This is a genomic window from Pseudomonas sp. FG6 (assembly GCF_057809015.1).
In genome coordinates, this window is record NZ_JBMDJD010000020.1 from 1 (window position 1) to 55748 (window position 55748).

The following is a 55748-nucleotide window of genomic DNA, read 5'->3' on the forward strand; positions in this document are numbered from 1 at the left end:
ATGACGTGGTTGTGCGAGCGTCGGACGGCACGCTGTTTGACGACCAGGCGATCGCGGTCACTGTGACGGGCGTCAACGACAACGCACCAGTGATCACCTCCAACGGAGGCGGCGCGACGGCGTCGGTGAACGTGACGGAGAACACCACGGCGGTCACGACAGTAACAGCGACCGACGCCGATCTGCCGGCGCAAACGCTGAGCTACAGCATCGTCAACGGCGCGGATGCCGCGAAGTTCTCGATCGTCTCCAGCACCGGCGTGCTGAGCTTTATCTCCGCCCCCAACTTTGAAGCGCCGACCGATTCGGGAGCGAACAACGTCTATGACGTGGTTGTGCGAGCGTCGGACGGCACGCTGTTTGACGACCAGGCGATCGCAGTCACTGTGACAGGCGTCAACGACAACGCCCCAGTGATCACCTCCAACGGAGGCGGCGCGACGGCGTCGGTGAACGTGGCGGAGAACACCACGGCGGTCACGACAGTGACGGCGACCGATGCCGATCTGCCGGCGCAAACGCTGAGCTACTCGCTCCTGAATACAGCCGGGACGGATTTCAGCAAGTTCTCGATCAGTTCGGGTGGGGTGCTGACGTTCAACTCAGCGCCCGATTACGAGAATCCCCTGGATGTCGGCGGTGCTGACGGCGACAACGCCTACGTCGTGGACGTCCAGGTGTCCGACGGCAATGGCGGAATCGACACGCAGACGATCACGGTGAACGTGCAGAACGTGGTTGAGACGCCAGTGGATACCGTGCCGCCAACGGTGACAGTGACAGGGACTGCCTTGGGAAGCTCGATGGGTTCAACCTCGACTGTCACCTTCCAGTTCAGTGAGACGGTGAGCGGTTTCAGCCTGGCGGATGTCGCCGTGACGACGACGAGCGGAACGCCACGGGGCGTCTTCAGCAACTTTACCCAGGTTGACGGCGATACCTACACGGCAACGCTGACCAGAACCCTGGGCGGCAGCATAAAAGTCGACGTTGCCGCCAACAGCTACACCGACCTGGCGGGGAATCCGGGTGCGGCCGGGAGCAGTGCGAACCTTCCGGCAGGCGTTGCCGGCGAACCCATCAATCTGGCCCTCAACGTTCCAACGGCCGATATCAGCGGCCCCGTGACGATGACCATCAGCGGTGTTCCGTCGGGGTGGACGTTCAATGCAGGCACCAACAACGGCGATGGCACCTGGACCGTGCAGACCAGCGATCCCGGCTCATTGACGGTGACAACGCCCAGCGCATTCGCCGGTGCGCTGGTGCTGGGCGTCAACATGACCTGGACCCATGTCGATGGCAGCCTGGGCAATGCCTTCGTTTCCGACAACGTCGAAGCCTACGCCCCCGGCTCGCCGATCTTCGCCATGTCGGCGGATGACAACCTGACCGGCTCCAGCGGCGCCGACCTGTTCGTGTTCGCCCAGCCGATCGGCAATAACGTCATTCACAACTTTGATGCGGCGGCGGACAAGATCGACTTGGTCGGCTTCACGGGCGTCAATGGCCTTGCGGATGTGAGCATCGCCAACGACGCGAACGGCGATGCCGTGCTCAGCATCAGCGCCCATCAGACGATCACCGTCCACGGCGTGGATGCGGCGGCGTTGAGCGAGGCGAACTTACTGTTCGATGTGAACCCGGTCACGACCAATACGGGCACTCTCACCATTGCCGACGGCGCGATCATGCCGTTCGGTGGCAGCATCGATAACAGCGGCATCATAGAACTGGGTTCCACCGGCAGCGGGGCCGATCTTGAAATTCTGTTCCGTGGTGCGACGTTGACCGGTGGCGGGCATGTGGTGCTGTCCGACAGCGCCCAGAACACGATCTTTGGTGGCAGCGCGGACACGGTGCTCACCAATGTCGACAACACCCTCTCGGGTGCCGGCCAGTTGGGCGCGGGGCAGATGACACTGGTCAACTCGGGGCAGATCCTTGCCAACGGTGCCAATGCGCTGGTGATCGATACCGGTAGCAACGCCATCACCAACACAGGCTTGTTGCAGGCCAGCGGCAGTGGCGGATTGGTGATTGAAAGTACGCTCGTCAACAGCGGCAGCCTGTGGGCGAACGACGGCAATATCAGCGTCCACGCAGCGGCCACGGGTGCGGGAAGCGCGACGATCAGCGGTGCGGCGACGCTGGAGTTCGCGGCGGCCTCCGATCAGAACGTGACGTTTGACAGTGGCGCGGCAGGCACCCTCAAGCTCGATGTGTCGGCGGCGTTCAGTGGCAGCGTCAGCGGTTTCGCCGCTGGCGACAAGCTGGACTTGGGCGACATTGCCTTCGGCGCCAACACGCAAATCACCTATGCGGCGAATGACACCGGCACCGGCGGCCTGCTGACCGTGAGCGACGGTGCGCATTCGACGCAAGTCACGCTGAATGGCCAATACGCGGCGGCGGGTTTGCAGGCAAACGCCGAAGGCGGTGGCAGTGAATTGGCCTACGATGCAACCGCGGCAAACCACACGATGCTGGGTGGCCTGGCCGACGACACCCTGGTCGGCGGTGCGGGTGACGATCTGTTCGTCGGCGGGCTGGGCAACGACACACTCAACGGCGGCCTCGGCAACGACACCTTCGTGTTTGCTGCGGCAGGTTTCGGCAACGACTCGGTCCAGGGCTTCGATGTCAATCCGAGCGGCGGGCAGGACTTGCTCGATATCGCGGGACTGGGCATCACCAGCGAGACGTTCGCCGCCCACGTGAACATCGTGGCTGACGGGGCAGACACGGTGATCGGGATCGGAGCGGATTCTATTCGCTTGGTCGGTGTTCACAGTGTGGATATCGATCAGACGGACTTTATCCTGACGACATGAGGTGTTTGCGGCTGGCCACCCATTGTCATGGGGTGGCCCTACTTGGGTTTGACGACTAGCCTTCCCCTCATTCGCACAAGGGAAGCGAGGAAATCATGCCCCACCGCCAGCCACTCCATCGAGACGGTTACGCCCTGCTCCGTGGAGCGATCCCCGCCGAATGGCTGGATGAATTGCGTGCCGTGTTCGATGCCGGTGTGCGGCCCTCGGAACAATGGCCCGTGCCCCGCGACGTGGATTGGCGCTGTTCGATGCTGGACGATGCGGCAAAGGTTCAGGCGGTGTGTCGCCTGCCCCAGGTGCTGGCGGTGGCGGGCGAGTTGATTGGGGAGCGGTTTTTCCTCTCCCAAGTGGAGGGCCGCGAGCCCCTTGGCGGTGGCGGTCACCAGCAACTGCACCGCGATTTGTCGGCCCAACGCCCCGGCGACATCGCCATGGCCCTGGCCTTTTTCGACGATTACGGCCCCGAGAACGGCGCGACGCGGATCGTCCCCGCCAGTCATCGTCCCGCGCCGGGAGAGCCGCCCTTCGACTTCAGCGACGAGTCCCGCGCGGTACAGCTTTGCGGCGCTGCGGGGGACATCCTGGTGTTCGATGTGGATCTGGTGCACGGGGGCAGTTTGAATGTGCTGGGTGGACGTCGTCGGTCGATCTTGTTCAGCTATTGGTCGCAAGTGTTGTATGCGTCGCACCTGGAAACTGCGGGACTGCGCAATGTTCGGATGGATACGCGGGAGCGGTTCGAGCCGTTGGGTTTTGAGAGTCGGGGCTGAACGGCAGCGGTGTTTTCAAGCAAATGCATCAGTCCTTTTTCCCGAACTCGCGCGCACAGCAAACCCGCGGCGGCGCCCATCCCCCCATGGCAACGCCGGAAACAGGACGATGCATCCATCAGGTTTTCAGCATGCTCGTGCACATATCAATAAAAGCTCGAAGCTTTGGTTGATTCTTGGCCGTTTTAGAGAAATAGAGAAACAGTCCGTCGCTGCTGGGGGAGCAGTTGAGCAGCGCGGGTTCCAGCGTGCCAACCGCCAGCTCGCGGGAGGTGTGGAAGGTCGATGAGTAGATGAGCCCCAGGCCTTTCACGGCAAGGCCTCGCATCAGTTCACCGTCATTGACTGTAATGGACCCCACCGGATCTATGCGCACGGTCGAGTCGTTCTCCAGAAACTCCCATCGATAGATGTCGCCCTTTTCAGGCCGCCGAAAGCGAATGCACTCGTGCTGTATCAGGTCGCTGGTAACCTGCGGTTTACCGTGTGCCTTGAAGTACGCCGGTGAACCGAAAACTGCCCATTGGTAACGCTTGCAAAGTCGCACCGCGATCATGTCCTGTGCGATGTAGGAACCGATCAGAATGCCCGCGTCATAACCCTCGGAGACGAAATTCTCGTGGCGGTTGCTGACCGTGATTTCCACGTTCAGGTTTGGCCAAGCCTTTCGAAAGGCTGGCAGCACAGGCTCGATGACATGCGGCAGGGCCAGACGTTCGACAATCAGGCGCAGGGTGCCGGACGGGGCTTGCGCCGATTGCGCGGCGTCTTCAAGGCCCGTGGCGATGGCATGAGCAGCGGGCTCGATTTTCTCCAATAGGGCATGGCCGGCTTCCGTCAGTGACATCCTCCGGGTCGTGCGGTGGAAAAGAGGAATGCCCAAGCGTTGTTCCAGCCGCTGCAGGGCCTGACTGACCGAGCCGGCCGTCCTGCCGAGATCGAGGGCAGCTTTACTTACACTCAAGCGCCTGGCTACCGCTAGAAATTCGGGCAATCCATCGAAGCTTGGAAGGTGGTTCATACGAGTCCTGTTGCAATCTTCGTGCGTGTGACAAGCCAGCAGATTACTCGATTGTTTCGATTTAATTTCGTCTGGATTACGTGCTTTATCTAAATAGTGCATTCGGGTTTAGCCTGTTATTCCCTTCCCGGTGGTGCGACTAAAGTGGGCCCTGTCGTTCATCACCTAAGGAAGTGACATGTCTTTTACCAAGCGATCCCTCGGTTTCACCGCTGTGCTCTTCGCACTCGTGACGGGGGGCTCTACGGCCGCAGCCGAACAGAACCTGAAGAGCGAAAAGGTTCTGATCGTAGTATCGAGCCTGGATAAGAAAACCGAGAATCTGGTCGGGGGATTCTGGTTTCCCGAGCTTACCCATCCGGTCGAAGTTTTTGACGAAGCCGGTATCGACTTCGACTTGGCCAGCCCCAATGGCGGATTGGCACCGTTCGATGGTTTCGACCTGAAGGATGAAGCGAGCCTGAAGTTCTGGACCAACCCCCAGCACCGCAACAAGTTGGGCAGCAGCCTCAAACTTTCCAACGTCGATCCAAGTCAGTACGACGCAGTTTTGCTGGTGGGCGGTCATGGTCCCATGTGGGATTTCGTCAACAATCCAGAACTCAGCAGCATTGTGCGCACCATCTATGAGAATGATGGCGTCGTCAGTGCGGTGTGCCACGGCCCGGCCGGGCTTCTCAATGTGAAACTCAGCGATGGCCGCAATCTGATCAAGGGACGCCGCCTAACCGGCTTCACCGCGGAAGAGGAAATCGCGCGTCATTACGACACAATCGTGCCTTTCGAACTTGAAGGCGCCTTGAAAAAGGCTGGCGGAGCGTTTGAAGAGGCTCCAATTTTCGAGAGCCGCGTCGTGGTAGATGGACAACTGATAACCGGCCAGAACCCCGCATCCGCAAAAGCGCTCGGCGAGGCGGTGATCAAAGCGCTGCAAGCCAGGGCTGAGTGAAGGGGAATGCAGATGCGACAAGTCAGGCGTTTTTTGGGGCCGATGATGGCCGTCGGCACCTTCGCAATACTATGCGCGGCAGGCAGCGCTAACGCTACGGACGTGCACGTGCTGGCCTCAACCGCGCTGAAGCCGCTCTTCGAGAAGGTCGCTCCTGAGTTTGAAGCGATGAACGGTGATCGGTTGGTCTTCTCCTGGGGCGCCTCTTATGGGGATTCTCCGGACGCGCTGCCCGTGCGCCTAGGAGCCGGAGAGAGGGCTGATCTCATAGTGATGATCCGCGAGGCCTTGGATGAGCAGATCAAGCAAGGCCACGTTCGCCCGACAACCCTCCAAGACCTGGCCACCTCACGCATCGGGCTCGCTGTGCCGGCCGGTGCTTCACGGCCCGATATCAGCAGCATCGAGGCATTGCGGCATACTTTGCTGACGGCCAGGTCGGTCGCGTATTCCAGTGGCGTGAGCGGGATCTACCTAGCGACAGATTTGTTCCCGAAGTTGGAAATCACCGAGCAGTTGAAGCCGAAAAGCATAGTTGTTGCCGCCCCAGAATTGGTCGGGCACATACTACTGCGAGGCGAGGCGGAGATCGGCCTGCAACAGATGAGTGAGCTGCTGGCGGTTCCGGGGATCGAGGTAGTCGGCACCCTGCCGGATGCAGCTCAGCGGGTGAATATTATCGCTGCGGCGATCACGACCAACGCGCAACACCACGAAAGAGCAGAGGAACTGATCAGCTTCCTGCGAGGCTCACGAGCGGCACAGGCGCTAGAGGAGGCAGGATTCAGCCCGATGGGTTTGTAATCGTCCACAGGTGAAACCACGCCAGCATCCGATCCTAGTCGGCAAAAAAAGAAACATTCAACGCGAGGATGCCTCATGAGGTTTACGGAAGAACGTATTCTGCAGTACAGAGTCAGTGGGCGGGTTCGTAGACCACACCCACGAGCGGTTCTTGCCACAGCACGGTTCATTCGCGAACTACAAATCCCGAACTAAACTCCCAAAATCCCGCCATCTCAGCCCACCCAAGCACATCACTCAACCACTGCTTTTATCCGCGGATAGGGAGATCTCCGATGCTCAACCTCGACGATCAAAAACAGACGAGAAGCGCCATTGCCCTTGCCACCGTGCCGCCCATCAATAGCGGCATCGAAAACACCAGCGTGGCAGTGGTCTGGCAGAACATTCTGCAAAGTGATGTGCTCCAGATGCTCTCGGACAGCAACCCTCCCCTCACCGGCTCTTTCATCGATTACCGCTACTGGGCAAACGGCATTCTTCGTTGGGCGTTGAGCCAGATGGACGACGCGGGCAACCCGCTTTATGTTTTCGCGGTCCCGTCGTGGGAAACGGGTTTCGACGCCAACGGCAATCCCGTCGTCGGGGCGTTTCTGTTTCCGGTGGGCACTCAGGTCACCGTGCTCCAACCCACCGACGACGAACTCAACGCCGCGCTGGCAAGCGCCTACGGCAACCAGCCGCCCTTGACGCTGACGCCGAATCAGACCGGCGATCCCGACGAGCGTCGCTGGGCCGCCGCCGCCCACGCCTATGCCCTGACGCAAAGCGACGCCAACGGCAACGCCTACGTGGCCGGCATCCCGAGCTGGGAAATGGCGATCGAGAACGGCCAGACCTACCGAGGCGTCTTCGCCTTCAGCAACACACCCGGTATCCAGGTGCTCAAGGCCGGGCGCGCCGCGCTGATGGATCAGATCATGGCGGGCATTCTGGAACCCTTGAACAATGCGAACCTGATGGATTCGGATATGAGTGTCCTCGCCGTGGCCGCCAATCGATGGGCCATGCGCTACGGTGGCGTATGCGGCGCGGGGACCTTTGGCTATTGCTCCGCCAAGTACGACGTGGAGAGCGAGTGGTACACCATCTTCACCCACGACATCGTCATCTGCTTCGCGCCACAGCAGCCAACCATGGACTTGCTGCAATCGATCGTCGATCAGCCCGCCGTGGCCTGGCCTGATTTCAACAATGCCTACTCGGCGCTGTGCATTGCGCTCGGCAATATCATCAACGGGGCCGGTTCCAATGACCCGCTCGATCCGCGCGCGCTTGCAATAGCCTCCCCGGCCTGGTCTCCGACCACCGTCGCCACCCAGCTCGACAGCTGGCTGCAGTTCGATGCAAGTGGCAATTACAGCCTGTCTTCCGCCGCCCCCGGCGCGCCGACGGGGGTGGCCGCCGATGACTGGCTCCAGATCATCTATACGGTCTGGCAGGAAATGAGCGCCATCGGGCAACTGCAATCGCTGTACACCTACACCCAAGGCACCCTGAATTCAGCCCAGGGCACGGCCAATACCCTGATAAGCGGCGCGATCGCCAACATGCAGGCCAAGACCGATGACAGCACGCTGCTGGACTTCGTCCAACTGCTCAAGGATCTGGGTTACTCGCTGGTGTGGTTTTTCCCCGAAGCCGTCGCCCCCTGGGCCAACCTTGCGGTGGTGGCCGTAACCGACGTCATCCGCGTGGTCACCAGCGCCCTCGACGGGACGCCCAGTTCGATCACCATCGGCCAATATTGGGATCAGGTCGCCGACTCCTTCGAGGCGAGCAATACGAGCCTCGGTAACTTCTACACGACCCTCGCCAGCGACCACGGGCGCCTGATGAATTTCTACCGCTACGCCGACAACGGCAACCTGCCGATACCCACCGGCAGCAACGGCGGCTCCTCTACCTCGGACGGCGACAGCTCCACCGCAACCGCCATGGCCAACGGGCTGATGTTGCAGGCCTACCAGAATCTGATGCCGCTCTTCTGGGCCATCGCCTGGGCCTGCCCCGATCCGCTCAGCGGCCATGGGTATGACGCCTACTCGACACTCACCATTCCCATGGCGCCCGAGGGCACCTATGTCGAGGAAACGTATTACGAGTTCGCGATCATCTGGAGCAGCAGCAACATCATCAAAAGCTATCCAACGCAGCCGATGATGACGGACCTCACCGTCACACTGAACGTCAACCTGATGGACATCCTGGCGCGGACCGACCCCTGGCTAGGTGTCGCCAGTTGGTTTGGCTGGTTCCTTGGTAATCAGGTCAACTTGCTAGGGCCGTATACGCGCTAGTAGGTAAAGTTCTCTGCGGCGGATCGAATCCGGGCTTTAATGGCCACGCTTGCGCCTCACAGCGTTTCCGCTGCCCTGCATTTATCTGATCAAGGAAGAACGACAACGCAGCAGGCGCGATTTGAGCGCCTGCGCAGTCTCTCCGGGAGCCCGGAGAAACAGCGACCGGACGCTAGGTCCGGCCGCTGTCATGAAGGGATACGCTATCTAGGCATCAAGCACTTTTAGTTTTGTAGTATTCGTCGGAGCGAACCCATTTCCCCAGGTCCACATTCCTCCAATCGGGCTTGGCGGCACTGAAGAGTGCCCCTGGGCCCGTCCGTGATTTATCGACAGTTTCTATGTCGGAAAACGAAACCGTGTCACGTCGACCTTCGTAGACAGTGCTTCTGAGCACAAACGTGCCGTTCTTCTCATTGATGCTTTCCAGAACGCCTTGTTCCGCCAGCGGGTTGCCGCCTCCGCTCCTTGTCTTGCGCCAGACCAGCAGATACTGGTTGAGCGACTGCTTGAGCTCGGCCGCCACCTGAGCACGGGTGACATACTCATTGACATAAGCATCACAGGCTTCCCTGACGGGGCTGGTGATATTTCTGATCTGCCGCTCCTTGTTGTAGTAATCCTGATAGGGATCCACCCCGACCTCTTCAGAGGCATAGATGGAGCTCTGGCTTGCGAGGTGGTGGTAGGCGTCGGCGTAGGCCATTTCGGCGGCGGCCGCATCGGCAATGGAGTCGCTGCTGTTTTTGCCGGGTGCCACTTTGGCTGCGTCGTCGGCTACGGATTTGATGGCATCGGTGATGAGGTTGTTGTCCGCATCTTGTGCTTCAAGGTAGGCGGTATGGGCTTGCTCGTAGGCGATGTAGGCGGCTTCCAGCGTCTTGTTGTCAGCCTTCGCTTTAGTGGCGGCCTCAACTGCCTTGCAGGCTTTGTCGAAGTTGACTATTGGTGCGCCCTGGTCAAGAGCGACAGTAAACACCCCCCAGACCAGTGCGTACACTTGGGCGTCCCGCAGCGCCCGGACCACGTTGGGATCAGTTGCGTTGTCCTTGTTTTCGATGATGGTAGCGAGGCGATTTTTTACCGCGTCGTAGGTTTTGCAATCGCGAATACTCGAAAGCAACACATCCAGTTCTGTAGCCATAAAAACGGACTCCTTGTCCGATTAGATTGGAGAGGCGCTGGCACTTTTGATTGCCAGCCTGTCCATGTATAGGCCAGCTTTTGAGAGGCTGCCACTTTCAATAAGTTTTTTTCTTACAATGACTTACAGGTGAGGAACCAGTGGATTCGGGAGTCACGTCGCCACCGGCATCGACTGTTCACTGTCGGTGCCGGACATAAAGTATCGAGCCGCCCCCTGAGGTGCTTCTCTTCTGCAGCTCAAACGTCTGCGGATACCCTTTAATCAACTCGCTCAGTTTTTTGTAACCATGGGTCCGAGGGTCGAACTCGGGCCTCAGCTTGCTGATGTTGGTGCCCAGCGTCCCCAAGAGCGCCCAGCCCTCCTCGTCGGCGGTATCATCCAAGATCTTTGCGATGAAACCGACCGGCGCGCTGGGCAGTTTCTTTATCTTTGGTGCACTTGTGATTTTAATAGTCTCGAGGGGTGCGAGTGGTTCGGGGTCGGGTCGATCATGTCCATTACTCGCAGCCCCCACCCCTGCGCTGCGCAGCAATTCGGTGTAGATGAACTTGTCGCACGCCGACACGAACGGCCTTGGGGTCTTCTCTTCACCGAACCCATACACGGTCAGGCCTTCCTCTCGTAATCGAGATGCAAGGCGGGTGAAATCACTGTCGCTGGAAACCAGGCAAAAACCGTCGAAGCGTCGTGTGTAAAGCAGGTCCATGGCGTCGATGATCAAGGCACTGTCTGTTGCGTTCTTGCCTTTGGTGTACGCGAACTGTTGGACGGGCTGAATTGAATGGTCGAGCAACACCTTCTTCCAACTGCCCAACTGAGGCCCCGTCCAGTCGCCATAAATCCGCTTGACGTTGGCGACGCCGTACCTGGCAATTTCCTCGAACAAGCCTTCAACAATTGCGGCGGGCGCATTGTCGGCATCGATCAGTACTGCCAGGTGTTTTTGCGTGGAAGTGGGAGCGTGGGTAGCCATGGGGTGTCCTTGAGTGACGGACTTCGATATACCGATGGATCATAGATGAACAACGGCCCCATCGCCGCCCAGGCCCGAACGAGCTTTCTGTTGCGCCCAGGCTGATTTTATCGCCTCGACGCTGGGCACAAACCTGGACGTGTGCTGCGAGCGGATCAAGAAATGTAAGTGCCCCCCAGAAAACCCGGCTCCCCCAGTAGGCGCTGGCCCCGTATCCATAGTCCCAGAGCAAACCGCATGTGATTAGCGGTGGCGACAAGAAGGCAAGACGCAAACAAAGCCCTGACGGCAAATGACAACCTTGGCATAGCTTTATCTACAGTCCGGGTCTGGGCGCTTCATCATATCGGGATCGACCAGCGTTTGCGGTGATGATCAACTTCGCGCCCGGAACAATAGTCCATCACCCGCTGAGTAACAGCCGCTGCAATCGCGCGATCCACTTCAGTCGAGATAAACAATCGAAATTGCACATCCGGCAATTCCGGCAACCCGTGTTCGTCACCCAGAACCGCCAGCCCTTGCCCCAATTGGCTGACGGCCATGGGCGCGACGGCGAAACCGGCCAGCGCCGCGGCCCGCAATCCGGCTGCGCTGCTGCATGACATTGCCGTGCGTTGGGCGATTCCGGCCTGGGCCAGCCGCGTCAGCGCCGCCTCTCGGTAGGGGCACGGTTCGGGAAACAGGGCCAGGGGCAACGGCGTCGGTAACTGGGTGACGGGTTGCGCCGACCAGGCCCACACGAGCGGTTCTTGCCAGAGCAGCAACCCCGCCTCGCTGGTTTCGCACAGTGAACCGATGACCAATTCCAGATGGCCTTGCTTCATCAGGTTCAGCAACGTTCCCGGAATGCCGACCTGCACGTCGATCTCCATGCCCGGATACTGCGCCGCGAAATCCTGAAGGGTGCGCAGTAATCGCGCTTCGACAAAATCGTCGGACACCCCGATCCGCAGTCGCCCGTGAAACGGTGTGCGCGTCAGTTCGGCCCAGGCATCACGGTTCAGCGTCAGGATCGTGCGCGCATAAGCGACCAGGCGCTCGCCATCGGGCGTCAATTGCTGGGAGCGGGTGGTGCGGGTCAGCAGGGGTTTGCCGACCTGCTCTTCCAATCGCCGCATATGACCACTGACCGCAGATTGCGTGAGGTGCAGCTTCTGCGCTGCACGGCTGAAGCCTTCTTCATCGACGACAGTGACAAAGGTCTTGAGCAGCAGGTGATCGAACATAGTTATATACGTGATAAATAGCGCAATGATTTACGATTTATATTTCAAATCAAGCTATGTTGCAATGCGCCTACCTGCCCTACCCACCCACTGTTCGAGGCGCGCCATGATGACCCTTCTGCACATTGAATGCTCCCCACGCAAGCAGCGTTCGGCTTCCCTGGAAGTCGCCCGCAGCTTCATCGCGTGTTATCGGGAAAACGCTCCAGACACCGAAGTTGTCACGCTCGACTTATGGAACATGGCGCTGCCGGAATTCGATGCCCTGGCGATGGAGGCCAAATACGCCGGCCTCAACGGCACGCCCCTGACCGCCGCTCAACAGGACGCCTGGAACACGCTGAAGGACTTGGCCGATCACCTGCACCGCGCTGATGTGCTGGTGCTGTCCGTACCGCTGTGGAACTTCAGCATTCCGTACAAACTCAAGCACTTCATCGACCTGGTGTCGCAGAAAGATATCCTGTTCAGCTTTGATCCGGAGCGTGGCCTGGAAGGTCTGCTGGTCAACAAGACTGCCGTGGTGATGTACGCCCGCGGCCTGGACTTTTCAGCCCAGTCGATCACGCCGGCAACGCGCTTCGACTTTCAGAAACCCTACGTTGAAGCCTGGCTGGAGTTTGTCGGCGTGACGGATGTGCATTCGGTGATCGTGGAGAAAACCATCCTCGGGGAAGACGTTGATCGCAGCGCGCGGGAGGCTGCGAATCAACAGGCCAGGCAATTGGCAGCCAGTATAGGGGGCTGACGCCTCAAGAGAGGGACCTGCAAACGGTGGCGTCTTTGCCGCCGTCAGCGAGCCTTGCCCTCGGCTATGCAGTATGAGTGACGAACGTTGCCGTGTGCCGCAACGACTGACGTACATCCGGTTTGGCTATCCCATGCCTGTTGGCAAACTGCTCGGCCGCCGCTGTATCGAAACGCGTGGTCTGGATAAAGTCCAAGGCTTCGGGTTTTGTATTCAGAAACCGCGCGACGGGAGGAATACTCAGTAGCACCTTCAGCAAGCGGAGCGGAATGTAACGCTTGGGAGACTTTACGCCAACGTGTTGTGCCACCTGTGCCAGGAGTTCTCGCAAGTTGGGCGTCTGGTCATCGAGCGCCAGCAGTTCCTGGCCCGCCATGGCAGGATCAAAGGCACACGCCGCCACCAGCTCAACCAGGTAATCCACGGTCACCAGTGGCAGCCAGTGCTCGGCGGTACCGGGCACTGCTGTCAGCTTGCCCTGCGCAAGGTTGCGTATCAGCGCCACCAGCGGCTGACCGTCAAGGATATGCCCCGTGCGGCTGTGGCCACACACCGTCGCGGGGTGAACAACGGTCATCTCCCCGCCCTTGACGGACATGACTTGCAGGGTCGCAAAATGCGCCTCCAGCTTGCTGCCCTCGTAACCACCGACACGCCGGTAGACGGCGGACCAATCCGTCAGCTCCGGATAATGAGGATCAATCCCGATGCGTTGCAGATGTTCATGATTTTTCAGCATGAAGCCGCCGATCATCACTAACCGGCTTTTTTGCTCGGCCGCCAGCAGCGCCACGCGCTTTGCCCCTTCCACATTCACGGCACGAGAATGCGCCGAGGAAAGCCCCCAGGCGAAGTGGGCACCCAGGTGGAACACGACCCGAGCGCGCCTTAGCACTTCACGGTCAGCAAGACTCAGCCCCAGGTTGTCCCGTTCCAGATCGCCAGCCACCGCAAATACCCGGGCTGCATCCCCTCCCAAATGGTTGACTTGCTCGCGCAGTGCAGCCAGTCGCTCGGGGCGACGCATCAGCACCCGAATGGTGTGACCTTTTGCACTCAGGCAAGCCACCAAATGTTGACCGATGAAGCCGGTACCCCCCGTGACAAAGCACTCCACACTCATTTCCTGCTCCTGGTTAAGGTGAGGAGCCCAGCGTAAACTATCGACCCAACTCTAGGGTCAAGCGGTGTTTTCATGAAAATCGGTGAACTCGAAGCCCGTAGCGGCGCCAGCCGTCATACGCTGCGTTACTACGAACAGATCGGCCTGATCTCATCACAGCGGCGAACCAACAACTATCGCGTTTACACCGCGCAAACCTTGCAGGATCTGGACTTTATCCAGCGCGCGCAAAGCATGGGGTTTTCCCTGGGGGAAATAGGCGAGATTCTGAATGCGCAGCGCAACCAGCTGATCGATTGCGCCGAAGGTGCCAAGCTGATCGAAAAGAAGATGGCGGAAATCAAACAGAAAATCGCCAACTTCCAAGGCATCTATCAGTATCTGGATGAAGAGCGGGCGAACCTCGAAGCCAGTGCCGCCAGGCAACTTGAGCTTCAGAAGCTGAACAACGCTGCCAACTGAACTGTCGGCATCCAGGGAACGGAAGCAGCAAGCCCCCCATATGCATTTTCTAAAACCCTCTGGCAGGACAGGAAGCGCTCGTCCAACAGACCTTGTATGCATCGATATGGACTTCGATCTGTGTCGAAATTGGAGAGTGAAATGAAAGGAAGCTGCGCCTGTGGGGCTGTAGGTTATGAGATCGACAGCATTGATACGCCAATCAGACGCTCGCCGTTGGTCGATAGCGCCCTACTCCCTGCTCGGCACCGCGCGCTGGTTTCCCAACCAGACGCACGGTGCCTGCAGAATCGCCATCGTCATTGATTCTTATGCGATGACGAGGAGGGTTGTTTCTCGGCACTTTCTTCGGCGTTGGGCGCTTCGGGAAAACGCCCCGGCATGAATATGTGGGTCTGTAAGTCGCTGGTATCGACTTCGGCGACGCCGTGAACCGCACGAGCGAGAGTAATGGCCTGGTCACACTGTTTATGGGTGTTAAGCCGGCCACTCAACACAACCTTGCCCGCATAGGTTTTGACATTGATGTGCAGGCTAAGGCTCGGGTCGGCAATCGACAGCGCCGATTTCACCTTGGCGGTAATCCACGCGTCATGAACAGCCGATCCCAGGTCGTGAGAGTACTGCTGTAAAGAGTGCATTTTCATGGCTGAATCCTCTTTCACATCAGCAAGCGCACCTACTATCCCATTTGTCCTGCCGCTCGCCCTGTGCCTGTAAGGCGAACGCTATGGATATCTGATTCGCTGGCGTCTCGCTGCGCAAATATCGGCACACATTTAATTATAGTTCGACCCTGACCGCCCATATTTGCCGATCTCGATCGACAGAAAAGCGGCCTATCGAGGGGGGTAGCGAGCTGTCTTGCGGGGTGGTCGAAGGCCTCCATCGCAATGGCTGGCAAGACGTGCCCGTCATCGCCATCGAGACCGAAGGGGCCGCCGTGGTATAAGGACCGGCCTTTATACCGCGTCTATTGCTGAAGCACGTCAATCCGACAGGCACATGTTTGAGTCTATGCTTACGTTGCCTCTGCGAACCGCCCCCAAACAGCTCACCAGGAGCCCACGTGAAACGCTCGACATTTGCGGCAGCGCTGCTCTGTCTATTGCTCGGCACGGTCGTGCGGGCCGAGCACTATCACGTCGTCACCGAAGAGTGGGCCCCGTACAACTATCAGGAAAACAATCAGCTCACCGGCATGACCACGGAGATCGTGCGGGCCATCATGGCGCTGACCGGGGACGAATTCGAGATCTCGATGCAACCCAGCATGCGCGCCAGCCAGATCCTCAAGAGCCGACCCAAGACCATCATGTACTCGATGTTCCGCACACCGGAGCGCGAACCGCAGTTCAAGTGGGTCGGACCGATCGTGGAAGAAACCATCCACGCCTATCAACTGAGCACCACACCGCCGCTGAACTCCCTGGAACAACTGCTGCACGCCCCGCAGATCACCACGCGCCACGCCGGCCTGGTGCCGCAGACGCTCCAGTCGATGGGCTTCAACAACCTGGACAAGAGCGCCACCGAGAGCCGGCAGCTGTACCGCATGCTGCTGGCCGGACGCACCGACATCATCGTTGGCGACACCGACGCGGGGTTGGCTTACTACGCCCGTCAGTTGCAAATTGCCCCGGGTACGTTGCGCAGGATTCCCGTCGAGCTTTATCGCTCATCACTGTACATCGCCTTCAGCCCCGACTGTGACGACCAGGTGGTCGCCTCCTGGGCGCGCGCCCTGGAACAGCTGCGCAGCTCTGGCGAACTGGGGCGCATCCAGCGGCGCTACGAGCATCCCACAGGGCAATAATTTCCCCACATCGACCAGGGGTTCATCGAAAAACCCGCTAGACTCAATCGTGTATAGGCGCCCGCCACTGCCGTATCGATCACACTCCGATTCAAGGCTGTACGGGCTTGTAGGGACACACGGACCCTCAAGGTCCAAGGAGCGATAATGAGCAAGTTTCAGCATTGGTTGAATGCCCAGGGCCACACTGCGCTGTGGGTGGTGTTCTGGCTCTATGGGGTGGTACTCAGCAATGTGTTGTTTGGCCTGATCCTGATGGCATTCAATCGGGTGCCCGCGTCCCTGTTCGGCTTGATGCTGCTGGGTTTCGTGGCGTATACCGCCTGCATGCTCAATGCGGTCTGGCGCAACGCGGATAATGTCGGCAGCCCCGTCTACGGTCAGATCGCCCGTTTCCTCACGGTGGCCTGGTCGGTCAATGCGGTGCTGGTGAGCGGGTTTCTCTTCCTGAGCCACCTGAAGGCTATGTCCGTGCCGCTGCCAATGCCATTCTGACCCGCACACCCCGGGGGCCGTTGGTTCTACTTGCCGACAGTGAATGACGACAACCGGCCGGTCACGCGCCCCCTCCCCTTAGCAACCCCCGAACCTTGGTGTACGATCAGCGCCCATCAGGAGGCCGGTGCGTGTGTGCCGGCGCGCATGAGTGTCCACGCTCAATCCTCATCCACAAGACCTGCCTCACATGAACCCAATCGACCTGCTGTCGTTTCAACGCATCACCCGCACCCACGGCGAGCTTGAGGGCGGCGTGTATTTCGATGCAGAAGAAAGCCTCACCCATGAGGTGTTTCCCGATCGCATCGTTTTCCAGACCAACTATCTGGATTACCGCAGCTACGACGTCGATCTCGCCGAGGGCCGTGTACGGGTGCGCAAGACGCGGCTGGACAATTACCAGCGCGGCGACAAGGCGCAGGTGATCGAGGATGACATGGACGAGGAGGACTGGGAGGAACTCGGCAGTGCGTGGGAGCGCTTGAGCCGCGACCTGAACACCGAACAACAGCCGCCGCTGGCTCTGGCCGATACCCTGGCCGATCTGTTCTATTACCTGTTCGACGAGGCGCACGCGGATGCGCTCACGCAGACCATTCCGGCCCCTACCGGGCAATGGGATTGGGCCTGGACTCAGCTCCGGTCCGCGCTCGCCGAGACCAATCGGCTGGCTGAGTTCGAATGGAAAGAGTGGCCGACCTACGGCGTCGAGGCGGTCAATGCCCTTGCACCGCTGCGCCAGTTGGGCATCGAGATCGCGACACCGGATGCCAAGGCTATCGATGCGGTTAACCGGGCCGACCATTGGGAGCGGGCGCTGCTCCGGTATTTCAACGCGCAGTTGGACGCCCATGATTTGAAGCTGCTGGCCATTGGCACGCATTTCGATGAGTACCAGACCTTCGCCTGCCTCTCCATGAACGGCCTGGCCCTGGTCAATGCGCTGGAAGTCATGGGGCGACTGGGCATTGTCTATGAACACTGAACCCTCCACGCGCCTGGACTGAGCCATGAAAATCTGCGACCAATGCCGGGCTGTGATTTTCCATGAAAACGCACCCTGCCCCCGCTGCTTCGAGGAAAAACGCCTCGCGCTGCAAGCGCTCGCTCCAAAGCCGGTACAACCGAAATGGCTGAAGATTGCCAAATGGTTGCTGATCGGCCTGCTGGTCGCGGTGCTCGCCGCAGCGGCCGGGATTACCTGGCTGCTGAACTCACTGGGGCCGATGCCTTCGTTCGGGTGATTGGTTCCACAGCTGCGGGATGTTCACCAAAATGACATCCACCTCAAATCCCCTGCTCGCGATAGCCATCTTGCCTCCACCCCTGTGGCGAGGGAGCTTGCTCCCGCTGGCCTGCGAAGCAGGCCCCCTGCGTTGTTTCAGGTAAACCGAGCCGTCTGGTCTTACGACTGCTGCGCAGCCGAGCGGGAGCAAGCTCCCTCGCCACGGAATTGGCGGTGTCTGGGCTGGCGTCAGCGTGAGCAAGCTTTGCTCTCCAGCGTAACCATCTGTTTTTCCTGATAGTTGCTATCGATACCATGCAGTTCTCGATCCCCGCCTCGCTCTCTAATCTGCCCACCAAGCGATCGAACACGGTCGCAGCAGAACAAACCGACCCTTATGGAGAGAGCAACGATGAACACATTCAAACGCACCCTGGCCGTCACTGCATTGGCCCTGGCAACCCTCAACGCCGAAGCCGCTTCGCCGGTCCAGGCCGGTACCAGCGTCTCCGCCGTGGGCAGCGTGGTCCAGTCCGCCAGCTACATCACCACCAAGGATGGCGTGCAGCTCTACTACAAGGACTGGGGTCCACGTAACGGCCAGGTCGTGACCTTCAGCCACGGCTGGCCGCTGAACTCCGACAGTTGGGAAGCGCAGATGATGTTCCTCGCCTCGAAGGGTTATCGCGTCATTGCCCATGACCGTCGCGGCCACGGCCGTTCCAGCCAGCCTTGGGAAGGCAACGACATGGATCACTACGCCGACGACCTGGCGGCGGTCATCGAAGCACTGGACCTGAAGGACGTGACCCTGGTGGGCTTCTCCACCGGCGGCGGTGAAGTGGCCCGCTACATCGGTCGCCACGGCACCGCCCGGGTGAAGAAAGCCGTGCTGGTGTCTTCGGTACCACCGTTGATGCTCAAGACCGACACCAACCCCGGCGGCCTGCCGATGGAAGTGTTCGATGGCCTGCGCAAGGCGTCCCTGGAGAACCGTTCGCAGCTTTACCTGGACATCGCGTCCGGCCCGTTCTTCGGTTACAACCGCAAGGGCGCCAAGCCGTCCCAGGGTCTGATCCAGTCGTTCTGGGCACAGGGCATGCAGGCGGGCAGCAAGAACACCTACGACTCGATCGCCGCCTTCTCGGCCACCGATTTTCGTGGAGACTTGAAGAAGTTCGACGTGCCGACCCTGGTGATCCACGGTGACGACGACCAGATCGTGCCGATCGATGCTTCGGGTCGGGCCTCGGCGGCGCTGATCAAGGGTGCGCGACTGATCGTCTACCCCGGCGCGCCACACGGTTTGACCGAGACGCACAAGGACCGGTTGAATCAGGACCTGCTGACATTCCTCAAGGAATAACAGCCTGAGTCCTTGTGGGAGTGGACTGGCCCGCTCCCACATTCCAGTGGTGAACCACAATCTTGCATCCAGCTCAGCCCCGCTATGGGCTGTTTTGAGAAATCAGTGCCGCAACAACTTGCGCAGCGGAATCTCGTCCTTGCGTACCGGCGACTTGATGACGATGTAGCTGAAGTACTTGGAAATGCCGATGTTCTTGTCCAGCAAGCTTTCCATCACATCCTGGTAATCCTGGATGCTGCGGGTCATGAAGCGCACCAGGTAGTCGTAGCCGCCGCTGATCAGGTGGCATTCGAGCACTTCGTCCACCAGGCGGATGTTGGATTCGAACTTGGCGAAGTCCTCGCGCTTGTGGTCGCTCAAGGTGACCTCAGTGAAGACCGTCACCGAATCGGTGATCTTGGCCAGGTTCAGATGGGCCTTGTAGCTGGAGATGTACCCTAGCGACTCCAGCCGTTTGACCCGTTGCAGGCAGGGGCTGGCGGACAAGCCCACCGCGTCGGCCAGGCTGACGTTGGTCATGCGGCCATCTTTTTGCAGCTCTACCAAAATGCTGATGTCGATCCGGTCCAGTTTCGCTAAACCTTCCATCGCATACCTCTTGCCTGCCGTTCGTAGGACAATCTTCTAACAAAATCAGCGACGTAAAGACAGCTGATGCTGAGCCACCAGGTCCGCCATGCTGTTGATGCAGTAGTCCGCCGCGCACGGCTGGGGCGGCGTGTCGAGGTTGCGGCAGATCAGGCAAACCGGCCCGGCCCTGCGAGTGCCGGCACCGGGACGGGTTATCTGAAGAATAGCGTCGGCCTCAAGCTTGTTCGCCGCCAGCCACTCGCGGTCCTGCAACGGGTCGCTCGCCAGCGAAATGAAATCCTCCGGCTCGATGCCCAGACGCTCGCACAACACCCCTCGATCTTCGGCATCACGATCACCGAGCACCAGCAGGCGATAGAACTTGCGCAGGTAGAGCATCGCCCCCGGCGCATCCTCGAACAACGACCAACCGGCGGCCGACCGCGCGAAGCTCATGCCCTCCTCCCAACTGGCCTTGAGCTGCCAGCGCTCGGCCAATTGGCGATGGGCAAAACACAGCAAGCCGCTGAAGCCCAATTCGCCGAAGCGCGGGTACAACGCTTGCAGCACCTGATAGAACTCGGCCAGCACCTGCGCCTTGTCCGACGACTCGCCACGGTTCTCCAGCAGCGGCTGCAACGCCGCCCAGACGCAGGAGTCCCGATCCACCAGGACCTCATCGCAGTCGATCAACAACGCCTGATATTCAGTCAGCCTCATCTGTACAGCCTCCCGATGATGTCCCATCGTTCAACGCTCCATGCACCGCCACAGCCTTTGAGGCATCAACCCAGAACGCGTGCCAGGGCGGCGTCGAGGATCTGCAGCGCTTCGTCGATCTGCGCCTCGCTGGTCACCAGCGGCGCCAGGAAGCGCAGGACGTTGCGGTACACCCCGCACTTGATCACCAGCAAGCCACCGGCCCGGGCTTCATCGATCAGGTGCTGGTTGAGGTCGGCATCCGGAGTGCACGCCTCGTCAGGCTTGATCAACTCGATCGCCAGCATGAAACCGCTGCCGCGCACGTCACCGATCTGCGGGTAACGGCTTTGCAGGCGCAGCAGGCCCTGGCGCAGGCGCTCACCCAGGACTTCGCCACGGGCCAGTAGATGTTCCTGCTCGTAAGCCTCGATCACCGCCAGCGCCGCCGCGCAGGACAATGCGTTACCCCCGTAGGTGCCACCCAGCCCGCCAGGCAGCGGCGCGTCCATGATCTCGGCCTTGCCGACCACGCCAGACAAGGGCAAGCCACCGGCCAGGCTCTTGGCGACGGTGACGAGATCCGGCTGAATGCCGGCGTGCTGGAAACCGAACCATTTGCCGGTGCGCCCGAAACCGGTCTGGATCTCATCGAGGATCAACACAATGCCATGCTTTTCGGTCAGTGCCCGCAGGCCCTGCAAGAACTCGGCAGGGGCTGCGAGAAAACCGCCGTCGCCCTGCACCGGCTCGATGATGATCGCCGCGACGCGCTCCGGCGCCACTTGCGTGGCCAGCAACTCGTCCAGCGCCTGGAGCGCCATTGCGCTGGTGACGCCGCGATAAGCGTTCGGGTAAGGCGTGTGGAACACCTCCGGCGCGAACGGGCCGAAGTTCTGTTTGTAGGGCTGGCTCATCCCGGTCAACGTGGTGCCAAGCAAGGTGCGGCCATGGAAACCGCCGCGAAAGGCGATCACCGCCGAACGATGGGTGTGGGCCCGGGCAATCTTCACGGCGTTTTCCACCGCTTCGGCGCCGGAGGTGAAGAACGCCGCTTTATAGGCCTGCTGGCCGCCGATCATTTCGCACAGGCGCTGGGCCAGGTCCAGGTAAGGCTGGTAGGCCACGACCTGGAAACAGGCATGGGAGACTTTTTGCAGTTGAGCCTGCACCGCCGCGACCACCTTGGGGTGATTGTGGCCGATGTTCAACACACCGATACCGCCAACGAAGTCCAGGTAACGCTTGCCGTCCACATCCCACATCTGCGCCCCTTGGGCACGATCGATCACCAGCGGATGCGCGGTGACCAGGCCACGGGGCACGAATCGATCACGCTGGCGCAGCAGGCTGGGGGTTTCTTCGACTTTACTGTTCATTGGCATTTCCCGTCGTGAGCCTCGCAGCCAAAAGCGGTTGCGGTGTGTCCACAGGTTAAGGGTTCGACGCGAAGGTCTACGCCGAACTTGGCCGTTGAGAAATCCGGATCGACTGTTTACACCCCGGCAAACAGCAGAATCCTCCAGAGCCGTTGAGGCATGCTTGATGCTCCTCAATCCCCGGCGAGAAATGACCCATGGCACTGCTCTATAAAGCTGACCCGGTACGCGGCGAACACTGGCAACGGCTGTTCGCCGAACAGGCGCCGGATATCCCGTGGCGCGCCTGGCCGGACATGGGCGACCCGAAGGAGATTCGCTACCTGGCAGCCTGGCAGGCACCGGACGACCTCGAAACACTGCTGCCGAACCTGCAAGTGCTGTTTGCCTTGTCGGCGGGCGTGGACCAGCTCGACCTCAGCCGTTTGCCGCCGACGTTGCCGGTGGTGCGCTTGCTCGACCCCGGCATCAGCCAAGGCATGTGCGAATACGCCAGTCTCGCCGTGCTCAGCCTGCACCGGGACATGTTGCGTTATCGCCAGCAACAGGCCGCGCGCTGCTGGCAGGCGCACCGGCTGGTGCCGGCGGCACAACGCCGGATCGGCGTCATGGGCCTGGGTTTGCAGGCGCGGCAGATACTCGCCACCCTGAAGACCTTTGGGTTCGCCTTATCGGGCTGGGCTCGCAGCGAGCATCGCATTGACGCAGTGGCGTGCTACGCCGGCGACGAACAACTGCCGGCCTTTCTTGGCCAGTGCGACATCGTGGTGTGCGTCCTGCCACTGACCGAACAGACCCGGGGGATTCTCAATCGGCAACTGTTCCAGCACCTGCCCAGGGGCGCGGCGTTGGTCAACATGGGTCGCGGCGGGCATCTGGTGGAGGCGGATCTGCTTGAAGCACTCGCCGACGGCCAACTCAGCGCCGCAGTGCTCGACGTGCTGGAACAGGAACCGGCAGCGCCGGAGCACCCTTTCTGGCATCACCCGCAGATCCTGCTGACCCCGCATATCGCAGCGATGACCCAGCCCGAGAGCGCGTTTGGCGTGTTGCTGGAGAACATCCGTCGGCATCAACGGGGTGAATCGATGCTGGGGCTGGTTGATCGAGAGCGCAGCTATTGAAGAAACCGCTGCTACCGTAGGGACATAGCAAAATGATAGCATCCGGCCTTCAAGCCATCTGAAGGACCAGCATGCATGAAGCAAACGATCAAGACACAGCGACTGGAGGCACATCTTATTGACCCATGGACCGCAACGATCCTCGTCAGCTTGCGCGCCATTGACATGGACGATCTGCGCATCCATGCCTTGAATGTCTCTTGGTCGGGTCCGCAATGACAACCTATCGCCTGACCGCCTTGAGTGGCGACAACTTCGACTTTGCCACGCGCGCCGAACGGAGCGAATTCATCCAGGCGGAACTGTCTTTCTGGAAGGCCACCGCCAAGGAACTCAAGAACGAAGGACTCGAACGCCATCAAGCGTTGGAAAATCTCAACAGCACCCTCGCGAATTTTGAGTATGAGCTGAAGACCGAAGAGTTTGACTTCATCTATGAAGAAGCACCGGAAGAAAAGCTATCTGAGGTCTGGATCTATAGTGGATCGGCCGCCACGCTGAAGTGGCTGGAGATTCATTCGACCGAACCCGAGGTTGCCAATGGCTTCTACGACGCGACCTTTCTGAACAAGAGTGACAAGCTCCACTCCTTCAGCAACCTCACCGGGTACCTGGCGGCCTACGAGTTCAAGCTTCCGTCACACAGTACGGTCACCCAGCGCTCTGCTTCGGAAACCGCGATATTGCGTGACATCCATTCAAATTTCTTCAAGGCAAAAGCCAGGCTGATAAAAAAAGCCAGAAAGGAAATGGATGGCTTTGCCAACTGGCAGGAAACCGAAGAACGAGCCTGGACGAAGCGTCTCGCTACCCTGGAAGCCACTTATCAGGAAAAATTGCGACTGGAAGGCCCAGCGACGTATTGGGCAAGAAAGGCCAATGAACACCAGACGCGTGGCTACATCTGGACGGGCATACTCGGCGTCACCCTGTTCTTTTCTGTCATCAGCCTGTGGACCTCCTTCAACATCTGGTTGAGTGGCGACCGCACACCGATTGCCCTCAACCAGGTGGAGGGCGCGCTCATTTTCGTGGCACTTCTGTCGACCCTCGCCTTCACTGCCAAGACACTGTCCCGGTTGATTTTCAGTGCCTTTCACTTGCAACGTGATGCCGAAGAACGCGAGCAACTGACGCACCTGTACCTGACGCTCAGCCAAGACACGCAAGTTGACGAAGAGTCGAGGAAAATCATCCTCCAATCCTTGTTCAGTCGTTCGGAGACAGGGCTGATATCCAACGAGTCGGGGCCGACCATGCCAGGGTTGACCGACCTGCTATCCACCTTCAAGAAGACCTGACTGTCCACCCGAAAAGCAGCTCGCCCATACCCATGATGTGCTGCTCGTTGCGGGCCGGGCCGTGACTCACGGCCCGGTATTTACTGCTGGTCAAGCCGTCGTTTCGAGCAAGAAATGTGGTCGCCGACGCCGTTGCTTGCCAAACCTGCCGAATCCATTGAAGCCTCTTGCCAGGCCTCGTTTCAGGTGAGATACAACCACTTGCAACGCATAAAAAGCCGTCCAATCAAGTGCCTTCCCAATGGTGATTCGCCATGTCCAGTTCGCAACGCCCCCTCTATTTTTATCGCGCCATGACCGCCGCCGATGTGCCTTCGGCCCATGCCTTGTCCGTGCAGTTGAAATGGCCTCATCGCCTGGAAGACTGGGCGATGTTGCAGCGCGTCGCCCAGGGTTTTGTCGTGGAAGACCAGGGCCGTTTGATCGGAACGGCGTTCACCTGCGCCCAGGGGGATTACGCCACCATCGGCCTGGTGATTGTCGACGATGAGTATCAGGGCCAGGGGATCGGTCGCAAACTGATGGAGCTGGCGATCGAGGCCTGCGGATCGCGGACTGCCATTCTCAACGCGACGCTGGCCGGTGCGCCGTTGTATGCCAGTCAGGGCTTCGTCGATTCCGGGCACATCCAGCAGCATCAAGGGCAGGCGTTGGTACCGGTCGTGCAGGCGCTGGCGGAGGGTGAACGTTGCCGTTCGCTGACCGAGGCCGACCACGCTCCGCTGATCGAGCTGGCCAATGCCGGCAGTGGCCTGGATCGCACGGCGGTGCTGAACGATCTGTCCGGTGTCGTTGAACATTGCGTGGGCATCGAGCGTGACGGCCAGTTGTGCGCTTTCGCGCTGCTGCGGCCCTTCGGGCGTGGGCGCTGCATCGGCCCGGTCATCGCGCAAAACCTCGAACAGGCACGGCACTTGATCGCCGTGCTGCTGGCCCGGGTACCCGACGCCTTCGTGCGCATCGACATTCCGGCCCACTGCGGCCTCGCGCCCTGGTTGGAAGAGGCCGGGCTCAAGAAAGTCGACAGCGTGGCGCAAATGGCGCGTGGAACGCCTCCGCAAGCGAGCGGCGCCGTGCAACAGTTCGCCTTGGTGACACAGGCGATAGGTTGAAGAACCCTTCCATCCACTCTTTGCCGGAGCCCCCCAATGCCCGAACCCACTGCAATAATGCCTGCAGTGTGAGCGGGCAAAAGGTGTCGCAGCCTAGATCAAGCCTCAAAGCGCCTCGGCAATGGCCCTGCCCACGTCCTGGGTCGAGCCTTGCCCGCCCAGGTCAGGGGTGATCGGCCCTTTGGCGATCACCTGCTCGATGGCTTTGAGAATCCCGTCATGAGCCGCGCGGTAGCGTTCGTCACCGTTGCCGAGGAAGTCGAGCATCAAGGCGCCGGACCAGATCATGGCGATCGGGTTGGCGATGTTCTGCCCATAGATGTCCGGTGCCGAGCCGTGGACCGGTTCGAACAGCGACGGGAACCGTCGCTCCGGGTCGAGGTTGGCCGACGGCGCAATACCGATGGTGCCGGCGCAGGCCGGGCCCAGGTCGGAGAGGATGTCGCCGAACAGGTTGGAGGCCACCACCACGTCGAATCGGTCCGGCTGCAAGACGAAACGGGCGCACAGAATGTCGATGTGCTGCTTGTCCCACTTCACATCCGGGTACTGCTCGGCCATCAGCGCCGTGCGCTCGTCCCAGTACGGCATGCTGATGGAGATCCCGTTGGATTTGGTCGCCGCCGTCAGCCGTTTGCGCGGACGAGCCTGGGCCAGGTCGAAGGCGAACTTGAGGATCCGATCCACACCGCGCCGAGTGAACACCGATTCCTGGAGCACGAATTCATGCTCGGTGCCTTCGAACATCTTGCCGCCGACCGAAGAATATTCGCCCTCGGTGTTTTCGCGGATCACCACGAAATCGATGTCCCCCGCCTTGCGCCCGGCCAGAGGGCACGGCACGCCCGGAAACAGCCGCACCGGGCGAATGTTCACGTACTGGTCGAAGTCGCGACGGAACTTGAGCAGCGACCCCCACAGGGAAATGTGATCCGGGACCTTATCCGGCCAGCCCACGGCGCCGAAGTAGATCGCGTCGAAACCCTTGAGTTGCTCGAACCAATCGGCGGGCATCATCTGCCCGTGTTCCAGGTAATAATCGCAATGGGCCCAATCGAGCACTTCGATGTCCAGCGACAACTGCCACTTTTTCGCGGCTTGCTCCAGTACGCGCAGCCCTTCAGGCAGGACTTCCTTGCCAATGCCATCACCGGCAATGGCGGCGATTCGAAATGGTTTGCTCATCAAGCGTGGCTCCCAAGTGTTGGTTCAAACGATGGCCGCATCACAGCCCACCGATGTGGAAGGCTTTGACTTCAAGGTATTCATCCAGGCCGTACTTGCTGCCCTCGCGCCCCAGGCCCGATTGCTTGACCCCACCGAAAGGCGCGACCTCCATGGAGATGATCCCGGTGTTGAGGCCGACCATGCCGAACTCCAGCGCCTCGCCGAAACGCCATGAACGGCGCAGGTCCTGGGTGAAGTAATAGGCCCCCAGGCCATACGGCGTGGCATTGGCCAGGGCCAGGGCCTGCTCTTCGGTAGTAAAGCGCATCAACGGGGCGACGGGGCCGAAGGTTTCTTCGCGGGCCAGCAACATCCCGGCGTGGGCCTCACCCAGCACCGTGGGTTGCACGAACTGATTGTCGCCTTCCGGAATCCCGCCACAGAGCAGGCGCGCGCCCTGGCTCAAGGCATCGTCGATGTGCCGGGCGACCTTGCTCACCGCCGCCGGATTGATCAACGGGCCGATCGTCACGTCGGCCTCCAGGCCATTACCCACCTTGAGCTTGCCCACCTCCTCCACCAATCGCTCAGCGAAGCGCTCGTAAATGCCATCCTGCACCAGGATGCGGTTGGCGCAGACACAGGTCTGGCCAGCGTTGCGAAACTTGCTGAGCATGATGCCGGCCACGGCCTGCTCCAGGTCCGCGTCGTCGAACACGATGAACGGTGCGTTGCCGCCCAGTTCCAGGCTCAAGCGCTTGATGTGCTCGGCGCTCTGGCGCATCAGCAGCCGACCGACCGCCGTCGAGCCGGTAAAGGAGATCTTGCGCACCGTCGGGTTGCCGGTCAGTTCTTCGCCGATGCCGGCGGGCAGCCCGGTCACGACGTTGAACACCCCGGCGGGAATCCCGACCCGTTCGGCCAGCACCGCCAGCGCCAGGGCTGACAAGGGCGTCAGGTCCGACGGCTTGACGATCACCGGACAGCCCGCCGCCAGGGCCGGGGCGCATTTGCGGGTGATCATCGCGTTGGGAAAATTCCACGGCGTGATGGCGGCGCAGACACCCACCGGTTGCTTGAGCGTGAGCAGGCGTCGGTCGCCGCTGGGCGCGGGGATGGTGTCGCCGTAGACCCGCCGGGCCTCTTCGGCGAACCATTTGGCAAAACCGGCGCCATAGCGGATTTCACCCTTGGCCTCGTTGAGCGGCTTGCCCTGTTCACACGTCATGATCAGCGCCAGGTCATCGAGGTTGTCCATCATCGCCTGGTACCAGCGCTCCAGCAGCGCCGCGCGTTCCGCCGCCGGCCGCGCTCGCCACGCCGGCCAGGCCCGCTCGGCGGCCTCGATGGCGCGTCGGGTTTCGCCGCCTTGCAGGGCCGGTACGCGAGCGAGCACCTGGCCGGTGGCCGGGTCGATGACGTCAAGGGTGGTGGCGTCGTCGGCGCCGATCCACTGACCGTCGATGTAAGCGAGTTCTGCCAACAGGCTGGGGTCTTTCAATCGATTCTTGAGCATGGTCGCGTCCTGTTCCGAGGTGATTCCAGTCTAAGGAGATGCCACGGGGCAGGATGCTGAAAGCGGGGGTTGGGCAGTGTTGGATGCTGAAATTTCGAGGAGGGACGGCAGGCTCTACCGAGGCCCCAGGCTAAGCACAGAACCCTGAACACTAAACACTGTGGGAGCAAAGCTTGCTCGCGATGGCGGTAGATCAGGCGACATCGATCAAGACCGTGTCATCGTTCATCGCGAGCAAGCTTTGCTCCCACAGGTGTTCCCACCTTTTGTTTTGTGCAAGGCTTAGATTTTCAGGGAGCCAAGCAACCCTTCCACAAACCGCTCCCCCGCTTCCATCTGGCTGATTTCGATGAACTCATCGGGCTTGTGCGCCTGTTCGATGGAGCCCGGGCCGCAGACCACGACAGGGACGTCCAGGCGTTGTTTGAACAGGCCGCCCTCGGTGCCGAAGGAGACCTTGGCGGTGCCGGTGTCCGGGGCGGCGAAGTTCTTCAGAAAACGCACGGCCTCGACGCTGGGGTGGGTGTCGAGACCGGGATAGACGTTCAGGGTCTGGACCTCGATGTCCGCCACGCTGGAGAGTTTTTTCGCCTCGCGCACAATGGCTTCGGCACGCTCGCGCAGTTGCTCCAGGAACAGGTCCAGGTCATCGGCCGGCAGGTTGCGCACTTCGAAATCCAGCGTGCACAGGTTCGGCACGATGTTCAGCGCCTTGCCGCCGACAATCTGCCCAACGTGCACCGTGCTGTAAGGCACGTCGTAATCGGCGTCCTGGGCACCCTGCTCCTGCAACTGCTGCTGGCTTTGGCGCAGCGCCGCGATGAAGTCGCAGGCCACGTGGATCGCGTTGACCGAACGCGGCGCCAGGGACGAGTGCGCTTCCAGGCCGCGGCAGTAGGTGCGATAGGAGCCCTTGCCCTTGTGGCCGAGCACGAACTGCATGTTGGTCGGCTCGCCTATCACGCACAAAAACGGCCGGATCGGCGCCAGGTGCAGCACGTCGAGCAAGCGGCGCACCCCCACGCAACCGATCTCTTCGTCGTGGGACAGCGCCAGTTGCAGCGGCCGGGACAGGGCATGGTCGGCAGCGTCGAGCATGGCGTCGATGGCAATCGCGATGAAGCCTTTCATGTCACAGCTGCCACGGCCGTAAATCCGTCCGTCCCGCAACGTTGCCTGGAACGCCGGGACGGTCCAGGCCTGCCCCGCCGCCGGTACCACGTCGGTGTGTCCGGACAGCAGGATCCCAGGCATCTCGCGCGGCCCGGTACTGGCGAACAGGTTGGCCTTCTTGCCGCTTTCATCCTTGACGATCAACGACTCGATGCCCTTGCTCGACAGCAACTCGCGCACATACTCGATCAAGGCCAGGTTCGATTCCGACGAGACCGTTTCAAACGCCAGCAGGCGTTCGAAAATGGCTAGCACACGGGGTTTCATGAGGCTTTGCTCCGTTTTTCGGCTGATTCGGCTGAAGAGGCAAACCGGCGAATGGAGAAGGGTTCGATCAACGTGCTGGTGCTGCCGGTGCTGATCAGTTCGGCCATGACATCGCCCACGCCCGGGCCAAGCTGGAAGCCATGGCCGCTGAAGCCGAACGCATAGTACAGACCGTCGACCTGGCCGCTGGGCCCCATGATCGGCAGGGAATCGGACAGATAGCCTTCGATGCCGCTCCACACACGGATGATGTTCAGGTTGCCAACACCCGGCAGCAGGCGCCGCATCTGCTCCAACTGGTTGAGGGTGCTGCGCGGCTCGACATAAGCCCGGCGGTTGAGCATGTCCGGCTTGCTGCGGTAACCACCGCCGATGATGATGTTGCCCCGGGGAATCTGGCGGAAATAGATCACTTCCTCGGGGATCTTGGTGTACACGCCGATCACCGTCGGCAAGGCATAAGGCACCGGTTCGGTGACCGCCATTTGCGGCCCGTTGGTTTCCAAGGGCACTGGCTCGCCGAACTGCGCCGAGAGTTTCTGGCCCCAGGCGCCGGCGGTGATCAGCACCTGGGCGGCGCTGAACTGGCGACCGTCGGTGGTGCTGATGCTGAATTCGCCACCGTTGGTTTTCTGTACCTCGGCCACTTCCGTGCGCTCTTCGATGCGCGCACCAAGCCGCCGCGCTGCCCGGGCAAACGCCGGCGCCGCCAGGCGCGGGTTGGCGTGGCCGTCGTGAGGTGCATAGGAACCGCCCTTGACGTCTTTGCCAAGAAACGGAAAACGCGCGTGCAGTTCGCTGCCACGGTAGATCTGCAAATCCAGCTGCGCGGCTTCCGGTGCCGCCGCATAGGCTTCCAGCTCAGGGATTTCGTCCTCGCGATAACACACGCGCATATGTCCGCTGGCGATGAACTCCAAGTCATCGTCGATCAATTCCGGCAAGCGTTTCCACAAGGCCCAGGAACGGTTCGCCAGTTCCAACTGCCCGAGAAACCGGCCCTGGCGCCGCACGTTGCCGAAGTTCACGCCGCTGGCGTACTGCCCGATCTGGTCGCGCTCCAGCAGGATCACCGAACGGCCGCGCCGGCGCAGGAAAAATGCCGCCGCCGAGCCCATCAAGCCCCCGCCCACAATCACCACATCGGCTTTTTCGACCGTCATGGCGTCACCTCCTGAGTCAGCATCGAAAGCGGCTTGACCGGCGCCTGGCCGCGTTGCCGCCCCACCGCCTGGACATCGACACCGGCCGCCGCGGCGATCACCTCGGCGCCGGCCTGGGAGCAGTAACGACCCTGGCAGCGGCCCATGCCGACCCGGCTGAACGCCTTGGCCCGGTTGACTTCGCAGGCGCCCTTTGCGCTGACGGTGCGGCGCAACTCGCCAGCCGTGATCATCTCGCACCGGCAGACGATGGCCTCGTCCGGCAGGGCCTTGGCTTGCGCGGCGGGCCAGGGAAATGCCTGGGCCAGACCGAGGCGGAATTGGTCCATGGCCTTGAGCGCCTGGCGTTGCCCGGCCACCAGCGCGGCGTCCACGGGCTGTTGCAGATCGCCAAGCAGCGCCAGGGCGACCAGGCGCCCGGCCTGCTCGGCGGCATCGGCGCCACGGATCTTCGAGCCATCCCCCGCGGCATACACACCGCTGACCGAGGTTCGCCCTTCTTCGTCCGTGTCCAGCCACCATTGGCCCGACGCCTCGTCGAAGCGCATGCGACAGCCCGCCAGGTCGGCCAGTTGGGTTTCCGGGCGCAGGTGATAACCCAGCGCCACCGCATCGCACGCCACCGTCAACGGCTCCCCGCTCGCGCCGCGCACCCGCACGCCGCTGACGCCCGTGGTCGCCTCGCCCAGGATGTTCAGGGGCGAAATCCCCAGGTGCACCGCCACTTTTGCCCGGTACAGCTGCGCCAACAGTTTCAGGCCGGTGAACAACAGCCCGGGACGGGCCATGAGTTTGGGCAAGGCCTTGATGCGCTGGCTCAGCGGCGAAGTGTCCAGCACCGCCGCGACGTTGGCACCGGCCTTGAGGTATTGGCTGGCGACCAGGTACAGCAACGGCCCGCTGCCCATGAACACCACGCGGTGGCCGATGGAAACCGCCTGGGCCTTCAACGCAATCTGCGCCCCGCCGAGGCTGTAGGTGCCGCCCAACTGCCAGCCCTCGACGGGCATCAGGCGGTCGGTGGCGCCGGTGCACAGGATCAGCGCGTCGTAATCCACCGTCGAATGCCGGCCCTGGCTGACGCAGCACAATTGCCCGGGCGTCAGGTTCCACACCAGGGTATCCGGGCGGTAGTCGATCTGCGGGCGCAGACGGTCGAAGCTCTCGTGCAGGTCGCGGGCCTTGTCGGCCTCGGTGCCGTACAGCATGGCGTAGTCACGGGTGAAGCCTTCGGGTTGGCGTCGGTAGATCTGTCCGCCATCGCGACGGTTTTCGTCGATCAGGGTCGGCTTGAGGCCCGCCGCGACCAGCGTCTGGGCACACCGAATGCCCGCCGGCCCGGCGCCGACGATGGCGACGCGATACGTGTTCAGCCGCGCAGTGGCCATATCGCCTCCGGTTGCTTGGTAATGATGTCCAGCCCTTCGCGTACTTCGCTGGAGCACGCCCGCAGGCGCTCGCCGCTGCGGGTCCAGACCCAGCAATCCTGGCAGGCGCCCATCAGGCAGAAGCCGGCACGACTGCCCGGATCGAACTCCGACTGGCGCAACGCGGGGCCATGGGTCAGCAACGCAACCATCAGCGTGTCGCCCTGCAACGCCTCGACCGGCACGCCATCGACTTTCAACTTGACGACAGGCCGGCCCTGTTCGGCCAGCCTCACGAAACGCGCATTCATGCGTAGGCTCCCACGATCATGCTGGTTGAATCCTGTTGGTGCTTGAGCAGTTCGGCGCTGTCGTGGTGACAAAGCACCTCGCTGCCGCCGTCTAGGGTTCGCCGGGGCGGCGCGGTGCGATTGCACACTCCGTCGACGCGCACCGGGCAACGATTGAGGAACGTGCACAACCCTGGTACCTGGGCCCTGTCGGCCAACGGCGGGAGCGTGCCGCAGGTCGTGGCCCCGCAGCTTTCCAGCCAGCCCTGGCGCAGCTCCGGCACCGAATGGATCAACAGGTCGGTGTAGGGATGGAACGGTGCCTGGGCAAAGGCTTGGCGCTTGCCCGACTGGACCTTGTGACCGCTGTACATCACCACGATGTCATCGCACAGCGCCCGTACCGTGGAGATGTCATGGCTGATGAACAGGTAGGAAACCCCCAGTTGCTGGCGCAGGTCGCGCAGCAGTTCGAGAATCGCCGCACCGACCACGGTGTCCAGCGCCGAAGTGACTTCATCGCAGAGGATCAGGTCTGGCTTGGCCGCCAGCGCCCGGGCCAGGTTGACCCGCTGTTTCTGCCCGCCGGAGAGTTCGCTTGGGCGGCGTTCGGCGATGTCCCTGGGCAAGCGCACCAGGTCGAGCAGCTCACTGATACGCTCGCGCAGGGCCGCGCCCTTGAGGCCGAAATACATTTTCAACGGCCGGCTCAGGATGGTGCTGATGCTGTGCATGGGGTTGAGCGCGGTGTCGGCATTCTGGAACACCATCTGGATGCGCCGGAACTGTTCGTCGGTGCGCTCGGACAGGCTGCCGCCCAGCGGATGGCCATCGAACGTCAGCCCGCCGAGTGCTGGCGGCAACAGCCCGGCCACGACGCGCGCCAGGGTCGACTTACCCGAGCCCGACTCGCCGATCACACCGATGGCCTGGCCCCGGCGCACCGTCAGGTCGATGTCTTCCAGTACCGGGATCGCCGGCAGGCCTTGCGGGGTCTTGTTGCCGTAGCCGGCGGTCAGGCCCTGGATGGTCAACAGCGGCGTGTCCTCGGCCACACCGCACGGCGGGCGAATCGTCGTGTCGGGCCGGGCCGCCGCCAACAGGCTGCGGGTGTAGGTGTGCGAAGGGTCCTTGAGCAGCGGTGCTGTGGCGCTTTGCTCGAAGATCTGGCCGCCATTGAGCACGACGATCTGGTCGGCCATTTGCGCGACCACGGCCAGGTCATGGGACACGTAGACCGCCGTCGCGCCCCGCTCGCGCACCACACGCTTGAAGGCGCGCAACACGTCGATCTGGGTGGTCACGTCCAGGGCCGTGGTTGGCTCGTCGAGCACCACCAGCAGCGGATCGCTGATCAGCGCCATGGCCGCCATCACCCGCTGCAATTGCCCACCTGAGACCTGGTGAGGATAGCGCTGGCCAATGCGTTCGGGGTCCGGCAGCGCCAGGTCGCGGAACAACTCGATGGCCTTGGCTTCAAGCAGGGCGCGGCTGCCCAGGCCATGGATCAACGCGCCCTCCACCACTTGGTCGATGAGTTTTTTCGCCGGGTTGAACGCGGCGGCGGCGCTCTGGGCGATGTACGACACTCGATTGCCGCGCAGGCCCTGCAGCTCGCCTTCGCTGAGGGCCAGCATGTCGTGCTCGCCGACCTGCACCACGCCGCCGGCCAGACGACAACCGCGCCGGGCGTAACCCAGCAGCGCCAGGGCAATGGTGGTCTTGCCGGAGCCGGACTCGCCGATCAGCGCCAGCACCTCGCCTTTCTCCAGGGAAAAACTCACCCCCTTGACGATCTCCACCTCGCGGCGCTCGCCACAGGCGACCACCCGCAGGTTCTCGACTCGAATCAACTGGCTCATCTCAATGGCCTCCCGTGCGTCGGTTGCGCCGCGAAGACAAGCGGTCGATGAACAGATTGACGCCAATGGTCAGGGTGCCAATGGCCAGCGCCGGAATCACGATGGCCGGCGCGCCCTGGTTGAGGCCGCCGATGTTTTCCCGCACCAGCGAACCGAGGTCGGCGTCCGGCGGTTGCACGCCCAGGCCCAGAAAACTCATGCCGCTGAGCAGCAAGACGATGAAGCCAAAGCGCAGGCCCAGGTCGGCCAGCACCGGGTTGAGCATGTTCGGCAGGATCTCCACACAGGCGATGTACAGCCGACGCTCGCCACGGGTGCGGGCCACTTGCACGTACTCCAGGGCCTCGATGTTCACCGCCATGCTGCGGGCGATCCGGAAGGCACCGGGCATGAAGCTGAGCACTGCCGTGCAGATCAGCAAGGTCACCGACGAGCCGAACGCCGACACCATGATCAGCGCCAGCATCTTGCTCGGAATCGAAATGAACGCGTCCATCAGGCGGCTGATCAACTCGTCCAGCCATTTGGGCGACACCACCGAGAGCAACGCGCAAGTGGTACCCAGGCTGCTGGCCAGCACTGCCGCCACCAACGCCAGGCCCACGGTGAACTGCGCGCCGACGAGTATGCGGCTGAGCATGTCGCGGCCCAGGTAATCGGTCCCCAACGGATACGCGGCGCTGAGGCTGTCAAAGACGTTGTCGGAGACCACTTCCCCCACCGGGTGCGGTGCCAGCCACGGGCCGAAAATCGCGATCAGCAACCAGAACAGGCACATCGCGGCGCCGGCCAGGCCCAGCCAGGACGTCTTGTGGGGGGAAACCTTGCCGTAGGCCAGGTCAGGGGCCGCAGGCGGGGATTTCACAATGAGATTGTTCATTGGTTTCTCAGCCTCGGATTGGACAGGATCGCGCACAGGTCGGCGATCAACACCAACGTCAGGTACGCCGTGCAGAACAGCATGGTGCACGCCTGGACCAGCGCCATGTCGCGGTTGGTCACGGCATCGACCATCAGGCTCGCGATCCCGGGATAGTTGAATATCGTCTCGACGATCACCACCCCACCCAACAGGTAAGACAGGCTCAAGGCGATGGCATTGGCAATCGGCCCGATGGCGTTGGGCAACGCATGACGCAGCACCACCCGCATTGGACTCACGCCTTTGAGACGGGCCATTTCCACGTAGGGGCTGTCGAGTTGATCGATCACCGCCGCCCGGGTCATGCGCGCCATTTGCGCGACGATCACGCAGCACAGCGTCATCACCGGCAAGGCGTAGGTGCGCATGAATTGCAGCGGCGAGGTGATCTCGCTGGAATAGGACAACGCGGAAAGCCAGCCCAGGTTCACCGCGAAAATCAGCACCGCCAGGGTGGCGACCAGGAACTCCGGCACCGCCACCATCGTCAGGGTGAAGAAGCTCAGGAAGCCGTCGATCCGCCCCCCGCGCCCCATCGCCGAGCCGATGCCCAGAACCAGCGCCACCGGCACTGACACCAGCGCCGTGGCGGCCGCCAGCATCAGGGTGTTGGGCACCCGGCCGGCCATCAATTCGGTGACCGGCACGGCGTTGGACACCGACACGCCCAGGTCACCGCTGAGCAGGCTCGTCAACCAATGCAGGTAGCGCAACACACCGGGCTGATCCAGGCCCATCTTCACCCGCAGGGCGGCCACCTGTTCCGGCGTGGCGAACTGTCCGAGGGACTGCTGCGCCGCGTCTCCAGGCAGTACCGCCGTGATGGCGAAGACCACCATCGAGACAATCAACAAGGTCACGATCGCGGCGCCCACGCGGCGTCCGATCAACCACACTGTGTTGCTGTTCATCACCCTACCCCTTGTGCCATGTGCTCACGATGAACGAGGACGCGGTCTTGCAGTCGGACCGCGTGGCCGGCATCGCGAGCACGCGTTGCTCCCGCAGACCGCGCTCATCACGCTTCGAGCCAGACTTGCTCGGCGAACATGTAGCCCATGAAGCCGCCCAGCGGGTTGGTGCCGTAGCCCTTGACGCGCTGGTCGACGCCATCGATGTTGCTGATGAACACCGGGATGCCGATGCCACTGTGATCGTGCACCAGGGTCTGCATGTCGGCGTACATCTGGCCGCGCTTGGCATCGTCGGTCTCGCCCCGGGCCTGGATCAGCAGTTGGTCGAACTGCTCGTTTTTCCAACCGGACTCATTCCACGGTGCCGTGGACTGGAAAAACTGCGAGAACAGCATGTCGGCGTTGGGCCGCGGGTTGATGTTGCCAAAGCTCAGCGGGTGCTTGGCCCAGTGGTTGGACCAATAGCCGTCGCTGGGCAGCCGGTTGACGTTGAGCTTGAGCCCCGCCTCCTTGGCCGATTGTTGCAACAGCACGGCGACGTCCACCGAGCCGGTGGCGGCCGGCGAACACATCACCGGCATGTTGATGCTTTCCATGCCGGCCTTCTTGAGCAGGAACTTGGCCTTTTCCGGATCGTAGGTCCGTTGTGGCAGGTCGGCATTGTAGAAACGCGCACCGGGGGCAATCGGATGGTCGTTGCCGACCCTGGCAAAGCCACGGAAGATCGCCGACTTGACCTGTTCCCGGTCCAGCAGCAGCTTCATGGCCTGGGTGAAGTCCGGGTTCTGGCCGGGCATCTGGTCCTGGCGGATGATCAGGTCGGTGTAGTTGCCCGACGGCGAATCCACCACGCGATGGGTGGTGCTGTCCTTGATGCGGGTGGTCGAGCGCGGGTTGACCTCGTTGATGATCTGCACATCGCCCGACAGTAACGCGTTGACCCGTGACGGTTCGTCACCGATGCCGATGAATTCGATTTCGTCCAGGTACGGCAGGCCAGGTTTCCAGTAGTTGGTGTTGCGCGCGCCAACGGAGCGCACCCCAGGCTTGAATTCCTTGACCTTGAACGGACCGGTGCCGATGCCCTGGCTGAAATCGCCGGTGCCTTCGGGAACGATCAACAAGTGGGAAACGGCCAGAATCGAGGGCAACTCGGCGTTCGGGCCGCTCAAGCGGATCTGCACTTCATGGGTGCCATTGGCCTTGACCTCGGCAAACTGCTCCGCGAGCGACAAGACCTTGGAACCGGTGATTGGGTCCTTGTGGCGCAACAGCGAGAACACCACGTCGGCGGCGGTGAGGCCCTTGCCGTTGTGGAAGGTCACCTCCTTGCGCAGGGTGATCACCCAGAGCGTGGCGTCGGTGGTGTCGATGCGTTCGGCCAGTTCCAGCTGCGGCACCATGTGGCTGTCGAAGCGGGTCAGGCCGTTGTAGAACATGTAGTGGCGCACGTAGTCCGTGGACGAGGAGCCCTTGGCCGGGTCCAACGTATCGGCGGTGGAACTGGAGATGCCGGCGACGCGGATGCGCCCGCCGGGCTTGCCTTTGCCAGGGCTGGCGGTGTCGTCGGCCAGCAGCTTGCCAGCGGCGCCGAACAGGCTGCCGGCACCCGCCGCGGCCACACCCGCCAGGCCGAGCATTTGCAACGCATGGCGGCGGGACATGCCGCGGTTGAGCCCTTCGAAAACACGCAGACTTTCTGTACCGGTGATCAACTGGTCTTTGATGCCGTTTTTATTGTCACTCATGTCAGTTCTACCTTTCGGAAAATGATAGGGCTCGATGACGTGCGGTTAACGCAACGTGGTTGTAACGCCAAACAACACCTTGAAACTCAATGCAGGTAATCCTGCAGGCGGTAATACGCACCGACCAGCGGCAGGAACCAGGGCTTGCCGAAATGCCCGGGAATGGCCGGCCAGTCCAGTTCGCGCCAAGGGTTGGCCTCGACCTTGCCGGCCATGACCTGGGCCATGACCTGGCCCATGTGCACCGACATCTGCACGCCATGGCCGCTGTAGCCCATGGAGTGAAAGACCCCGCCATGCTGGCCCGCCCGAGGCAGGCGATCGGACGTCATGTCCACCAGGCCGCCCCAGCAATAGTCGATCCGGGTGCCGGCCAATTGCGGGAACATCTGCACCATCGCCGCTTGAAGCACCTTGCCGCTCTTGGCGTCGGAAACGCTGTCGGACATGGCAAACCGTGCGCGGCCGCCAAACAGCAGGCGGTTGTCCGGCGTCAGGCGAAAATAATTGCCGATCATGCGGCTGGTGACGTACGAGCGGCGCGCCGGCAGCAGGCTGTCGATCAGCTCGGGAGACAGCACTTCGGTGGCGATCACGAAACTGCCCACCGGTACGATTCGCCGCCGATACCAACCCAGACCGCCCTGCTGGCACGCACCGGTTGCCAACAGGATCTGTGCAGCATGCAGCGATCCTTTGCTGGTGTTGACCTGATAACCACCGGCACTGGCCTTCCAGTCCTTCACCGTCACGCCCTGGAAGATCAACGCACCGTGGCGAGCCGCCGCCTCGGCCAGGCCGACACCAAAACGCCCGATGTGCATCTGCACGCCATTGCGTTGCAACAGGCCGCCGTGGAACTGGGTTGAATGGACCTCCCGGCGGGTCTGCTCGGCCGACAGCAACTCGACCTCGGCATCGACTTCCTTGCGGATCAATTCACAGGTGCGCGCCAACCCTTCGTAGTGCATCGGCTTGGCGGCCAACTTGAGCTTGCCGTTGCGCTTGAGGTCGCAGGCAATCCGTTCCTGCTCCACCAGCGAGACGACGCTTTGCACGGCACTTTCATACGCCTGGTAATACGCCCGCGCCCTGTCGGCGCCGAGGCTGGCGGTGAGCGCCGCGTAATCCTGGGCGACGCCGGTACTGCAATGCCCACCGTTGCGCCCCGAGGCTTCGCCAATCACCCTGCCCGCTTCCAGCACCGCCACGCTGGCCCCCTTCAAGGCCAGCGCACGCGCCGCGGCCAGGCCGGTGAAACCGCCGCCGACGATGGCGACATCGACCTGCCCGGGCAAACCGCCGAGCTGAGCACCGGTAAAGGCCGGTGCGGTATCGAGCCAGTAAGACTCATTGCCCATGTCTAACCCCTTTCACCTTCAAGAGCGCCCAGAGGTTCAGAGCCCGACCAGAGCGGGCAACCCGCCGATGTCCGGGATCTGGTGGTAGCCATAGACGGCATTGGCCGGTTGTTCATGGCCCCGGGCGACGAAGGCCTTGTGCTTGATCTTCATGTCGTGGGCCGGCATCAGGTCGTAGCGGAAGCTCGACGACACGTGCAGGACATCTTCCGGGCCGCAACCGAGGTTATCGAGCATGAATTCGAAGGCCGCCAGGCGCGGCTTGTAGGCCTGGGCCTGCTGGGCGGTGAAGACTTTATGGAACGGTGCACCGAGCTTGTCGACGTTGGACATGATCTGCTCGTCCATCGCGTTGGAAAAAATCACCAAGGGGATCTTGTCGGCGATTTTCGACAGGCCTGCCGGCACATCGGCGTGAGGGCCCCAGGTAGGGACGGCATCGTAGTAGAGCTGGCCTTCGCCGCGGTATTCGACGCCCCAACGCTTGCAGACCCGCATCAGGGAAGTCTTGATGATTTCATCATAGGGCCGCCAATCCCCCATCACTTGGTCCAGGCGATAGGCGGCGAAATCCTTGACGAACTGATCCATCTGCCCGGCATCGACCCGGTCGGCGAACAGCTCGCGGGTCATGGTGCCCATCTGGAAATTGGTCAGCGTGCCGTAGCAGTCGAAGGTGATGTACTTGGGACGAAGAAAGCTCATGAGTGCGGTCCTGGATTGTTGTTGAAAGGCATGACGAAGCAAACAATGACGCCGTTCGTGAAGCATCGGTGCAACCCTGCATCACGTTTTCATTACAACACCATGAGACCGTGGAAAAACGGTTAAAAAGAGTGGCCGCTTGGTACAAACCACCGTTTTGCAGGGCTCGCTCAGCAGACTTTGCGGGATGCGCCAGGGGTGGGCGTTGCGCCCGTGTTTGTGTGGGTTTGCGGGCCGTTATGGTGCGCAAACCTGCGGAGCTTGGGGGTGTTTGCGGCAGAATCTCCTTTGCCAGGATCGAGAACGGCACATTCCATTCGGGCCCCTTTGTTAGCTTATTGAGCAGACACCGCATCGCCATTCCTTACCAGCGATGCCCTACCAGCTCTAAGGGAGCCTGTTGGATGACAAGCCAATTTTCGAACACCCCGCCGACGTCCTTGCAGCTATATATCGACGGTCGCTGGTCGCCACCAGCGCACCCGGCGACACTGCCCGTGATCAATCCGGCCACTGAGGAAATTGTCGCCGAGGTCGCCCAAGGGACGTCCGCCGATGTGGATCGCGCCGTCACGGCCGCCCGCGCAGCGTTTCCCGGTTGGTCCGCGACCCCGGTGGCTTCCCGTGCGGCGATCCTTGAACGGATCCACGCGCTGATCCTTGAACGCAAAGAAGAACTGGCCCAGGCGCTCTCGCTGGAAATGGGCGCGGCCATCGGTTTTGCGCGTGCCATGCAAGTGCCGCTGGCCGCCGAACACGTGCGCGTGGCCCGGGACCTGTTGTCCACATATCACTTTCAGAAGATCGAGAGCGGCACCGCCCTCCAACGCGAACCCATCGGCGTCTGTGGCCTCATCACGCCGTGGAACTGGCCGCTGTACCAGATCACCGCCAAGGTCGCCCCGGCGATCGCCGCCGGGTGCACCGTGGTGCTCAAACCCAGCGAGCTGTCACCGCTGAGCGCCCTGCTCTTCGCCCAACTGGTGCACGATGCCGGCTTGCCTGCAGGGGTCTTCAACCTGGTGAACGGCAGCGGCGCCGAGGTCGGCGCGGCCATGGCAGCACACCCCGATATCGACATGATCTCCATCACCGGCTCGAACCGTGCCGGCGCCCTGGTCGCCCAGGCTGCAGCGCCGACGGTCAAGCGCGTGACGCAAGAGTTGGGCGGCAAGTCGCCCAACGTGCTGCTACCGGATGCCGACTTCGCCAAGGCCGTACCACCGGGGGTGATGTCGGCGTTTCGCAACGTCGGCCAGTCGTGCAGCGCACCGACCCGCATGATCGTGCCGAGGAACCGCTTGGCGGAAGTCGAAGCCTTGGCCGCCGCGACCGCCAACGCCATCATCGTGGGCGACCCGCAATCGGAAGACACCGTGCTCGGCCCCATCGCCAACGAGGCCCAGTTCAATCGCGTGCAGGCCATGATCGAAACGGGCCTGAAGGAAGGCGCCAAGCTGATTTGCGGCGGGCCAGGACGCGTGGAGGGCTTCGACAGAGGCTTCTTCACCCGGCCCACCATTTTTTCCCAGGTCAGCAGCGCCATGCGTATCGCCCAGGAAGAAATCTTCGGCCCAGTGCTGTGCATCATCCCCTATGACACGCTGGATGAAGCCGTGGCCATTGCCAACGACACCGTCTACGGGCTGAGCGCCCACGTCCAGTCTCAAGACCTCGATCAGGCACGTCGCGTGGCCTCGCGCATCCGCGCCGGCCAAGTGCTGTTGAACTACCCGGCCTGGAACCCGCTGGCACCGTTCGGCGGTTACCGACGCTCCGGTAATGGCCGGGAGTTCGGCGTTCATGGGTTCGAGGAGTACATGGAGATCAAGGCGATTGTCGGGTTTGGTTGATGCCCCTACGCCTCCAATCGACCTTTGAGGAAGCAAACACTCAGGTTCACAGTGCACGCCGTTCAAGGATAGGCGCATGGTGCGCCATCAATTCCACGACCCAGTCGATGAACACCCGCAACTTGGCGCTGATGTGGCGGTTCGGCGGATAGGCGATGTAGAGCGGCATCGGGTCGAGTTGCCAATCTTCAAACAGAGGAACCAATGCGCCTGACGCTGCATGGGGCTTGGACATGTACTCGGGCAGCCAGAAAATGCCCAGCCCGGCCAAACCGGCCGCGAGGTAGGCGTTGCCGTCATCGATGGCCAGCGCATAGCGCCCTTTGACGTGAAGCTGCTCACCGTTACGGCGCATCGCGTAGGGCAAGGATTTACCGGTGCGAGCCCACAGGAAACCCACAGTGCGATGGTGCGACTCTTCCAGCTCTCGCGGATGCGTGGGCAGGCCAAACCGTGCCAGGTAACTCGGCGCGGCGAAGACGCCGAGGGCAAGATCGCCGACGCGCCGGGCGATCAGCGACTGATCCCTCAACTCACCGCCGCGCACCACGCAATCGACGCTTTCATCGATCATGTCGACGATGCGGTCGCTCACGCCCATGTCGATCTGGATGTCCGGGTATCGCTCGTAGAACGCCGGCAGCGCAGGTATCAGAATCAGCGCGGCCAACGGGCTCGGCACGTCCACTCGCAACCGTCCCCGGGGCAACGTCGAGGCGTCGGACAGGCTGGTCTCGGCATCGTCCAGGTCGGCCAGCACGCGGATGACCCGTTCGTAATAGGCAGCGCCGTCGGCAGTGACGTTGACCTTGCGCGTGGTGCGGTTGAGCAACTTGACCCGCAGGCGCGCCTCCAGTTGCTGCACCAGCTGGGTCACGGTGGTCTTGCTCATGTGCAGCGTCTCGGCCGCCTTGGTGAAACTGCCCGCCTCCACCACGCGGGCGAAGGCCTGCATCGCGTCAAAACGGTCCATCGCGGCTCCCATTGTTTGGATTCGGCAAACAGTGATCGCCAAGGTTGCTCGTTTATCGCCCCGGCACAAGCCCCTAGAGTGAAACTTCGTTGATTTCGGGTCGGGTTCGACCCCTTTGATGGAGAACACCCATGACACAGCGCGATGTAGTTTTCCCGCCCGGGCGCCAAACCCTGTATGAGCGCAATCGCTATTCGCCGGCGATTCGTTCCAATGGTTTCCTGTTCGTATCGGGGCAAGTCGGGAGTACCGAGGACGGGTCGCCGGAGGCCGACCTGCAGGATCAGGTTCGACTGGCATTCAACAACCTGAAGGCGATACTTGCCGCGGCCGATTGCAGTTTTGACGATGTGGTCGATGTGACGGTGTTCATGGTCGATCCGCCGTCGACCTTCGAGCGGATCTGGAGCGTCGTGCCCGAGTTCTGGGGCAACGCACCGCATCCGACGCTCACGGCGGTGGGCGTGACGTGGCTGTATGGGTTTCAGTTCGAGATCAAGGTGATTGCACGGTTGCCTGAATGATTGGCTGGCTTGGGGAAGGTGTTGGATGGGCCGGCGCTATCGCGAGCAAGCTCGCTCCCATATGGGTTCTGCGGCAGAGCGCAGGCAATCGTGGCGAGGGAGCTTGCTCCCGCTCGGCTGCGCAGCAGTCGCAAAACCGGGCAATACAATCTGCCTGAAGGAAGGCTGGGGCCTGCTTCACAGGCCAGCGGGAGCAAGCTCCCTCGCCACAGGGGAGGTATGGGCTGGCTGGAATGATCGGAAGTGAGCACCAGAAAAACCTGTGGGGGGTTAGCCTTTCAGTGCTGCTTCAATCGCCGCAATGTCGATCTTGGTCATGCCCATCATGGCATCGAAGGCGCGCTTGGCAGCGGCTTTGTCCGGGCTGCTGACCGCATCGAGCAGTACCCGCGGGGAGATCTGCCACGACAGCCCCCACTTGTCCTTGCACCAGCCACACACACTGGCCTCGCCGCCGTTATCGATGATCGCGTTCCAGAAACGGTCCGTCTCGGCCTGGTCCTCGGTGGTGACTTGAAAAGAAAAGGCCTCGCTGTGCTTGAACGTCGGGCCACCGTTCAGCCCGACACAAGGGATGCCCATCACGGTGAACTCCACCGTCAGCACATCGCCCTGCTTGCCCGAGGGATAGTCGCCCGGCGCGTGGTGGACGGCTTGCACGGCGCTGTCGGGGAAGGTCCTGGCATAGAACTCGGCCGCCTCCTGGGCGGTGCCGTCGTACCAGAGGCAGATCCTGTTCTTATTGTTCATCCGGGTTCTCCAAACGGGGGACTGGACGGTGAAGTCTAGCAGCGCCCGCCATTGCTCCGTTGTTTCGGTACGAACGGTCTATTCCAGGGAACTATCGACCGGCCACGCCAAGAAACTGATCGACGGCCGCTAAAACAGCTTCCGGAGCTTCGCGATGGGGCATGTGGTGGCAGTCCTCGATGATCAGGTATTCACCACCGACGGCCGAAAGCGCGGCGATACGCACCGGATGCACGACCGATCCGTATTCATCGTGGCGGCCATGGATGGCTAACACCGGGCAATGGATCACGTCGATACCGCGCTCAATCGTCCACGCCTTGAAGCCTTGCGAAAGCCAGGTGCAGGTCCAGGCAGACAGCACCCATAGCGCCTTGTCTGCGTGGTATTTCTCAAGGCGTTGCAGCTGTGCCGGCTGTTGAAAAAGTACCTCGGCCACTCGTATGCCTTGCAGCGTCCGATCCTCGACAAAGGCCTGCGCCGACAGCGTGATCAGGGCTGTGCAGTTCTGCGCGAACAAGGATGCGCATGCCGCGGCCATGGCACCTCCGACGCTATGGCCCAGCACGACAAACTTCTCTATCGAGAGCCTGGCCCTCAGACACGCGAAGAAGCGCTCGGCTTCATCACGGACAAAGTGCAGCGGCAGTTGCCCAGCGTAAGCATCGGATCGTCCGAAGCCGAGTCGATCATAGGCGATCACTTCACGTCCGGTGACCTGGCAAAGCCGCTCGGGAAAGTCACGCCACAGCGCAACGCAGCCTAGCGAGTCATGGAACAGCAGGATGGGGGGCTTTGCCTTGTCACTGGCGGCACCTGTCGGGATCCAGCGACAACAAAACAATCGTCCGTCTGGTGTATCGATCCAGAACATCTCTGTACTGATGGATAGGTGCATCGAGACCTCGTCAGAATTTCAGCCGGCTAAAAGAAAACGCAACACACCCGTCGTAGATACCGCAATCAGCACGACCGGCAGAATCGGCAAACGTGTGGCGGCGAGCAGCGTCAGCGCCAGCGCTATCGAATCGGCGGGGTTGGCGCTGGCGAACTTGGGTGCAATAACCGCGATCAACACGCACCCCGGTGCGGCCTGCAACACTTCCTGCATAACCGGGCTCAAGGTGCGGTTGCGCAGCACTACGAAGCCCAGCACGCGAGTCAGATAGGTCACGCTTGCCATCGCCACGATGGTCAACAACACGGAACTATCGATCATGACCTGGCCCAGAGGTAGGCGCTGATCAATCCGGCCGAGGTGCCTGCAAGCACATACCATCCCCCCGGAATCAGCCAATAGAACAATGCGGCCGTCACCAGACTGAACAGCCACGGCACCGCCGCATGGACGCCGCGCCACATGCCCCGAAGCAGCACGAGGAATACCGCGGCAAACGCCATGTCGAAACCGTAGGTATGCAGATCGCCCAGCACAGGCCCGACAGCAGCGCCGAGGGCGGTGAAGATCACCCAGGTCAACCACAGGCACAGCGACACACCCAGGTAATAAGCCAGGCTGAAGTGCGGTTGACCCAGGCGGTTTTTGGCGTGCTGCGCATCGGCCAGGCCCATGGCCCAGCTTTCGTCGCACATGAAAAACAACGACGGCAGCACTTTTTTCAGAGGAAGGTGCTTCAGGTAAGGGGCCAGTGTCGCCCCCATGAGCAGATGCCTACTGTTAACCAGCAATGTCATCGCCACGATGACCAGCACTTGCACAGGCGACGCCCAAAGTTCAATGGCGGCGAACTCCGAACCGCCACCGAAGTTCAGTCCGGTCATCAGCGCCACTTCCTGCACACTCAAGCCTTTTTGCGCAGCTTGCGCGCCCAATACCAGGGCGAACGGCACGAACCCCAGCAGCACGGGGCGGGCTGCTTTGGCGCCGCGCAGCAGTTCGTCTTGAGTGGCCCTTTCGTCTGCGGCCAACAGGGTCAAATCGTTTTCAATCATCACGCACCTCTCTGAGGTGCTGATTATTCCAGCCTCCCGGCAGAATTTGATTGCCAAGACGGGGTCAATCGCAGAAAAATTGGCATTTGATATCACTGAACCTATTCACTGTAGAATTCTATGCCCATGACGCTTGACGCCATCGATCGCCGAATCCTGAGAGCCCTGCAACGCGACGGTCGCTTGCAGAATCTTGAGCTAGCCAAACAGGTCGGCCTTTCCCCTTCACCCTGCCTGAGACGTGTGCGGCTGCTGGAAGAGTCCGGGGTCATCGAGCGCTATGTCGCGTTGGTCAACCCACTGAAGGTGGACGCGGCCGTCACGCTGTTTGTCCGCGTGTGGCTGACCGGCCAGGATGAGGTCACGGTGGATCGTTTCGTCGACGCCGTGCGCGAGCTCCCCCAGGTATTGGAATGTCACCTGATGGCGGGCGATTGTGATTTTCTGTTGCGCGTGGTGGCCTCCGACCTGGAGGCCTATCGACAATTCCAGATCAAGCACTTGGCACGCATTAAAGGCGTACAGAATCTGAAGACCGAAATCCCGATGCAGAAGATCAAGCTGACAACCGAGTTGCCGATCTAGCCTGCCTGAAACGCCGCGATGACGGGGCACCGCGGCGGTTGGATGAAAGCAAGCGCCTATCAGGTAAACAGATCCACGCCCAACTGGAACGCCACCCACAACGCCAGGCCGGTGGCAAAGGCCAGGGCGATGTTCTCGAACAGGTTGTTGCGGTATTCCTTGCCGTAGCGCCCCCGGCGCTCGGGCCCTGTCCAGCCCATCTGGCGCATGACGTACGGATGCACGAAGTTGGCAATCGAGCCCGCCACCGCACCGTTCACCGAGACCGCTACCAGCAACGCACCGTGCACGCCTTCGTCGGGCGGGGTCACGCTACCGCTCGATTGACCCTGGTATGACGCTTCGGCAAACAACGCCCTAAACAACACGCGCCTTCCTCGGTAGGATGTCCGGCCTTCGAACTGGCCCCAGCCTCCGGAATTGCCCTGATGATCCTGATCGTTTACGCCCACCCCTACCCCGACCAATCGCGGGTCAACCGGCAGATGCTCGAGCGGGTCGCCAGCAATCCGGACGTGGTCATACGCTCGCTCTACGCGCTCTATCCGGATTTCGACATCGACGTCGAGGCGGAACAGCGCGCCGTCGAACAGGCACACATGGTCGTCCTCCAGCACCCGATGTACTGGTACAGCATGCCCCCGCTCTTGAAACTGTGGATCGACAAAGTATTCACCCACGGCTGGGCCTATGGCAGGGGCGCCGTGGCCCTCAAGGGCAAGCGCCTGCTGTGGGCTGTCACCACCGGTGGCGAACAGGATCATTTCCAGATCGGCGCCTACCCGGGCTTTTCGGCGTTGGCCCAACCCCTGCAAGCCACGGCCATCTACTGCGGCATGCGCTGGCTGGAGCCGGTGGTCGTGCATGGCGCGTACGCCGCCGAGTCCGAACCCCTACGCACCCAAATCGAACATTACGGCGAACGCCTGGCCTCCGGGAAGGAAGACTGAAATGGAGACGCACAGCCTGATTGAAATGCTGATCTACCTGGCCTCGGCGACGTTGATCGTACCGATTGCCGTTCGGTTTGGCCTGGGCCCGGTGTTGGGTTACCTGCTGGCCGGGTGCATCATCGGCCCGTGGGGGCTGAAGCTGATTACCGATGTAAAGGCCATCTTGGAATTCGCCGAAATCGGCGTCGTGCTGATGCTGTTCATCATCGGCCTTGAGCTCGATCCCAAACGGCTCTGGGCCCTGCGCAAGATGGTGTTCGGTGGCGGTGCCCTGCAGATGCTCGCCTGTGGCGCTGCCATTGGCTTGTTCTGCACGGCCCTTGGCCTGAACTGGACGGCAGCGCTGCTGGTCGGTCTGACCCTGAGCCTGTCCTCCACGGCCATCGCCATGCAGGCAATGAGCGAACGCAACCTGACCGCCACCGCCGTGGGTCGCAGCAGTTTCGCAGTGCTGTTGTTCCAGGACATCGCGGCGATTCCGCTGGTGGCGATGATTCCGTTGTTGTCGGCCCACGGCGACACGCCTTCGGGCACGGCGCTGTTGCTATCGATTGGCAAAATCGTCGCCGCCATCGCCATCGTCGTGCTGTTGGGGCGCTACGTGACACGACCACTGCTGCGCTTCGCCGCGCGGTCAGGCTTGCGGGAGATTTTCAGTGCCGTGGCGCTTTTCCTGGTATTCGGCTTCGGCTTTCTGCTGGAGGAAGCCGGTTTGTCGATGGCCATGGGTGCGTTCCTCGCCGGGGTCCTGCTCGCCAGCTCTGAATACCGACATGCGCTGGAAAGCGACATCGAGCCGTTCAAAGGCCTGCTGTTGGGCTTGTTTTTCATCGGTGTCGGCATGTCGATCGATTTCGGCACCCTGATCAACGCACCGCTGAAAGTCATCACCCTGACCTTGGGTTTCATCCTGATCAAGCTGCTCGTGATCAAGTTGGCGGGCCGATTCCTCAACGTCCCCGCCGGCCAGCGCTCCTGGCAGGCAGTGTTGCTGGGCCAGGGCAGCGAATTCGCCTTCGTGGTGTTTGGCGCGGCGACCGTGGCCGGCATCCTGACCGATCAATGGGGCAAGAGCCTGACCCTGGCGGTGGCCTTGTCCATGTGCCTGACGCCCTTGCTGATCGTGTTGCTGGATCGGTTCGAGTCCGTCGCCAAGAAAAACAAACGCGAATCCGACCTGGTCGACCAGCAGAATCCACGGGTGATCATCGCCGGGTTCGGGCGTTTCGGGCAGATCGCGGGGCGTCTGTTGATGTCCTGCGGCGTCGAGGTGGTGGTATTGGATCACGACCCTGACAACATCGAGACGCTGCGTAAATTCGGCGTGAAAGTCTTTTATGGCGATGCCACGCGCCTCGACTTGCTGCATGCGGCCGGCGCGGCCCAAGCGGTGGTGTTGATCAACGCGATCGACAATCAGGAAGACAATCTGACGCTGACCCGGCTGGCCCGGGAACACTTCCCCGCGTTGCAACTGATCGTCCGTGCGCGGGACATGGGGCACCTCATCACCCTGCGACAGATGGGCGTGGAGGCAGCCGAGCGGGAAACTTTCGAGAGCGCATTGTCATTGGGCCGCAGTGCGTTGGAGCGCATGGGCGTCGGGGCTTACGAGGCCCGCGAGCGGGCCGGCCAGTTCCGACGGCTGAACCTCAAGATGCTGGAGGAAATCGTCGCCCAGCCGGAAGACGATCTCAAATTCCGCCACGATGCCTATCAACGCGCCAATGCGCTGCTCACGGAGATGTTCAACGAAGACCGGGCGCATCCTGTCGATAGCTGGCCTGAGCATCATCGCAATGAGACGGATAAGAGCGAAGCCTGAAAACACACCTGTGGCGAGGGAGCTTGCTCCCGCTCGGCTGCGAAGCAGTCGTGAATCGGCGGGGCGGTGTGTCTGATGCTCGCATTCGGCAGGTTTTGGGGCCGCTTCGCGACCCAGCGGGAGCAAGCTCCCTCTCCACGGGGTTGCCGACTGCCTTAAGTGAACAGCATTGCCCTCATGGCGTAGGTCTACGTTGTTGCCCGCTCAGACCAGACCGTCCAACTCGGCCAGCATCGGCGCAGGGATGGTCAGCTCACTCGCCGTGAGGTTTTCCCGCAGGTGCGCCAGGGACGACGTACCAGGAATCAGCAAGAGATTCGGCGCGCGTTGCAGCAACCACGCCAGCGCAACGCACAGGGGGGATGCTTGCAGGCGCTCCGCCACGCTCGAAAGGGTTTGCGACTGCAACGGTGTAAAGCCACCCAGCGGGAAGAACGGCACATAGGCAATGCCCTGCTCGCCCAGCTCAGCGATGAGTCGTTCGTCGTCGCGATGGGTCAGGTTGTAGTGGTTCTGCACGCAAACGACGTTCGCGATGCCCTGGGCCTGCTTGACCTGTGAGGCCGTGACGTTGCTCAGGCCCAGGTGGCGGATGAGACCCTGGCGCTGCAACTCGGCCAGCGTCGTGAACGATTGCTCGATGGAATTTTCCGTGGGTGAATGCAGGTCGCCCCACACCCGCAGGTTGACTACATCCAATATATCCACGCCCAGGTTGCGCAGATTGTCGTGGACCGCACGGGTCAACTCGGCGGGGCTGTGGGCCGGGTTCCAGGACGCATCAGCACCGCGAACGGCACCGACCTTGGTCACGATGACCAGGTCTTGGGCGTATGGGTGCAGCGCTTCACGGATCAACCGGTTGGTGACGTGAGGCCCGTAGAAATCGGCGGTATCGATGTGGTTGACCCCGCAGGCCAGTGCTTCGCGCAGCACGGCGATGGCGACTGTCGGGTCTTTTGGCGGGCCGAACACGTTGGAGCCCGCCAGTTGCATCGCGCCATAGCCCATGCGATTGACCGTGCACTCGCCCAGTAAAAAGCTGCCCGCCTTGCCTGCAATGTTCATCTCGTCGCTCTCGGATCAATGTGAGTGGGCCGACTATAGGCGTTGACCACTCCATTGATAATCAGGTGCAATCAGCACGGGCTGTACGGTGGAGAGAACAATGGCGACAGATATTCAAGACTTGCTGGCCTTCATGGCCGTGGTCAATGCGAAGGGTTTTCGCGAAGGTGCGCGGGTGAGTGGCAAGTCCGCCTCGAGCCTGAGCGATGCCGTACGGCGGATGGAAAGCCGGCTCGGCGTGCGCCTGCTCAACCGCACCACCCGCAGCGTGGTCCCCACCGAGGCCGGTGCCCGGTTGATGGAACGCATCGTTCCGGCGCTGGGCGAGGTCGAGGCGGCGATGGACGTGGTCAACGACTTTCGCGACCGCCCTTCGGGCACGCTCCGGCTGAACGTGCCGGTCAGCGCCGCTCGGTTGGTGTTGCCTGCGATCATCACGCCGTTCTTGAAGAGCTACCCCGACATTCGCCTGGAGGTGGTTGCCGAAGAGAGTTTCGTCGACGTACTCGCCGCCGGTTGTGACGCCGGCATCCGCTACGACGACCGCCTTGAGCAAGACATGATCGCCCTCCCCATCGGCCCGCGCTTCCAACGCTTTGCCACCGCTGCTTCACCGGCGTACCTCAACGCCAGGGGCCGCCCCGAACACCCACGGGACCTGCTTGAACACGCCTGCCTGCGAGGCAAATTCGCCAGCGGCGCCATGCCACTCTGGGAGTATGAACGTGACAGCGAAACCGTCAGCGTCGACCCGAGCGGTCCGTTGATCTTCCACGTGGCCGGCGCGGTGGATTTGGCAATACAAGCCGCGGTGGATGGGCTGGGCGTGATCTATCTGTTCGAGGACTGGTTGAAGCCCCACCTGGACAGCGGCGCCCTGGAACCGGTGCTCGAACCCTGGTGGCAACCCTTCACCGGACCGTTCCTGTACTACCCTGGACGCCGCTACCTGCCCTCGCCATTGCGGGCTTTCGTGGACTTCATCCATGCACAACGGGTGGGCGTTAGCTGATCCCTGTGGGAGCGGGCTTGCTCGCGAAGTCGGCGGCACATCCAATATCGATGCAAGCTGACACTCCGCTATCGCGAGCAAGCCCGCTCCTACACTGGTTCGGCGGTGCATGGGGGATTGATGGTCGGCCACATGGAGTTCTGCGATAAGCCGCAATGGGCGGTAAACTGCGGCGGTCGTTTTTTCCAGCATGAGGCTTTGCATGACTAACCCAGACATCACGTTCATCCCGGATCCGGATGCGGACTCCATTTCCTCCGACGTCGCCGGCTTTGGTGGCCTGTTGGTTTCCACTCAAATCCCTACCCGCGCCGACGGTAGCCTGGAACTGGGCGACATCACGCTGCAGAGCGAGTGCACGCTGCAAGCACTCAAGACCGCCCTGGAGCGCGCCGGCAGTTCCATGGACCGAGTGTTGCACCTGACCATCTACCTGACCGACATGGCCGATCGCGCTGCATTCAACGAAGTCTACAAACGTTTCTTCGCCAAGCCCTGGCCGGTTCGCGCCGCCGTGGGCGTGGCGGCGTTGGCGGTCGAGGGGATGAAAGTGGAAGTGACGGCGATGGCGGCGAAGGGCTGAGCGGGCAGTAAGCGCTTTTGTGGCGAGGGAGCTTGCTCCCGCTGGACTGCGCAGCAGGCCCCAGTTTTTTGTTTCAACGCAAAATTTCTTGGGGCGGCTTCGCCACCCAGCGGGAGCAAGCTCCCTCGCCACAAAAACCAGGCATGTCCCAAATGCGCGTTATGCGGCAAAACTGTCATTTACGCACCTAGCCCGGGCTTCACAGCCTGTTTACAGTGCACCGCTTTCCATTCTGGCGGCGTACCCATGAATCTCTGGTTCCGACTGTTGTTGATGCTGTTCCGTCGTCCCTGGCGCAAGCCGACGAAGCCCTTGGACACCACCGTGGTACGCATGCGTGTGTGGCCGCTGGACCTGGACCTCAACCGTCACGTCACCAATGGCCGCTATTTCACCCTGGCGGATGTTGGCCGCATGGATTACGTGCTGCGCAGCGGTGCCTATAAAGTGGCGCTGCGCAACCGGGCGGTGCCTATCGTCGGGGATGTCTGGGGCAAGTTTCGGCGCGAGCTGAAGGTGTTCGAAGCGTTCGAGGTGCATACCCGGATACTCGGCTGGGATGACAAGTGGATTGTCATGGAACACCGGTTCGTGAGCCGGGGACGCGCGGTGGGCGTGGTGATCATGCGCGGTCTGTTCCGGTCGAGGCGAGGCACGGTGGCACCGGGTGAATTCGTCCGCGAACTGGGGCTGGCCGAACAATCACCGATCATGCCGCAATGGCTGACGGACTGGTCGCATAGCTGTGATGAATTGAGCCTGGCGCTTCGACAAGAGGAAGGCTCCGACCTCGCCTAGCCGCCCCTGCGCCATCGTTGCACGGATCCCCTTCTATACTCTTCTGCCAATCCCCCCGGGGGGCCTGCACTTCCAACAATAAAAAGCAGAGGTGGAACATGGTCTGGCAACAAGTCTACGATCCCTTCGGTAATGCAGTGCTGTCCACGCTCCTGGCGGCGGTTCCGGTGGTGGTGATGCTGGCGTCCCTGGCGTTCTTTCACGTCAAGGCACACCTGGCGGCGTTGCTGGCCCTGGCCTCGGCCTTGCTGATCGCAATCTTCGCCTTCGGCATGCCCGCCGGCATGGCCGGTTCGGCGGCGCTCTATGGTGCAGCCAACGGACTGCTGCCCATTGGCTGGATCGTGCTCAACATCATCTTCCTGCACCGCCTGACCACCGAGAACGGCTCGTTCAAGGTCCTGCAAGATTCCCTGGCGCGCATTACCGACGACCGACGCCTGCAACTGCTGCTGATCGCCTTCTGCTTCGGTGCCTTTTTCGAGGGCGCGGCCGGCTTCGGCACCCCGGTGGCGGTGACCGGCGCGATCCTGATCGGGCTCGGTTTTTCACCCCTGGCGGCCTCGGGCCTGGCGCTGATCGCCAACACCGCGCCGGTGGCGTTCGGCGCCCTGGGCACGCCGATCATCACCCTGGCCAAGGTCACCGGGCTGGATGAAATGGAACTGTCGATGATGGTGGGACGGCAACTGCCGTTTTTTTCCGTGATCGTACCGTTCTGGTTGATCTGGGCCTTCGCCGGGTGGCGCAAGATGCTGGAGATCTGGCCGGCGATCCTGGTGGCTGGCGTCAGCTTCGCCATCCCGCAATTCCTGGTCTCCAACTTTCACGGACCGATGCTGGTGGACGTCATCGCCGCGCTGATTTCCATGGCCTGCCTCACCCTGTTCCTCAAGGTCTGGAAGCCGGCCACGGTGCACACGTCCGCCGCGCTGTCAGGGCGACACGATGACTCGAAAGTCGAGGCCAGCGAGGCTGACAACACCGTTGTCAGCGGCGCTTTTTCCAGCGACAACCGCCCCGCGGTGCTGCGGGCCTGGATGCCGTGGATCATCCTCACGGTGTTCGTGTTCGCCTGGGGCACCCAGGGCTTCAAGAACCTCTTCGATACCCGCCCGACGCTCGACCCGCAGACCCAATCGGTCAAGCTCGACCCACAAGGCAAGCCGATGCGCGAGGCGAACCCGATCTTCTCGCCGCTGGTGACCTTCGGCACCATCCATCAGCAGATCGAAAAAGTCCCGCCCGTGGTCCCTCAGCCTAAAACCGAAGAAGCGATCTACAAGTTCAACTGGTTCACGGCCACCGGCAGCGGCATCTTCCTGGCGGCGATTCTCGGTGGCTTGTTGATGGGCTATTCCATCCCGCAACTGCTGCACCAGTACCTGCGAACCCTATGGGTGGTGCGCTATTCGCTGATCACCATCGTGGCGATGCTGGCGCTGGGGTTTCTCACGCGCTATTCCGGCCTGGACGCGACCATGGGCCTGGCCTTCGCCGCCACGGGCATTTTCTATCCGATGTTCGGCACGCTGCTGGGCTGGCTCGGCGTGGCGCTGACCGGTTCGGACACGGCCTCGAACGTGCTATTCGGCGGCCTGCAACGGGTCACGTCCGAACAATTGGGCCTGAGCCCGGTGCTGATGGCGGCGGCCAACAGTTCCGGCGGGGTGATGGGCAAGATGGTCGATGCCCAGTCGATCGTGGTCGCCTCCACCGCTACGCGCTGGTACGGCCATGAAGGGGAAATCCTGCGCTACGTGTTTTTCCACTCAGTGGTGCTGGCGATTCTGGTGGGCGGGCTGGTGACGTTGCAGGCGTATGTGGCGCCGTTCAGTCATATGGTGGTGGGCGGACATTGACGGGGGGCATCTTGGCAGATGCTGTTGTGGCGAGGGAGCTTGCTCCCGCTCGATTGCGCAGCAATCGCAAGATAAGGACTGCTTCGCAGTCCAGCGGGAGCAAGCTCCCTCGCCACAGGTAAGCTCGCCTACCTTTGAAGCAGGGTTTTACTGAGCGTTCTTCAGCTTGACCACATCACCGGACACGGTGGTGGTGTAGCCGTTCAGGACCCAGGCCCAGAACCAGCTTTCCTGCACTTGGGTGTTGATCATGGCGTCGCCGCCTTTCGCCTTGATCGCCTCATCCTGGGCACGCACAAAACGGCTGTTCTGACGAATCGGGATAAAGCCGAACAGCATCAGGCCGGTGGCCTTCGCTTCACTGTGGCCGACAACGGTGTATTGGCTGCTGTCGTACTGCTGGGTTTTCATCGGGGCGCCGGTGCAGCCCGCCAGGGTCAGGCCGAGCAGTGCGCTGGCGACAACTTTGCTGAGGTGGTTCATTGAATACTCCATGAAGAAACGCCCGGGATCCATCTCTCGGGCGGCGGTACTCTACCCCATCAGCATCAAGTTGACATCATCCGCGCGCCACCGGCCAAATCGCTCCCGAGGCTCATCCCAGAGCCGTCCGTCAGTTGCCCATCCAGCGAAACAGACCCTCGTCGATAACTTAGATACCGCGCCAAGGAAGGCAGTACAGCCTGTGCTGGCCGAAAACCGAGAGCGTGTAATCATGATTGACCTGACTGTCTGGAACATAACCCTTCCCGTACAAACCCCGGCACAAATCGTGGCGACCAAAGCCATGCCGACCCTGAAAAACCCGTATTTCGACAATAACGGCCAGCGGATCATCTTCTGGGCGCCGGTCACCGGTTCGCATACCGGTAAGAGCGAGTTTCCGCGCTCCGAGCTGCGCGAGACCGGTAAAGACGGCAAGTCGCGCAACTGGCGTTACAACAGCGGCGTCAACACCCTCAAGGGCACGCTGTCTGTGAACCAGGTGCCTTCCGAGGGCCGCGTGGTGGTGGCGCAGATCCACGCCAAGGACGCCGCCGCACCCTTGTTGAAACTGGTGTACCGCTACGCCAAGGGCACCGGCAACATCGACGTGGA

General features: G+C 61.6%; 53 protein-coding genes and 3 pseudogenes (1 of these 56 running past the window's edge). 27 read left to right on the forward strand and 29 right to left on the reverse strand.

The features are described 5' to 3' along the window. On the forward strand, positions 1-2834 hold a 2834-nt coding region (locus tag ACODSJ_RS14670), incomplete at its 5' end, for a beta strand repeat-containing protein (protein WP_489102412.1). Positions 2835-2929: 95 nt separating this feature from the next. After that, on the forward strand, positions 2930-3607 hold the full coding sequence (locus ACODSJ_RS14675; protein WP_489102413.1) for a phytanoyl-CoA dioxygenase family protein: 678 nt from the start codon (positions 2930-2932) through the stop codon (positions 3605-3607). A gap of 118 nt (positions 3608-3725) precedes the next feature. On the opposite strand, the gene ACODSJ_RS14680 is transcribed toward ACODSJ_RS14675, so the two are convergent. After that, positions 3726-4730, reverse strand: a complete 1005-nt coding sequence (locus ACODSJ_RS14680; RefSeq protein WP_489102414.1) for a LysR family transcriptional regulator — start codon at positions 4728-4730, stop codon at positions 3726-3728. Positions 4731-4806: 76 nt separating this feature from the next. Here ACODSJ_RS14680 and ACODSJ_RS14685 point away from each other — a divergent pair, with 76 nt between their 5' ends. The 3 genes from ACODSJ_RS14685 to ACODSJ_RS14695 all read left to right on the forward strand — a co-directional run bounded on the left by ACODSJ_RS14685 (position 4807) and on the right by ACODSJ_RS14695 (position 8681). After that, positions 4807-5577 (forward strand): type 1 glutamine amidotransferase domain-containing protein, encoded by a 771-nt coding sequence (locus tag ACODSJ_RS14685; protein WP_489102415.1) that lies wholly within the window; start codon positions 4807-4809, stop codon positions 5575-5577. A 6-nt stretch (positions 5578-5583) separates the two neighbouring features. Next, positions 5584-6381: a molybdate ABC transporter substrate-binding protein gene (locus tag ACODSJ_RS14690; RefSeq protein WP_489102416.1), complete on the forward strand. Its 798-nt coding sequence runs from the start codon at positions 5584-5586 to the stop codon at positions 6379-6381. Between the two features lie 275 nt (positions 6382-6656). After that, positions 6657-8681 carry a hypothetical protein gene (locus ACODSJ_RS14695; RefSeq protein WP_489102417.1) on the forward strand — a complete coding sequence of 675 codons (2025 nt, stop codon included), beginning with the start codon at positions 6657-6659 and terminating at the stop codon, positions 8679-8681. Between the two features lie 214 nt (positions 8682-8895). Here the strand turns inward: ACODSJ_RS14695 and ACODSJ_RS14700 are convergent, their stop codons facing one another. The 3 genes from ACODSJ_RS14700 to ACODSJ_RS14710 all read right to left on the reverse strand — a co-directional run bounded on the left by ACODSJ_RS14700 (position 8896) and on the right by ACODSJ_RS14710 (position 12030). Next, a complete protein-coding gene (locus ACODSJ_RS14700; RefSeq protein WP_489102418.1) occupies positions 8896-9825 on the reverse strand; it encodes a hypothetical protein in 930 nt (309 codons plus the stop codon). A gap of 178 nt (positions 9826-10003) precedes the next feature. Continuing rightward, positions 10004-10801: an NYN domain-containing protein gene (locus ACODSJ_RS14705; RefSeq protein ID WP_489102419.1), complete on the reverse strand. Its 798-nt coding sequence runs from the start codon at positions 10799-10801 to the stop codon at positions 10004-10006. A gap of 341 nt (positions 10802-11142) precedes the next feature. Beyond that, on the reverse strand, positions 11143-12030 hold the full coding sequence (locus ACODSJ_RS14710) for a LysR substrate-binding domain-containing protein (protein WP_489102420.1): 888 nt from the start codon (positions 12028-12030) through the stop codon (positions 11143-11145). A gap of 106 nt (positions 12031-12136) precedes the next feature. Between ACODSJ_RS14710 and ACODSJ_RS14715 the strand changes: the two genes are divergently transcribed. After that, complete coding sequence (locus ACODSJ_RS14715) at positions 12137-12778, forward strand: FMN-dependent NADH-azoreductase (protein ID WP_489102421.1); 642 nt, start codon at positions 12137-12139, stop codon at positions 12776-12778. A 44-nt stretch (positions 12779-12822) separates the two neighbouring features. Here the strand turns inward: ACODSJ_RS14715 and ACODSJ_RS14720 are convergent. Beyond that, positions 12823-13901, reverse strand: a pseudogene (locus tag ACODSJ_RS14720) (SDR family oxidoreductase). 72 nt (positions 13902-13973) lie between these two features. Between ACODSJ_RS14720 and ACODSJ_RS14725 the strand changes: the two are divergent. Continuing rightward, on the forward strand, positions 13974-14363 hold the full coding sequence (locus tag ACODSJ_RS14725; protein WP_489102422.1) for a MerR family transcriptional regulator: 390 nt from the start codon (positions 13974-13976) through the stop codon (positions 14361-14363). Between the two features lie 299 nt (positions 14364-14662). On the opposite strand, the gene ACODSJ_RS14730 is transcribed toward ACODSJ_RS14725, so the two are convergent. After that, positions 14663-15010, reverse strand: coding sequence for a BON domain-containing protein (locus ACODSJ_RS14730; RefSeq protein ID WP_489102423.1), 348 nt, complete (start codon positions 15008-15010; stop codon positions 14663-14665). Between the two features lie 200 nt (positions 15011-15210). Here ACODSJ_RS14730 and ACODSJ_RS14735 point away from each other — a divergent pair. From ACODSJ_RS14735 to ACODSJ_RS14760, 6 genes and pseudogenes are all read left to right on the forward strand, one after another. After that, positions 15211-15306 (forward strand): annotated as a pseudogene (locus ACODSJ_RS14735) (serine dehydratase); the annotation flags it as partial. A 126-nt stretch (positions 15307-15432) separates the two neighbouring features. Next, positions 15433-16179 carry a substrate-binding periplasmic protein gene (locus tag ACODSJ_RS14740; protein WP_489102424.1) on the forward strand — a complete coding sequence of 249 codons (747 nt, stop codon included), beginning with the start codon at positions 15433-15435 and terminating at the stop codon, positions 16177-16179. Positions 16180-16326: 147 nt separating this feature from the next. Further along, positions 16327-16674 carry a hypothetical protein gene (locus tag ACODSJ_RS14745; RefSeq protein ID WP_489102425.1) on the forward strand — a complete coding sequence of 116 codons (348 nt, stop codon included), beginning with the start codon at positions 16327-16329 and terminating at the stop codon, positions 16672-16674. A gap of 190 nt (positions 16675-16864) precedes the next feature. Beyond that, positions 16865-17662, forward strand: a complete 798-nt coding sequence (locus ACODSJ_RS14750) for a DUF6630 family protein (RefSeq protein WP_489102426.1) — start codon at positions 16865-16867, stop codon at positions 17660-17662. Between the two features lie 25 nt (positions 17663-17687). Next, a complete protein-coding gene (locus ACODSJ_RS14755) occupies positions 17688-17921 on the forward strand; it encodes a hypothetical protein (protein WP_489102427.1) in 234 nt (77 codons plus the stop codon). Positions 17922-18314: 393 nt separating this feature from the next. Then, positions 18315-19268, forward strand: coding sequence for an alpha/beta fold hydrolase (locus ACODSJ_RS14760; RefSeq protein ID WP_489102428.1), 954 nt, complete (start codon positions 18315-18317; stop codon positions 19266-19268). 102 nt (positions 19269-19370) lie between these two features. On the opposite strand, the gene ACODSJ_RS14765 is transcribed toward ACODSJ_RS14760, so the two are convergent. The 3 genes from ACODSJ_RS14765 to gabT form a co-directional block, all read right to left on the reverse strand. After that, complete coding sequence (locus ACODSJ_RS14765) at positions 19371-19859, reverse strand: Lrp/AsnC family transcriptional regulator (protein ID WP_003203167.1); 489 nt, start codon at positions 19857-19859, stop codon at positions 19371-19373. Positions 19860-19904: 45 nt separating this feature from the next. Then, the gene (locus tag ACODSJ_RS14770) at positions 19905-20561 is read right to left on the reverse strand and encodes an HAD family hydrolase (RefSeq protein ID WP_489102429.1); all 657 of its coding nucleotides are present in this window, start codon (positions 20559-20561) and stop codon (positions 19905-19907) included. Between the two features lie 65 nt (positions 20562-20626). Further along, positions 20627-21919 carry a 4-aminobutyrate--2-oxoglutarate transaminase gene (gene gabT / locus ACODSJ_RS14775; protein ID WP_489102430.1) on the reverse strand — a complete coding sequence of 431 codons (1293 nt, stop codon included), beginning with the start codon at positions 21917-21919 and terminating at the stop codon, positions 20627-20629. 197 nt (positions 21920-22116) lie between these two features. Here gabT and ACODSJ_RS14780 point away from each other — a divergent pair, with 197 nt between their 5' ends. From ACODSJ_RS14780 to ACODSJ_RS14795, 4 genes are all read left to right on the forward strand, one after another. Further along, positions 22117-23043, forward strand: a complete 927-nt coding sequence (locus ACODSJ_RS14780; RefSeq protein WP_489102431.1) for a 2-hydroxyacid dehydrogenase — start codon at positions 22117-22119, stop codon at positions 23041-23043. A gap of 75 nt (positions 23044-23118) precedes the next feature. Then, complete coding sequence (locus ACODSJ_RS14785; RefSeq protein ID WP_489102432.1) at positions 23119-23262, forward strand: hypothetical protein; 144 nt, start codon at positions 23119-23121, stop codon at positions 23260-23262. Beyond that, positions 23259-24344 (forward strand): DUF6161 domain-containing protein, encoded by a 1086-nt coding sequence (locus ACODSJ_RS14790; protein WP_489102433.1) that lies wholly within the window; start codon positions 23259-23261, stop codon positions 24342-24344. The genes ACODSJ_RS14785 and ACODSJ_RS14790 overlap by 4 nt, the downstream gene beginning before the upstream one ends. A gap of 254 nt (positions 24345-24598) precedes the next feature. Then, positions 24599-25456 carry a GNAT family N-acetyltransferase gene (locus ACODSJ_RS14795; protein ID WP_489102434.1) on the forward strand — a complete coding sequence of 286 codons (858 nt, stop codon included), beginning with the start codon at positions 24599-24601 and terminating at the stop codon, positions 25454-25456. A gap of 105 nt (positions 25457-25561) precedes the next feature. On the opposite strand, the gene ACODSJ_RS14800 is transcribed toward ACODSJ_RS14795, so the two are convergent. The 12 genes from ACODSJ_RS14800 to ACODSJ_RS14855 form a co-directional block, all read right to left on the reverse strand. Further along, positions 25562-26641 (reverse strand): tartrate dehydrogenase, encoded by a 1080-nt coding sequence (locus tag ACODSJ_RS14800; protein ID WP_489102435.1) that lies wholly within the window; start codon positions 26639-26641, stop codon positions 25562-25564. Positions 26642-26681: 40 nt separating this feature from the next. Continuing rightward, a complete protein-coding gene (locus ACODSJ_RS14805; protein WP_489102436.1) occupies positions 26682-28139 on the reverse strand; it encodes an NAD-dependent succinate-semialdehyde dehydrogenase in 1458 nt (485 codons plus the stop codon). A gap of 282 nt (positions 28140-28421) precedes the next feature. Further along, entirely contained in the window at positions 28422-29579 is a 1158-nt protein-coding gene (gene argE / locus ACODSJ_RS14810; protein WP_489102437.1) for an acetylornithine deacetylase, read from the reverse strand. Next, positions 29576-30742 carry an NAD(P)/FAD-dependent oxidoreductase gene (locus ACODSJ_RS14815; RefSeq protein ID WP_489102438.1) on the reverse strand — a complete coding sequence of 389 codons (1167 nt, stop codon included), beginning with the start codon at positions 30740-30742 and terminating at the stop codon, positions 29576-29578. The genes argE and ACODSJ_RS14815 overlap by 4 nt, the downstream gene beginning before the upstream one ends. Then, positions 30739-32130, reverse strand: a complete 1392-nt coding sequence (locus ACODSJ_RS14820) for an FAD/NAD(P)-dependent oxidoreductase (RefSeq protein WP_489102439.1) — start codon at positions 32128-32130, stop codon at positions 30739-30741. Before ACODSJ_RS14820 ends, ACODSJ_RS14815 begins: the two co-directional genes overlap by 4 nt. After that, the gene (locus ACODSJ_RS14825; protein WP_489102440.1) at positions 32112-32420 is read right to left on the reverse strand and encodes a (2Fe-2S)-binding protein; all 309 of its coding nucleotides are present in this window, start codon (positions 32418-32420) and stop codon (positions 32112-32114) included. Before ACODSJ_RS14825 ends, ACODSJ_RS14820 begins: the two co-directional genes overlap by 19 nt. Beyond that, positions 32417-34261: an ABC transporter ATP-binding protein gene (locus ACODSJ_RS14830; RefSeq protein ID WP_489102441.1), complete on the reverse strand. Its 1845-nt coding sequence runs from the start codon at positions 34259-34261 to the stop codon at positions 32417-32419. The genes ACODSJ_RS14825 and ACODSJ_RS14830 overlap by 4 nt, the downstream gene beginning before the upstream one ends. Position 34262: 1 nt before the next feature. Further along, the gene (locus ACODSJ_RS14835) at positions 34263-35141 is read right to left on the reverse strand and encodes an ABC transporter permease (RefSeq protein WP_489102442.1); all 879 of its coding nucleotides are present in this window, start codon (positions 35139-35141) and stop codon (positions 34263-34265) included. Beyond that, positions 35138-36094 carry an ABC transporter permease gene (locus tag ACODSJ_RS14840; protein WP_489102443.1) on the reverse strand — a complete coding sequence of 319 codons (957 nt, stop codon included), beginning with the start codon at positions 36092-36094 and terminating at the stop codon, positions 35138-35140. The genes ACODSJ_RS14835 and ACODSJ_RS14840 overlap by 4 nt, the downstream gene beginning before the upstream one ends. A gap of 107 nt (positions 36095-36201) precedes the next feature. Then, positions 36202-37845, reverse strand: a complete 1644-nt coding sequence (locus ACODSJ_RS14845) for an ABC transporter substrate-binding protein (protein ID WP_489102444.1) — start codon at positions 37843-37845, stop codon at positions 36202-36204. Positions 37846-37931: 86 nt separating this feature from the next. Next, positions 37932-39206 (reverse strand): NAD(P)/FAD-dependent oxidoreductase, encoded by a 1275-nt coding sequence (locus ACODSJ_RS14850; protein WP_489102445.1) that lies wholly within the window; start codon positions 39204-39206, stop codon positions 37932-37934. A 36-nt stretch (positions 39207-39242) separates the two neighbouring features. Further along, the gene (locus ACODSJ_RS14855; RefSeq protein ID WP_489102446.1) at positions 39243-39911 is read right to left on the reverse strand and encodes a haloacid dehalogenase type II; all 669 of its coding nucleotides are present in this window, start codon (positions 39909-39911) and stop codon (positions 39243-39245) included. Between the two features lie 404 nt (positions 39912-40315). On the opposite strand from ACODSJ_RS14855, the gene ACODSJ_RS14860 reads away from it, so the two are divergent. Continuing rightward, on the forward strand, positions 40316-41764 hold the full coding sequence (locus tag ACODSJ_RS14860; RefSeq protein ID WP_489102447.1) for an aldehyde dehydrogenase family protein: 1449 nt from the start codon (positions 40316-40318) through the stop codon (positions 41762-41764). Positions 41765-41810: 46 nt separating this feature from the next. On the opposite strand, the gene ACODSJ_RS14865 is transcribed toward ACODSJ_RS14860, so the two are convergent. Further along, positions 41811-42737 carry a LysR family transcriptional regulator gene (locus ACODSJ_RS14865; protein WP_489102448.1) on the reverse strand — a complete coding sequence of 309 codons (927 nt, stop codon included), beginning with the start codon at positions 42735-42737 and terminating at the stop codon, positions 41811-41813. 131 nt (positions 42738-42868) lie between these two features. On the opposite strand from ACODSJ_RS14865, the gene ACODSJ_RS14870 reads away from it, so the two are divergent. Beyond that, on the forward strand, positions 42869-43261 hold the full coding sequence (locus ACODSJ_RS14870) for a RidA family protein (RefSeq protein ID WP_489102449.1): 393 nt from the start codon (positions 42869-42871) through the stop codon (positions 43259-43261). Between the two features lie 270 nt (positions 43262-43531). Here ACODSJ_RS14870 and ACODSJ_RS14875 read toward each other — a convergent pair whose 3' ends face one another. The 4 genes from ACODSJ_RS14875 to ACODSJ_RS14890 all read right to left on the reverse strand — a co-directional run bounded on the left by ACODSJ_RS14875 (position 43532) and on the right by ACODSJ_RS14890 (position 45964). After that, complete coding sequence (locus tag ACODSJ_RS14875; protein ID WP_489102450.1) at positions 43532-44011, reverse strand: VOC family protein; 480 nt, start codon at positions 44009-44011, stop codon at positions 43532-43534. A 91-nt stretch (positions 44012-44102) separates the two neighbouring features. Beyond that, positions 44103-44909, reverse strand: coding sequence for an alpha/beta fold hydrolase (locus ACODSJ_RS14880; RefSeq protein ID WP_489102451.1), 807 nt, complete (start codon positions 44907-44909; stop codon positions 44103-44105). An 18-nt stretch (positions 44910-44927) separates the two neighbouring features. Continuing rightward, the gene (locus tag ACODSJ_RS14885; RefSeq protein WP_489102452.1) at positions 44928-45230 is read right to left on the reverse strand and encodes an AzlD family protein; all 303 of its coding nucleotides are present in this window, start codon (positions 45228-45230) and stop codon (positions 44928-44930) included. After that, on the reverse strand, positions 45227-45964 hold the full coding sequence (locus tag ACODSJ_RS14890; protein ID WP_489102453.1) for an AzlC family ABC transporter permease: 738 nt from the start codon (positions 45962-45964) through the stop codon (positions 45227-45229). The genes ACODSJ_RS14885 and ACODSJ_RS14890 overlap by 4 nt, the downstream gene beginning before the upstream one ends. 126 nt (positions 45965-46090) lie before the next feature. Between ACODSJ_RS14890 and ACODSJ_RS14895 the strand changes: the two genes are divergently transcribed. Then, entirely contained in the window at positions 46091-46549 is a 459-nt protein-coding gene (locus ACODSJ_RS14895) for an Lrp/AsnC family transcriptional regulator (RefSeq protein WP_489102454.1), read from the forward strand. A 178-nt stretch (positions 46550-46727) separates the two neighbouring features. Here the strand turns inward: ACODSJ_RS14895 and ACODSJ_RS14900 are convergent. After that, positions 46728-46866 (reverse strand): annotated as a pseudogene (locus ACODSJ_RS14900) (Nramp family divalent metal transporter); the annotation flags it as partial. A 111-nt stretch (positions 46867-46977) separates the two neighbouring features. On the opposite strand from ACODSJ_RS14900, the gene kefF reads away from it, so the two are divergent. Beyond that, positions 46978-47499, forward strand: a complete 522-nt coding sequence (gene kefF, locus ACODSJ_RS14905) for a glutathione-regulated potassium-efflux system oxidoreductase KefF (protein WP_489102455.1) — start codon at positions 46978-46980, stop codon at positions 47497-47499. Between the two features lies 1 nt (position 47500). Next, positions 47501-49327, forward strand: coding sequence for a glutathione-regulated potassium-efflux system protein KefC (gene kefC / locus ACODSJ_RS14910; protein ID WP_489102456.1), 1827 nt, complete (start codon positions 47501-47503; stop codon positions 49325-49327). A gap of 204 nt (positions 49328-49531) precedes the next feature. On the opposite strand, the gene ACODSJ_RS14915 is transcribed toward kefC, so the two are convergent. After that, a complete protein-coding gene (locus tag ACODSJ_RS14915) occupies positions 49532-50395 on the reverse strand; it encodes an aldo/keto reductase family oxidoreductase (RefSeq protein ID WP_489102457.1) in 864 nt (287 codons plus the stop codon). A gap of 100 nt (positions 50396-50495) precedes the next feature. Between ACODSJ_RS14915 and ACODSJ_RS14920 the strand changes: the two genes are divergently transcribed. The 4 genes from ACODSJ_RS14920 to ACODSJ_RS14935 all read left to right on the forward strand — a co-directional run bounded on the left by ACODSJ_RS14920 (position 50496) and on the right by ACODSJ_RS14935 (position 54650). Beyond that, positions 50496-51407, forward strand: a complete 912-nt coding sequence (locus ACODSJ_RS14920; protein ID WP_489102458.1) for a LysR family transcriptional regulator — start codon at positions 50496-50498, stop codon at positions 51405-51407. A gap of 202 nt (positions 51408-51609) precedes the next feature. Beyond that, positions 51610-51990, forward strand: coding sequence for a RidA family protein (locus ACODSJ_RS14925; RefSeq protein ID WP_489102459.1), 381 nt, complete (start codon positions 51610-51612; stop codon positions 51988-51990). A gap of 246 nt (positions 51991-52236) precedes the next feature. Continuing rightward, positions 52237-52788: an acyl-CoA thioesterase gene (locus tag ACODSJ_RS14930; RefSeq protein WP_489102460.1), complete on the forward strand. Its 552-nt coding sequence runs from the start codon at positions 52237-52239 to the stop codon at positions 52786-52788. A gap of 98 nt (positions 52789-52886) precedes the next feature. Further along, a complete protein-coding gene (locus ACODSJ_RS14935) occupies positions 52887-54650 on the forward strand; it encodes an L-lactate permease (protein WP_489102461.1) in 1764 nt (587 codons plus the stop codon). 147 nt (positions 54651-54797) lie between these two features. Here ACODSJ_RS14935 and ACODSJ_RS14940 read toward each other — a convergent pair whose 3' ends face one another. Next, positions 54798-55133, reverse strand: coding sequence for a hypothetical protein (locus ACODSJ_RS14940; RefSeq protein WP_489102462.1), 336 nt, complete (start codon positions 55131-55133; stop codon positions 54798-54800). 232 nt (positions 55134-55365) lie between these two features. Between ACODSJ_RS14940 and ACODSJ_RS14945 the strand changes: the two genes are divergently transcribed. Beyond that, a protein-coding gene (locus ACODSJ_RS14945; protein WP_489102463.1) for a polysaccharide lyase family 7 protein crosses the window boundary here: on the forward strand, positions 55366-55748 show its 5' portion. It continues 274 nt past the right edge of the window; the window shows 383 of its 657 coding nt (coding positions 1-383); the start codon lies at positions 55366-55368; its stop codon lies beyond the right edge, outside the window.

What these genes read in the sequence shown, in the direction of transcription:
- ACODSJ_RS14675 (WP_489102413.1), top strand. Translation starts at nt 2,930, where the DNA reads ATGCCCCACCGCCAGCCACTCCATCGAGACGGTTACGCCCTGCTCCGT.
- ACODSJ_RS14680 (WP_489102414.1), bottom strand. Translation starts at nt 4,730, where the DNA reads ATGCACTATTTAGATAAAGCACGTAATCCAGACGAAATTAAATCGAAA.
- ACODSJ_RS14685 (WP_489102415.1), top strand. Translation starts at nt 4,807, where the DNA reads ATGTCTTTTACCAAGCGATCCCTCGGTTTCACCGCTGTGCTCTTCGCA.
- ACODSJ_RS14690 (WP_489102416.1), top strand. Translation starts at nt 5,584, where the DNA reads ATGCAGATGCGACAAGTCAGGCGTTTTTTGGGGCCGATGATGGCCGTC.
- ACODSJ_RS14695 (WP_489102417.1), top strand. Translation starts at nt 6,657, where the DNA reads ATGCTCAACCTCGACGATCAAAAACAGACGAGAAGCGCCATTGCCCTT.
- ACODSJ_RS14700 (WP_489102418.1), bottom strand. Translation starts at nt 9,825, where the DNA reads ATGGCTACAGAACTGGATGTGTTGCTTTCGAGTATTCGCGATTGCAAA.
- ACODSJ_RS14705 (WP_489102419.1), bottom strand. Translation starts at nt 10,801, where the DNA reads ATGGCTACCCACGCTCCCACTTCCACGCAAAAACACCTGGCAGTACTG.
- ACODSJ_RS14710 (WP_489102420.1), bottom strand. Translation starts at nt 12,030, where the DNA reads ATGTTCGATCACCTGCTGCTCAAGACCTTTGTCACTGTCGTCGATGAA.
- ACODSJ_RS14715 (WP_489102421.1), top strand. Translation starts at nt 12,137, where the DNA reads ATGATGACCCTTCTGCACATTGAATGCTCCCCACGCAAGCAGCGTTCG.
- ACODSJ_RS14725 (WP_489102422.1), top strand. Translation starts at nt 13,974, where the DNA reads ATGAAAATCGGTGAACTCGAAGCCCGTAGCGGCGCCAGCCGTCATACG.
- ACODSJ_RS14730 (WP_489102423.1), bottom strand. Translation starts at nt 15,010, where the DNA reads ATGAAAATGCACTCTTTACAGCAGTACTCTCACGACCTGGGATCGGCT.
- ACODSJ_RS14745 (WP_489102425.1), top strand. Translation starts at nt 16,327, where the DNA reads ATGAGCAAGTTTCAGCATTGGTTGAATGCCCAGGGCCACACTGCGCTG.
- ACODSJ_RS14750 (WP_489102426.1), top strand. Translation starts at nt 16,865, where the DNA reads ATGAACCCAATCGACCTGCTGTCGTTTCAACGCATCACCCGCACCCAC.
- ACODSJ_RS14755 (WP_489102427.1), top strand. Translation starts at nt 17,688, where the DNA reads ATGAAAATCTGCGACCAATGCCGGGCTGTGATTTTCCATGAAAACGCA.
- ACODSJ_RS14760 (WP_489102428.1), top strand. Translation starts at nt 18,315, where the DNA reads ATGAACACATTCAAACGCACCCTGGCCGTCACTGCATTGGCCCTGGCA.
- ACODSJ_RS14765 (WP_003203167.1), bottom strand. Translation starts at nt 19,859, where the DNA reads ATGGAAGGTTTAGCGAAACTGGACCGGATCGACATCAGCATTTTGGTA.
- ACODSJ_RS14770 (WP_489102429.1), bottom strand. Translation starts at nt 20,561, where the DNA reads ATGAGGCTGACTGAATATCAGGCGTTGTTGATCGACTGCGATGAGGTC.
- gabT (WP_489102430.1), bottom strand. Translation starts at nt 21,919, where the DNA reads ATGAACAGTAAAGTCGAAGAAACCCCCAGCCTGCTGCGCCAGCGTGAT.
- ACODSJ_RS14780 (WP_489102431.1), top strand. Translation starts at nt 22,117, where the DNA reads ATGGCACTGCTCTATAAAGCTGACCCGGTACGCGGCGAACACTGGCAA.
- ACODSJ_RS14785 (WP_489102432.1), top strand. Translation starts at nt 23,119, where the DNA reads ATGAAGCAAACGATCAAGACACAGCGACTGGAGGCACATCTTATTGAC.
- ACODSJ_RS14790 (WP_489102433.1), top strand. Translation starts at nt 23,259, where the DNA reads ATGACAACCTATCGCCTGACCGCCTTGAGTGGCGACAACTTCGACTTT.
- ACODSJ_RS14795 (WP_489102434.1), top strand. Translation starts at nt 24,599, where the DNA reads ATGTCCAGTTCGCAACGCCCCCTCTATTTTTATCGCGCCATGACCGCC.
- ACODSJ_RS14800 (WP_489102435.1), bottom strand. Translation starts at nt 26,641, where the DNA reads ATGAGCAAACCATTTCGAATCGCCGCCATTGCCGGTGATGGCATTGGC.
- ACODSJ_RS14805 (WP_489102436.1), bottom strand. Translation starts at nt 28,139, where the DNA reads ATGCTCAAGAATCGATTGAAAGACCCCAGCCTGTTGGCAGAACTCGCT.
- argE (WP_489102437.1), bottom strand. Translation starts at nt 29,579, where the DNA reads ATGAAACCCCGTGTGCTAGCCATTTTCGAACGCCTGCTGGCGTTTGAA.
- ACODSJ_RS14815 (WP_489102438.1), bottom strand. Translation starts at nt 30,742, where the DNA reads ATGACGGTCGAAAAAGCCGATGTGGTGATTGTGGGCGGGGGCTTGATG.
- ACODSJ_RS14820 (WP_489102439.1), bottom strand. Translation starts at nt 32,130, where the DNA reads ATGGCCACTGCGCGGCTGAACACGTATCGCGTCGCCATCGTCGGCGCC.
- ACODSJ_RS14825 (WP_489102440.1), bottom strand. Translation starts at nt 32,420, where the DNA reads ATGAATGCGCGTTTCGTGAGGCTGGCCGAACAGGGCCGGCCTGTCGTC.
- ACODSJ_RS14830 (WP_489102441.1), bottom strand. Translation starts at nt 34,261, where the DNA reads ATGAGCCAGTTGATTCGAGTCGAGAACCTGCGGGTGGTCGCCTGTGGC.
- ACODSJ_RS14835 (WP_489102442.1), bottom strand. Translation starts at nt 35,141, where the DNA reads ATGAACAATCTCATTGTGAAATCCCCGCCTGCGGCCCCTGACCTGGCC.
- ACODSJ_RS14840 (WP_489102443.1), bottom strand. Translation starts at nt 36,094, where the DNA reads ATGAACAGCAACACAGTGTGGTTGATCGGACGCCGCGTGGGCGCCGCG.
- ACODSJ_RS14845 (WP_489102444.1), bottom strand. Translation starts at nt 37,845, where the DNA reads ATGAGTGACAATAAAAACGGCATCAAAGACCAGTTGATCACCGGTACA.
- ACODSJ_RS14850 (WP_489102445.1), bottom strand. Translation starts at nt 39,206, where the DNA reads ATGGGCAATGAGTCTTACTGGCTCGATACCGCACCGGCCTTTACCGGT.
- ACODSJ_RS14855 (WP_489102446.1), bottom strand. Translation starts at nt 39,911, where the DNA reads ATGAGCTTTCTTCGTCCCAAGTACATCACCTTCGACTGCTACGGCACG.
- ACODSJ_RS14860 (WP_489102447.1), top strand. Translation starts at nt 40,316, where the DNA reads ATGACAAGCCAATTTTCGAACACCCCGCCGACGTCCTTGCAGCTATAT.
- ACODSJ_RS14865 (WP_489102448.1), bottom strand. Translation starts at nt 42,737, where the DNA reads ATGGACCGTTTTGACGCGATGCAGGCCTTCGCCCGCGTGGTGGAGGCG.
- ACODSJ_RS14870 (WP_489102449.1), top strand. Translation starts at nt 42,869, where the DNA reads ATGACACAGCGCGATGTAGTTTTCCCGCCCGGGCGCCAAACCCTGTAT.
- ACODSJ_RS14875 (WP_489102450.1), bottom strand. Translation starts at nt 44,011, where the DNA reads ATGAACAATAAGAACAGGATCTGCCTCTGGTACGACGGCACCGCCCAG.
- ACODSJ_RS14880 (WP_489102451.1), bottom strand. Translation starts at nt 44,909, where the DNA reads ATGCACCTATCCATCAGTACAGAGATGTTCTGGATCGATACACCAGAC.
- ACODSJ_RS14885 (WP_489102452.1), bottom strand. Translation starts at nt 45,230, where the DNA reads ATGATCGATAGTTCCGTGTTGTTGACCATCGTGGCGATGGCAAGCGTG.
- ACODSJ_RS14890 (WP_489102453.1), bottom strand. Translation starts at nt 45,964, where the DNA reads ATGATTGAAAACGATTTGACCCTGTTGGCCGCAGACGAAAGGGCCACT.
- ACODSJ_RS14895 (WP_489102454.1), top strand. Translation starts at nt 46,091, where the DNA reads ATGACGCTTGACGCCATCGATCGCCGAATCCTGAGAGCCCTGCAACGC.
- kefF (WP_489102455.1), top strand. Translation starts at nt 46,978, where the DNA reads ATGATCCTGATCGTTTACGCCCACCCCTACCCCGACCAATCGCGGGTC.
- kefC (WP_489102456.1), top strand. Translation starts at nt 47,501, where the DNA reads ATGGAGACGCACAGCCTGATTGAAATGCTGATCTACCTGGCCTCGGCG.
- ACODSJ_RS14915 (WP_489102457.1), bottom strand. Translation starts at nt 50,395, where the DNA reads ATGAACATTGCAGGCAAGGCGGGCAGCTTTTTACTGGGCGAGTGCACG.
- ACODSJ_RS14920 (WP_489102458.1), top strand. Translation starts at nt 50,496, where the DNA reads ATGGCGACAGATATTCAAGACTTGCTGGCCTTCATGGCCGTGGTCAAT.
- ACODSJ_RS14925 (WP_489102459.1), top strand. Translation starts at nt 51,610, where the DNA reads ATGACTAACCCAGACATCACGTTCATCCCGGATCCGGATGCGGACTCC.
- ACODSJ_RS14930 (WP_489102460.1), top strand. Translation starts at nt 52,237, where the DNA reads ATGAATCTCTGGTTCCGACTGTTGTTGATGCTGTTCCGTCGTCCCTGG.
- ACODSJ_RS14935 (WP_489102461.1), top strand. Translation starts at nt 52,887, where the DNA reads ATGGTCTGGCAACAAGTCTACGATCCCTTCGGTAATGCAGTGCTGTCC.
- ACODSJ_RS14940 (WP_489102462.1), bottom strand. Translation starts at nt 55,133, where the DNA reads ATGAACCACCTCAGCAAAGTTGTCGCCAGCGCACTGCTCGGCCTGACC.